Below are 56,378 nucleotides of genomic sequence, written 5' to 3' on the forward strand. Positions count from 1 at the left end.
GCCTGCGGCGCATCGCCCCCCGAGGCCGGCGGCTGCGGCGCGCGCGGCGGGCGGCCGGACATGATGTCTTCGATCTGTTCGGCGTCGATGGTTTCCCATTCGAGCAGGGCCTTGGCCATGACGTGCATCTTGTCCTGGTTGGACTCGATCAGGTTGCGCGCCACGCGGTACTGCTCGTCGATGATGCTGCGGATCTCGGAATCGACCTTTTGCATGGTGGCCTCGGACACGTGCGTGGTCTTGGTCACGCTGCGACCCAGGAAGACCTCGCCCTCGTTTTCGGCATATACCACGGGGCCCAGGGAATCGGTCATGCCGTAGCGCGTGACGATGTCGCGGGCGATGGCGGTGGCGCGCTCGAAGTCGTTGGAGGCGCCCGTCGTCATCTGGCCCATGAAGACTTCTTCGGCGATACGGCCGCCGAACAGCACCGCGATGGTATTCAGCAGACGTTCCTTGTCCATGCTGTAGCGATCACCCTCGGGCAACTGCATCGTCACCCCCAGCGCGCGGCCGCGCGGGATGATGGTGACCTTGTGTACCGGATCGGTCTTGGGCAGCAAGCGCGCCACCAGGGCGTGGCCGGACTCATGATAGGCCGTGTTGCGGCGTTCTTCTTCGGGCATGATCATGGAGCGGCGTTCCGCGCCCATGATGATCTTGTCCTTGGCCTTTTCCAGGTCGGACATGTCCACCGTACGGCCGTTGCGGCGCGCGGCGAACAGCGCGGCCTCGTTGATCAGATTGGCCAGGTCGGCGCCGGAAAAGCCCGGCGTGCCGCGCGCCAGCACACTGGCGTCGACGTTCTGGGCGATGGGCACCTTGCGCATGTGGACTTTCAGGATCTGCTCGCGGCCGCGGATGTCAGGCAGCGACACGACCACCTGGCGGTCGAAGCGGCCCGGGCGCAGCAGCGCCGGGTCCAGCACGTCGGGCCGGTTGGTGGCGGCGATCACCAGCACGCCCTGGCCGGTCTCGAAACCGTCCATTTCGACCAGCAACTGGTTCAGGGTCTGTTCGCGTTCGTCGTTGCCCCCGCCCAGGCCGGCGCCGCGCTGGCGGCCCACGGCGTCGATTTCATCGATGAAGATGATGCAGGGGGACTGTTTTTTGGCGTTCTCGAACATGTCGCGCACACGGGCTGCGCCCACGCCGACGAACATTTCGACGAAATCCGAACCGGAAATGCTGAAGAACGGAACCTTGGCTTCGCCGGCGATGGCCTTGGCCAGCAGCGTTTTACCCGTACCCGGAGAGCCGACCATCAGCACGCCGCGCGGGATGCGGCCGCCCAAGCGCTGGAATTTGGTGGGGTCACGCAGGAAATCGACCAATTCCTGGACGTCTTCCTTGGCCTCGTCGCAACCGGCGACGTCTGCGAACGTGATGTTGTTGGTATTTTCATCCATCATGCGCGCACGCGACTTGCCGAAGCTGAACGCCCCGCCCTTGCCGCCGCCCTGCATCTGGCGCATGAAGAAAATCCACACCCCGATCAGCAGCAGCATCGGGAACCAGGAAATGAACAGGCTGGCCAGGAAAGAAGGCTCTTCGCGGGCCTTGCCGGAAACCTGGACACCGTTCTTGACCAGTTCGGGCACCATCCACAGGTCGCCGGGCGAGGTCAGGCTGTAGGAACGACCGGATTCCGGGGACACGTAGATCGTGTCGCCCTGAATGTCGACCTTGTTGATTCGGCCGGCACGCGCGTCGTTCATGAATTGCGTGTAACTGACCGCATCCCCGCTCGTAGCCGTGTGTCCGTCGAACTGCTTGAACACCGTGAAGAGCACGAGCGCGATCACCAGCCAGACCGCAACCTTGGAAAACGAGTTGTTCAAAGCCAACCTCCTGGGTATATACCGCTGCCCGCCCGTCGCCCGCGCGCCGCATCCGGCGACGCGCAATTACAACAAGCTGACAGATACGTCAATGCTTCATTCTACCTGAATCCGCTAGGCGGACGCAGCGTCCACGTCATCGGCCAGCGCCCGTCCCGGAGCAGGGCTTTTCAACACGCGGCCAACCAGGAAGGTCTCGGAGGACTCGTCCCGGGACGCCTTGGGCTTGCGCTCGACCACCCGGACGAAATGCTGCTTGAACATCTGCACGATCTGCGAAAACCCGCTGCCGTGGAAGGCCTTGACTACCAAGGCGCCCTCCGGCTTCAGGTGACTGCAGGCGAATTCCAGCGCCAATTCGCAGACGTGGGCAATGCGGGCGGAATCCGCCGAGGCCACACCTGACAGATTGGGGGCCATGTCGGAAATTACAAGATCCACCGCCTGCCCGCCCAGACGTTCGTGCAATTGCGCCAGGATGGCGTCCTCTCGGAAGTCGCCCTGGATGAATTCCACCCCGGCGATGGGTTCCATGGGCAGCAGGTCCAGCGCCAGCACACGGCCGTCGATCTCGCCGCCCGCCGCCAGCAGGCGTTCGCGCACGATCTGCGACCAACTGCCGGGCGTCGAGCCCAGGTCCACGACCACGTCGCCGCGACGCAGCAGTTTTTCCGTATCCAGAATCTCGGTCAGCTTGAAGGCGGCGCGCGCACGATAACCCTTCTGTTGCGCCATTTTGACGTAAGGGTCGTGAATATGCCGCTGAACCCAGGCTTTAGAGAATTTTTTCTTGGCCATTCTCGTACAATTCCAATATGCCGAAACTCGAACTGACCTCTCAAGAGCGCAGCGCTCTACGCGCCGCTGCTCATCCCCTGCATCCCGTCGTCCTGATCGGCGACCGCGGCCTGACTGCCGCCGTGCTGGAAGAAATCGACCGCACTCTGGCGGCCCATGAACTGATCAAGATCCGTGTCGCCGGCGCCGAGCGCGACGAACGCGACGCGATGCTGGCGGAAATCTGCGAAACGCTGTCCTGCGCCGCAGTGCATCATCTCGGCAAAACGCTGATTATCTATCGGCCCGATCTGCTTGCGCAACAGGCCGCGCAGGCGGCTGAAAACGCCACCCGGGCCGTGCGCCGGAAATCCGAACCCTACGTGCCTAAAAAACAGGCGGCACAACCGCGTGCCGCCCGCCCCGCCCCGCAACGCGCCTCCGGCCCCAGGCAGGACGGATCGGCCGAACGGTCCGCACCGGATGCGGGCCGCAAAACGCGTCCGGCCGACGACCGGAGCACCGCCAAAGGGACGAAACCGGCACGAAGCAACCGTGCCGATGCAGGCCACGGCATCCCGCGTCGCAACAGCGGCGGCGGCAACGGCAGTGCGCTGTCGCTGCGCGCCGGAGCCCGGCGCGGCGGCCGCAGCCGCTAATCCGCCACGTGGCATCCAGCCGGCACACGCGCCGTAAAACCGACTCGTGGCGATCCGGCTGAATGCAAGTCCGTTACTCGTAGCTGACGGAACAGACTTCGTATTCGCGCACACCGGCCGGCGCACGCACTTCGACCACGTCGCCTTCGCTGCGGCCGATCAGGGCGCGCGCCACGGGGCTGGACACCGAGATCATGTTGGCGCGGATGTCGGCTTCCAGATCACCGACGATCTGATAGGTCAGGCGTTCGCCCGATTCCAGGTCCTCGATCTCGACGATCGCGCCGAACACGGCCTGACCGGCCACGTCCAGGTCCGCCGGATTGATGATCTGGGCGTTGGACAGCGTGCCTTCCAGTTCCTGGATGCGGCCCTCGATGAAGCCCTGGCGCTCGCGCGCAGCATCGTATTCGGCGTTTTCGGACAAATCACCCTGGGCCCGCGCCTCGGCGATGGCGTTAATGACTTCGGGGCGCTCGACCGTCTTCAGACGGTGCAATTCAGCCTGTAAGCGCTCTGCCCCGCGAGCTGTCAAAGGGATCGCAGACATAGTTCCTGACTCTAAAAGTAAAAGACGCCCCATGCGCGGGGCGCCCGACAACGAAAGAAAGAGGGGCGAAATGTGGTGGTTCCGGCCCGCTGAGGGCTGCCTGGCCATGCGCGCCCATGTGGGGGCTGATGAGGGACCGACGTAGCATGGCGCCACCGACATCCCGACCAGGTGGCCTGCCGGCTCGCCCGTGAAAAACCCCGGCCGAAACCGGGGTGCTTGAGGATATTGTGGGCAATCCGGAGGGAAAAAGCAAGCCCCGGTGCCTCGATGCAGAGTCAAGGTAAAATCGCCGTTTCTCTCTTGCTCGCAACCGGCGTGGCTCAGGCGCCGTCTCAAAGCCGGACCACTATACAATCCAAGCCTGAACATTCAATATACACACAGCCCGCCGGGGCTTCTTTCCCGGCCGCCGGAGCGGAAATGCGAGACGACACGAACAGCCCCATGCCGCATCCCCCCCGTTCGGCACGCGCCTGGCCCATCCGTCATATCATCGCCGGTATCACGGTCATCGCCATGACGCTCGTGGCCGTTGTGCTGATCTCGCTGAGCTGGTTCGGATCCAAGCGGGCCTTTCTCGACATGGCGCAGGTGATCGCGCTCAATGCCAGCCAACTGACCGCCGAGCGGTCCCGCCGGATGATTGCGCCGGGCGAAGCCATGCTGAACGTCCTCGCCTCCAATCCTTTCATCCGCAAGGTGCGGGAAAACGAGGAATGGATGCTGCGCACCACGCTGGCGCCTACGCTGGCGGCCAACCCGTTGATATCCAGCCTCTACGTGGGCTACCGGAACGGAGACTTTCTCTCACTGCGGCCTCTGCAGGACGAGAAAACCCGGCACTATTTCCAGGCGCCGCCCCGCGCCGATTACCTCATCAACATGCTCACGCGCCTCGAAGACGGCTCCACGCGCAATCACCTGTTTTTCTACGATGCACAGCATGAACTGCTGACGCAAAGAGACCAGTCCGAGAACGCATTCGATCCACGCACACGTCCCTGGTATACCCAGTCGATGACAAACGACGAAATCGTGACCTCGGGGCCCTACGCTTTCTTTACGAACCACCAGGCCGGGATCACCTTGTCCCGGTCAGCCCGCTCGGGACAAGCGGTCGTGGGCGTGGACATCACCCTGACGGATCTGGGCAAAGGCCTTGCCAGCCTGCGCATGACGCCCAGCGCCGAATTGGCCTTGGCGACTCCGGACGGCACCATCATCGCCTACAGCGGCGCGACGCCGCCAGCGTCGATCCAGCCCGATGGACAGCCCAGGCTGTCGTCACTGGATGACCTGGGCGCGGCAGCGTTGTCCCGCCTGTGGAAAACGGCCCCGTCCTCGACCGACTCCGTCCTCCTGTATGAAGAGGACGGTCGGGAATGGCTGGGAGCCGCATTTCCGTTCGACGGCATCCAGGGGCTTGATCTGCAACTGCTGGTCACTGCGCCCGCAGATGAACTACTCGGCGATCTGGCACGCAATCGGATGCACATGGTCCTCATATCGTCCGTTCTGATCCTGCTTCTTCTGCCGCTTGGATGGAGCACCGGAAGCTCCGTGGGCCACGCGCTGGAACGCCTGACGGACCGTGCGCGAAGAATGTCATTGTTCGACTTCAGCCGACCCGGATCCGGGTCGACGCGCCTGCGCGAGGTCGGCGAACTCAACCAGGTCATGAACCATGTCGGCGGCACGGTCCAGGCCTTCCTGGAAATCAGCCAGACGCTGGGCTCCGAACCGCGCATTGAAGCCATGCTTGCCCAAGTGCTGGAAAAGCTCGTCAAGGCCACACGCTGCCTGGACGGCGCCGTCTACCTGTCGGAGGACGGGCGGGAATCCCTGCTGCTGGCCGCTACGTTCAACGTCGGGAAAGAAGCACCAGAATGCGGCGCTTGGCCGGAACACTGGCCACCGCCGGATGTGGACATGAACGATGACGGTCCACATGAGCGGATCACGTTCGAATTACGCAGCCGCCGGGGCCACCTGGAAGGACTGCTCGTGCTGACCCATGCGCGGGATCCGGACCACACCTCGCCCGAGTTCCTGTCGTTTACGAACCAGTTGACCGGCATGCTGGCCATGTCCATCGAGGCGCGCCAGTTCATGCAGGCCCAGAAGGAGCTGCTGGACGCGATCATTCGCGTCCTGGCCGACGCCATCGATGCCAAGAGCCCCTACACCGGCGGCCATTGCGAACGCGTCCCCCAACTGGCCATCATGCTGGCCGATCAGATCGCGGCGGAAACCAGCGGGCCGTACGCCGACTTCACTCTGAACGAAGATGAGCGCTACGAATTCCGTCTCGCCGCCTGGCTGCACGATTGCGGCAAGGTCACCAGCCCCGAGCACATCATCGACAAGGCCACCAAGCTGGAGGTCATCCACAACCGGATCCATGAAATCCGCATGCGTTTCGAAGTCCTGTGGCGCGATGCCGAGATCAACCGCCTGCAGGCCAGGCTCGCGGGCGAGGATGAGGATCGCGCCGCCGCCACCCTGAATGCGCGGCACGCGCAATTGCAGGACGACTTCCGGTTCGTCGCCCAATGCAACATCGGCGGAGAATTCCTCTCCGACGAGGCGATCGCGCGCCTGCACCAGATCGCGGAAACGACCTGGATGCGCCATTTTGACGACAGCATCGGCCTGTCTTCGGCCGAGCTCGCCAAACTGGCGATCAGCCGCCCGCACCCGCCCGAGCTGCCCGCCGCCGAATCGTTACTGGCCGACAAACCCGAGCACATCGTGCCGTGGGATGAAGCGCGCAAGCCCGCAGTGGAGCGCGATGACCCGCGCAACACGCTGGGGTTCGACATGAAACTGCCGGCATGCCGGCAAAATGCGGGGGAATTGCACAATCTGACCATCCGCCGCGGCACGCTGACGGAAGAGGACCGCTTTGCGATCAACGATCACATGGTCCAAACCCTGACCATGCTGACCCAACTGCCCTGGCCACGCCACCTGGAACGGGTGCCCGACATCGCGGCCAACCACCACGAAAGAATGGACGGCGCCGGCTATCCGCGCCGTATTCCCGGAGAAAAGCTGCAGCTCACCGAACGCATCATGGCCCTGGTCGACGTCTTCGAGGCGCTGACAGCCGCCGACCGCCCCTACAAGCCATCCAAGACCCTGTCCGAGTCCCTGCGCATCATGGCGTTCATGTGCAGGGATGGGCATCTCGACCCCCAACTGTACTTGTACTTCCTGCGCAGCCCCGTCTGGCTGGCCTACGCACGCGACTTCATGAAGACAGCGCAGATCGACGCCGTGGATGCCGAAGCACTGGCGCGCATTGCCGAGGGCAAATGAAAACGGCCCGGAGGGCCGCGTCCTGCGCGGCGCCCTCCGGGCCGTGGACGATCAAACGCCTCAGGCGTAGGTCTTGAAGGTGTTCGTCCCGGGCTTGAGCAAATCCAGGAACGCATCGGTCGGGCTGGTGTCGCTGCGCGCGGCCAGGATGGCGTCGACGTCCACCTTGCCGGGCTCCTGCGCCTTGTAGGCGCTGACCATCGCATCCGTGATGTCTTCCGGGTACAGCGTCGACACCTCCTTGATCGCATTCCAGACGTCGAGCTTGTCGCCAAAGCCATTGTTCTTCAGGCCCAGGTCGCCGCCGCCGGTCTTGAAGGCCGAATAGGCGATCTCCTCGGGATTCTTGGTCTTGCTCAGGCCCTCGTAGGATGCGTTGCTGCTGCTGTACATCACCATGTTGCGCAGCCAGATCGCTGCGCGCCCCAGGTACGAAGTCTGCTCCTGGTGTTCTTCCTTGATCTTGCTGCGCACCTCGTAGGCCTCGCGCGCCAGAGCCTCTCCGAAACACTGTTCCTGATCATGGAATTCCTGGAATTTCGTCTTGAACTCCTGGTAGGCTTCGCTGATTTTCACGTTGTAGCTTTCCCGGACTTCCTGATCGCCGCGCGGCTGCTTGGCGCCTTCGGCCACAGGCGCGTTCTTGGACCCCTGGGCGGACTCCTGGGCGCCCCAGGAAAGATAGGAACTCACGGTACTGATGGCACTCATCTCTGATTTCTCTCAAATTTAGTTCGGGCCCGGGCCGAAGGATTTCCGGCCTTGCTCAAAGGCCCCTGCACTCTTAAGTAACCATTGAAAACAAGGAGTTCCACGCTTCAAGCATAAATCCGGATCGTTTCCCAGACCCGCCCCTGGCCGGGCGGGCAAGGAAGGTCACGCCAGCCGCTGGCGGCGCCCACGCAACAACGCGTGCAGAAGGATGGCGCCGAAAGTCGCGGTACCGATGCCGTCGAGCTTGAAGCTGCCGAAGTCGATGGAAAAATTGCCCGCGCCCAGGATCAACGTGACGGCGGCGACAATCAGATTGCGGTTGTCGCTGAAATCGACTTGATTGACCACCCAGATACGAGCGCCTGCAATGGTGATCAGGCCAAACACCACCACTGACATGCCGCCCAGGACAGGCCCGGGAATGGCCTGGATGACCGCGCCGAATTTAGGCGAGAAACCCAGCACCAGGGCGACCAGAGCCGCCACCACGAACACCAGCGTGGAATAGATTTTCGTCGCGGTCATCACACCGATGTTTTCCGCGTAGGTCGTGACTCCCGTGCCGCCCACGGCGCCGGATATCATCGTCGCCACGCCGTCGCCCATGAAGGCACGGCCCAGATAGCGGTCCAGGTTCTGGCCCGTCATGGCGCTGACCGCCTTGATATGGCCCAGGTTCTCGGCCACCAGAATGACGGCCACCGGCGCAATCACGCTGATGGCGTGGGCTTCGAATACAGGCGCCGTCAGCGTGGGGAGCCCCAACCAGGGCGCGGCGGCAATGGCGGCGAAATCGATCGCCTTGCCCAACCCCAAGCCGTTGGCCAGGATCACGTAGAGCACACAGGCGGCCAGCAGACCCACCAGGATCAGCAGGCGCTGCACCAGGCCGCGTGTGTACACGGCCACGCCGCCGACGCACAGGACCGTCATGAGCGCCATGGAGGACTCGAACAGCGAGCCGCCCATCGCACCCTTGGCCGCGATCGGCGCCAAATTCAGACCGATCACGGCCACGACGGCGCCGGTGACCACGGGCGGCATCCAACGGTCGATCCAGTCGGCTCCGCCCTCCTGGCGGGCATTGAGCAGCATGGTCAACAGACCGATTCCGGTATAGATCAGACCGCAGACGACGATGGCGCCCAGCGCCACACCCATGTTCAGATTCGGCCCGCTGCCCGAATAGCCGCTGACGGCGATCACGCCGCCGATGAAGGCAAAACTGGAACCCAGGTAGCTGGGCACCCGGCCGCCGACGAACAGAAAGAAGATCAGCGTGCCCACCCCCGACATCAGGATGGCCATATTGGGGTCGAAGCCCATGATGAGCGGCGCCAGGATGGTGGAGCCGAACATGGCCACCACGTGCTGCGCGCCCATGGCCACCGTCTGGGGCCAGGCCATAGTCTCGTCGGGCTGGACCACGGCGCCGTCGGCGGTGCCGGACACGCGGCGCCACTGCGGAAAGTAGGAAGTCGTCATAAGGGGATTACGGCCGGAGGGGCCGTCCGGAAGAGGTGAGTGGATGGAGAAGTCCGCCGCAAGTGTACGGCGGCCCCTCGCGCGGCTGCAAGGCCGGCACCCCCATCAAAGAGAAGGGGGGTGCGGCAGCCGCCCCCCCTTTCCGGCGCTGCCGTTCAGACCCGCTGGCTGACGACCCGCAACTGGTCGTCGTTCTGCAGCAGTTGATAGCTGTCGTTATCCCGCTGAAGCAGCACCTGCTCCTTGGCCAGGCGGCTCAGAAGCTGTTCGCGCCGTTCCTGCAGGCTCTCCAGTGGCCAGCGGCCGTAGTCTTCCCCGGGAACGCCCAGCAGTTCGTTCGAACCCTTGTAGCGCCGCATCAAACTCTCGTCGTCCAGGCTATCCACCGTCGCCGACTGCGAGCCGGATCGGTATGCATCGCGGTAGGCGGTATCCATCAGCGCCAACTGCTTGCTCATGGAATGCTCGGGCATATCGGACACGGAAGATACCAGTTCGTCCCTGTCGAGGTGCTCAAAGCGCAGCTTCAGAACATCCCTGCCCTCGTCCACACCGATCTCGAACACGACGCGATTGGCGCCGCCGGGCAACTGGCCCGAAGAATCGTTGATCCACATCCGGCCGGCATGCTCGGTCGCCTCGCGCCACTGGGATCCCGCGCCGACCGGACTCATGAACAAAGGAGTCATGGCTTGCGGCGCCCCCACCAGGAACTGATAGAGGCGTCGATCCGGATCGTGCAGCACCAGGCTGCCGGAATCGTCCACCTTGACGCCGAGCGTATTTTCCTTGCCTACATCCCGTGCCAGCACGTCGAGGTAGTGGCACATCGCCCGCACGGTCGGCTGACCGCTGTTGACGACGAATCGGTTGCCGCCCTTATCGGGGACGATCAGCGTGCCGAAGGAGCCCCCGGAGCCATCCCGCACATGGCGCACGACATTCTCGCCCAGGCACAGCACTGGCCGCATCGAATCACCCTTGTGTGCGATCTGCCGAACCCGCTGTGACACCTCCTTCGGCTCGGTAGGCCGTTCCTGCGGAAGCTCCAGCATGCGCAGGGCTGCCTTTTGCACCAGATCTCTACTCATGATGCTGTCCTGGGACTGCTGCTGCAGCAACTGCAGTCCCTTCGCGTACGTGCTTTCATACGCGCGGTTTTCATCACGATCCATCTTCTGGATCATGCTCAGACCCGTCAGGCCCAAGGCATCGCCCAGGAACCGGCCCGCACGCGACAGTCCCTCTACGACCGGCGCAAAAAAGGAAGAAAACGCCTGCTTGACACGCGCAATGCCGGACAAGGTCTCGCTGCGCGTCACCCCATCCCCGACGACTGCGGGCAGGCGCGGCTGGTTTTCCACTGATTCGACTGAGCCCGACTCCTTGCGCCCCACGAGCCGCCGATCCACGACTTCCAGTTCGAGTTCGAGCCGTTCAATCGTTTCCAGGCGGCCTTGGGACATCATCCCCAGCTTTTCGGACAATTCCTGCCGGTGCTGCTCCTTCAAGATCAGTTCCTGAGCCGTACCGAGCAACTGATTGATTTCCGCCAGACTTTTCTCGATCATATTGACCGTCGTCCGATCCGTCACGTTGCCAGGCAAATCCCGCAATGCGCTGAGCGCCACATAAGATCCGCCCAGGATCGACACCAGACTTCCCGAGATGCCGCCACCGGTCAGCGAGGACACGGTGGAGCCTCCGTATGCGATACCCGCCCCCGCCGCGCACCAGCCCAGCGTCTTGACTGCCTCGCTAAAGGACGCCTTCGTCGTTTCGCCCCAGCGCCAAGCATGATCCTGGAACCCCAGAGAGGACACATCCGGCTTGATCTTGGACGGATCCGGATTCTGGTCCATGATGCTCTTGCCCGTGACCTTCTGGACCTGCTCGTCGAGTTTCTGCAAGCATTTCGCCGTATCGATCTGCAGCTTCTCGATCTGACTGATGTTCTTTTCGCTCACGCTGCGGGTGTCCTGCGGCACTGACTCGGGCGTGGAACTGCCGCCCCTCAGCCAGTTCCACGCGGAATAGGCGACACCCAGGGTTTTCTGCATGAACCCCTGATTCATCGGCGCGATCTGCTCCTTGGGCGCATGTTCTTCGACCTGGTCGGGCTCTTTCTTCCCGACACGGAACCCCTCGTGCAGCAAGGCATGGTCCTTGTCCATCCGCAGGTTGTCCTGCCTGGAAATGGGAGCCGGCTCCAGGAATACAGGATCCTCCTCGGTCCCGTCCAGCACGTCGTACCAGACGTCTCCGTTCTCATCCATTTCGCCGATATCGATATACCGCGGCTTCTCCGACGAGGGTTCGATCTCGTCCTCCTCGATCACCGGATTCTCGTCGACGACATCGATCTCGTCCTCGCCGACAACCGACTCTTCGTCGTCATACAGGCCGGGATTCATCTGCTTCGCGAACTCGTTGGCGGCGCCGAGCAGGTTCGTGCCCACGCTCCACAGCGTGGCGAAGACCCCCCTGGATTCCTGCCCGCCGTTGAGCACCTCCTGGCGGACGGTGCCGTCCGAGACCTCGATATCGTGTCCTTCCATTTCACCGCGCCCCGACTGGATCCCCGTCTGTTGCGACAGGCCCTTGTCGTGAACCAGCGGTTCGCCGTGCTGCACGCGTCCCTGCACGTGCCCGACGCCATTCTGCACACCACCCATGGCAATCTCCCTCAAGCTTTCACTCAGGCCGCCAGGGGCGGCAGCATGGCGGGCACCCGGCCCTGGACGATCTCGCGCCAGACCTGGGCGGTTTCGGAGAACGCCTCCAGCAGGCCGGACAGCGTCTGGGCCGAGCATAAAGCGAGGGGAATCCTGCCGCACAGCAAGGCTTCGCCGGAAGATTCATGCAAACCAATCGTGTTGCCCCCCGTGCCGCTCCACAAAGCATTGGCCTGCAGCATGAGGCGGTAGACCGCCTCGAGGCCCGCAGCGGCCGTCGGCTGTCCCAGGCGAGCGAAGAACACCACTTCTCCGGCATCTCCGCCTTCGTTCATCAAACCGATGGTCACATCGCCCACCACGACTTCCTCAGTCGACAGCAGTGCCTCGGCCGGGGTCAGGCCCACGAATTGCGCGTAGCGCTCCAGCAGTTCGGTGTAGTTCGACATGTAGTTCTCCAATTCAATTCATTCAGTGAGGTGAAAAGACGCCGGTGCTAGGCTTGCAGGTTCAGTTGCCGCCGCCAGGCCAGCGCGAGGCCTGCAAGATGGCGCATCGTCCTGGCCAGCGCCTGCGCCCCGGCCCCGGCGCCGAGCCGTTGGGCCAGCACCACCTTTCCCGTGTTTTGTTGCATGCCGAAAGTCGCGCCTTCAGTGCCCAAACCGAACGCATTGGCGCGAAGCAATTCTCGACGCACGTGGCTGGCACCGTCTTCCGGCACCGTCCCGACCGGGCAGAACACCTGGATCACGGGCTCAGCCTCCGTCTCTGATTCCAGGGCCAGACCGACCGGCACGCCGTCGATCGTCAATTCGCCCGAGCGCAGCAATGCCGCTGCGTCCACGCCGACATGCACAGCCAGATCCTTCACGGCGTTTTCGTAGATTTCCTTTTCCAAAGACATCTTCATGACTTCCTGTTCAGTTAAGGACGGGCACGGCGCCGTCGACCCGTTGGTCCAGCCAGATGCGCCAACGACGCGCGTCCTCGACCAGAGCGCGCAGGGTGTTCTCAAGCACTTGTGGCGACACCTCATCCGTTCGCAAGGACCTGCTGAGCACGATCGCATCGTCATCGCCATACAGGCCCAGCGTATTACCCCGGGTTCCCGCCCAGAGATTGTTGGCCTGCATGAGCAAACGGTGGACCTCCTCCGCCTGTGCGGCCGGAGCCGGGCCGACATCGACACACGCCATGATCCAGTCTTCGCCCTCGGCCGTCCGCAATCGGGTCAGCCCGGTCGCACAACCCGCGACGATGAATTCCCGCAACCCGGGCCCTGCGGCGGTGTCGAGCGCCAGGAAGCGCTCCAGTTCATCCGCCAGGTGTTCGTTCCGATCCATCATTTCTCCGCTCCTATGGGGCAGCTCTCGTCAGGCCACACCGACCTGCTGTTCTTTGAGTAACAGCAACACGCGGCGAGTTCCGCTCCCAAGGCTCCATGGCCGTTTCCAGCGCGCCGGTCCGAACGCTTCGTGACGCTGGTCAGCGGCCTGGACGGCGACGACGAAGCGCTGCCGATCCGCACCCTGGCCCGCGTGCCGGGAGCCACGGTCAAGGCCGAGGTCAACAGCCCGCCGCCGCGCCCTCTGAGCACTACACCACTGAACTGTGCCGCTGAATGCAGGTATCCAGCACGTCGCCCCCGGGACGGCTCCACCAGTCCTCGGAAAAGATCTCGACTTCGCACAGGCCGGCATAGCCGGCCGCTTCCATTTCGCGGCGAATGGTCTTCAACTCTACGACCCCATCGCCCATCATGCCGCGATCGTTCAGCAGATCGCGCGTCGGCGCCAGCCAGTCGCACACATGATAGGCCAGCAGGCGATCCGCGCCCGCCCGGTGGATCTGCTGATGCAGCTTCGGGTCCCACCAGACGTGATAGACGTCCACGGCCACACCCAGCATGCCGGTACGCCCCGGGTCCAGTTCATCGCACAGATCCAGGGCCTGCTCGATCGTATTGATGCAGGCGCGCTCGGCGGCCTGCATGGGGTGCAGCGGCTCGATCGCCAGCGGCATCCCCACCGTGCGCGCATACTCCAGTGTGGCCGCGATGCCGTCGCGCACCTCGTTGCGCGCCCGCGCGATGTCGGTATAGGCCGGCGCCCCCTGCAGGGCACCCGGCAAAGACCCCACCACCAGGACCAGGCAAGGCGCATCCAGCGTCCTGGCTTCGTCCACGGCGCGGCGGTTGTCTTCCAGCGCCGCCGCCAGACCCGCGGCGTCGGCCGCAGGGAAAAACCCGCCCCGGCAATAGCCCGACAGGCCGATACCGGTGTCCCGCAACTGTCGGGCGATGACATCCAGCCCCACCGCCGCCACCTGATCGCGCCAGGGTGCGATCGCCCGAATGCCGCGCCGGGCGCATTCGTCGATGATCGTGTCCAGCCGCCACTGCTTGCGCACCGTGGCGGTGTTCAGGGACAAGAGTTCATGGTCCTTGGACAGGTCCCGCATGCCGCGCTCCTCAGGATTGATGAATGCCGTGCACCGCCAGCCACTGGCCCATGCGTGCGACGGCCAGATCCGGTTGTTCGAGCACGCCGGCCTGATCGGCCAGACGGAACAGTTCAGCCATGTGCTGCACGGAACGCGTGCTCTGCTGCCCGCCCACCATCGAGAAATGGCTCTGATGGCCATTGAGCCAGGCCATGAAGACCACCCCCGTCTTGTAGAACCGGGTCGGTGCCGCGAAAATATGGCGCGACAGCGGCACGGTCGGCGCGAGAATTTGATGGAAACGCGCGGTGTCGCCCTGACCCAGGGCAGCCAGTGCGGCGCTGGCGGCAGGCGCAATGGCATCGAAAATGCCCAGCAGCGCGTCGCTCTGACCATGCGTGGGCAACTCGCCCACACCGTCGCCTGCGATCAGTTCGGCATAGTTGAAATCGTCACCGGTGTACATGCGCACACCCGCCGGCAGGCGACGGCGCATCTCGATCTCGCGGTCCTTGTCCAGCAGGGAAATCTTGATGCCGTCCACCTTGTCGGCATGGGCGGCAATGACCTCCAGGGCGGTATCCATGGCGCGCGAGATGTCCTCGGTGCCCCAATAGCCGCGCAGTTGCGGGTCGAACATATCGCCCAGCCAGTGCAGGATCACCGGTTCGCGCACCTGTTCCAGGATGCGGCCGTAGACCCGGGCGTAATCGTCCGGACCGCGCGCCACGCGCACCAGAGCGCGGCTGGCCATCATGATCAGCGTGCCGCCCAGGGCCTCGATGGCCCCGACCTGTTCCTCGTAGGCAGCGATCACGTCGTCCACCGTGCGCGCCGCTTCCGGCGCGAGGTGATCCGTCCCGCAGCCCGAGGCCACCCGGGCACCCGGCACGTCGCGCGCCGCATCCAGCGAACGCCGGATCAGTTCGAGCGAGGTCGCCCAATCCAGCCCCATGCCGCGCTGCGCCGTGTCCATGGCCTCGGCCACGCCCAGGCCCAGGGACCACAGGTGACGGCGATAGCCGATCGTGGCATCCCAGTCGATGGCGGACTCGACCCAGGGGTCCACGACGGCCAGCGGATCGGCCACCACGTGGGCCGCCGAATAGGCGATACGATTGAACACCGCTCCGCCGGCTGGCCGGGGCACGGGCACGCCACGCAGGGCGTAGGATTCGAGCCCACCGGCTTGTGTGGGCAACAGAATACGGCCGCTCATCGAAATCTCCTCAGTTCTTCGGGAACAGCGCCGGCACGTCGACCCAGCGGCGCTCTTGCCAGCTTTGCAGCGCGGTCTCGACCAGTTGCACGCCCTTGGCGCCCTCTTCCAGGGTCCAGCGGAAGGGCTCGTCGGCGGCGACGTGGCGGATGAAGTGTTCCCACTGGATCTTGAAACCGTTGTCGTAGGTCTCGGTATCGGGCACCGTCTGCCACTGCTCCATGAAGGGCATCTTCTGCTTTTCGTCCGGATTCCAGACCGGACGCGGCGTGCCGACGCGCGGCTGGACCACGCATTCGGTCAGGCCGGCCACGGCCGACCCGTGCGTACCGTCCACGTGGAAGGTCACCAGATCGTCGCGGCGCACGCGCGTGGTCCACGAGCTGTTGACCTGCGCGATGACCGGCTCGCCGTTGTGCCCCTTCAGTTCAAAAGTGGCGTAGGCGGCGTCGTCGGCGGTGGCTTCGTAGGTTTTGCCCTGCTCGTCCAGGCGCTCGGGGATGTGCGTGGCGCCCAGGCAGGACACGGACTGGACCTCGCCGAACAGATTGTCCAGCACGTAACGCCAGTGGCAGACCATGTCGAGGATCATGCCGCCGCCGTCTTCCTTGCGATAGTTCCAGGACGGACGCTGGATGGGCTGCAGATCGCCTTCGAACACCCAGTAGCCGAACTCGATGCGCACCGAGAGCATGCGGCCGAAAAAGCCCGAACGGCGCAGCATGTCCAGCTTGCGCAGGCCCGGCAGGAACAGCTTGTCCTGCACCACGCCGTGCTTGATCCCGGCGTCCTTCGCCAGACGGCAGACCCGCAGGGCCTCGTCCAGGCCGGTGGCAATGGGCTTTTCGCAGTAGATGTGCTTGCCGGCGGCGATCGCGCGCGCCAGCAGGTCCGGACGCATCTGCGTGGTGCCGGCGTCGAAGAACACGGTGTCCTCCGGGTTGGCGAGGGCGGCGTCCAGATCGTCGGTGCAGCGCTCGATCCCGTGCGCCTGGGCCAGGGCCTTGATCTTGTCCAGATTGCGGCCCACCAGGATCGGATCGGGCATCACCCGGTCACCGTTGGCCAGGGCGACCCCGCCCTGGCGACGGATCGCCACGATGGAGCGGATCAGGTGCTGGTTCATGCCCATGCGTCCCGTGACGCCGTGCATGATGATTCCAAGACGTTGCGTGCTCATGGAAAAGTCCTCTCGTTCAATTTCGTTCAATAAACGGAACGCATCGCGTCCCAGGAAACGTGACCGTCGGCCACACCGGTCGCAAAACCGGTGCAGTCGAGGCCGCTCAGATCGATCCAACCGGCGTCAATGCGGAGCCGGACGGCGCCGTCGGAATGTTCGTAAAGCGTCGGGAAACCTTGCAGGAACCCCTGTTGTTCGGCCTGCGGCGCGGCGGCCAGGCCGTTGACGTAGTGATGTCCGTTGCGTTCCACGTGGGTCAGGCCCAGCCAGCCGGCCAGGGCCAGATCCTGCTGGACGCCCAGGCCCGCCTGCATCGTGAGATCCTCGCCCGACAGGAAATAGGTCCGCCCGGTCTCGCGCGACCAGGCTGCGCAACGCGCGGCGTTGAGCACGGATTTGTAGAAGCCCTTGCAGCTCTTGCTGGACACGCCGGTGTAGCCCACCGCCCGCGCGCGGGGGAAGGCGTCGAGCGTGGCGTCCGATTCATCCACCAGCAGCGGCACGCGCGGGCTGAGCGCCGAGACATCCGCTTCCAGCGCCTGCGTGCGCGCCAGCGGCTGCTCGATGAACGCCAGACGGTCCACCAGCGGCGCCAGCGCGGGTTCCCGCTCCAGGCGATCCAGGAATTCCGCCAGATGCGCCGCGTCGCGGTACTGCTCATTGCCGTCGAACGTCACCAGATCCATGACGTCCTGGATCACCGGGACGATCTCGGCCAGGCGGCTCACGTCGCCCGCCGCATCGCCCCCGAGCTTGATCTTGAAGTGACGATGGCCGTAACGGGCCACGGCCTGCGCCAGGCTGACGGGCAGGCCGTCATCCGGCGAACCGGGCCGGGGCTCGGCCAGCGCATCGGCCAGGCCGACCGTATGCCGCGCCGCAATCCGGTGGCCGGCCAGGGACATGGGATGCGCAGCCAGGAAGGCATCCAGATCGAAATCCAGCAGGTCGTCGGCCAGGCCGGTACCTGCCAGGCGCATGCCTGCGACGTTCGTCGACAAGGCTGGGGCAAATCCCATCTCCAGGATACGGCAGACGGCGTCGAACACGGCCCGGTCCACCAGGGCGGGACCGTAGGACGCCACCAGGGGCGGCAGGCCGCGCTGCGCCGCCGCTTCATGGATGGCCCTGTAGTGACGGGCAGAATGCCCCCAGGCGGTGCCGGGCCCGGCATCCGAGCCATAGGCTTCGCGGGTCAGGGTCAGGGCCTCGCGCAATTGTGCGAAGTTCTGTTCCTGCGTCAGTTCGGGGCGCTTGTCGAACCATTTGGGGATCATCATCTCGGCCGCGCAGCCCGTCGCCGTCCGGCCGTCTTCCAGGCGGATGCGCGTGCGGACGTAGGCCTGGGGACAGGCGTTCACGGTGGCGCTGCCGAACCTGAAGGGCAGCCGCAGGGTGACATCGCGCTCGGCAAAGCGGATGTCCTCGATCACAAAACGAATGGCGTGCATGTCTCGCGTCCTCGCCCTCGGGCGGGATTAGTGTGAACAGGCCCTCGTGCAAACAGACCTTAGTGGTCCAGGATGCCTTCGGAAAAGAAGTGCGCACGAATCTGCTTGGCGTACTTTGCGAACTCGGGCGAGCCCATGACGTCCAGCGAACGCATGCGCGGCAGATCGATGTCGTAGACCGCCGCGATGGAGCCGGGCCGCTCGCTCATGACGAGGACCCGGTCCGACAGAAAGATCGCCTCGGGAATGCTGTGCGTGATCAGCAGGACCGTCTTGCGGGACTCGGCCCAGATCCGCTGCAGTTCGAGGTTCATCTTTTCGCGCGTCATGGCATCGAGCGCCCCGAAAGGCTCGTCCATCAGCAACAGCGCCGGATCGTGCAGCAGCGCCCGGCAGATCGAGGCGCGCTGCTGCATGCCCCCCGAAAGCTGCCAGGGGTACTTGCCCTCGAAACCGGACAGGCCGGCCATTTCCATGAGTTGAAGTGCGCGTTCGCGTGCCGGCCCCATCGGCATGCGGCGCATTTCGGCCTGCAGCAGAATGTTGTCCAGCACGCTGCGCCAAGCCAGCAGAACAGCACTCTGGAAGACGATGCCCACGTCCTTGCGCGGCCCCGAAATGGGTTGCCCCGACAGCATCAGCCGCCCCTCGGTGAGGGGCAGCAGGCCGGCGACCATCTTCAGCAAGGTGCTCTTGCCGCAGCCCGAAGGCCCGACGACGGATACGAACTCGCCCTTGCGGATGCTGAAGTCCAGCGGTTTCAGGGACTCGACGGCGCCGTCCCGGGTCTGGTAGACCTTGGTGACGCCAGCGGCTTCGATGAGGATGTCGTCAGACATGGGCGCTTCCAGTACGGCTTCAGTTCTTGGGGAGATAGTCCAGGGTCACGTAGTCGGCAGGTTTGCCGCGCTGCGCCGGCTCCACCCCGCCGAACTCGACCAGCAGGTCCAGCGACTTGTCCACGTTGTCCATGGCGACGCGAAACGGCGGCTGGCCTTTGGTTTCCGGGGTGTGGTAGAGCTCGATGCTGCGCTTCAGACCGACCAGCAGGGTATCGGACACGCCGGCCTTGGGCTTGGCTTCCAGCATGGCGTCCACGGCGGCCTGCGGATCTTTTTCCGCCGCCTCGACGGCGCGTGTGGAAGCGCGCATGAAGCGACGCGTCAGATCGCCATGCTCAGCCAGCCAGTCCTTGTTGACGATGATGCCCGAGCTGATCTGGTTGACGCCGGAATCGGCGAAACGGATCGGATGCACCGGCTTGCCGGTGGCGTCCTGCAGTTTGATGGCCTGGTCCATGACGTAGCCCAGCAGCATGTCGGCGCGACCCGTCATGACCGCATTGAGCTTGGTCTGGGCGTCGCCCGAGACGATCTTGATCTGTGCGGGATCGATCTTGTTGGCCTTGAGGAAGATCGGCCACATCTGCGACATCGAATCGCCCGGCGTGACTGCGACCGTCTTGCCGACGATGTCCTGCGGAGTCTTGATGCCTTTCTCTTCGAAGCCCATGACGGACATCGGGCTGACCTGGAACAGGACGCCGGTCGAGATCAGCGGCGCACCCTTGGCGGCCGCCTTGATCATGGTGGTGACGTCGATGTAGCCGAAGTTCACGGACTTGGCGGCGACCGCCTGCGCGGTCACGGCCGAGCCCCGGCCTTCCTGGATGTCCAGGTTGATGCCTTCTTCGGCGTAGTAACCCAGCTTCTTGCCCAGGAAGAACGGTGCGTGCTCGCTGTACAGATACCAGTTCAGCATCAGCGTCACGTCATCCTTGGGCTTGTCCTGCGCCTGGGCGGGCGTGGCGCCCAGCATCGTGGCGGCCAGCGCCAGGCCGACCCCGGCTTTGAGCAAATCGCGGCGTATCATGCATGTCTCCTTCGGGCACTGACGGCCCTTGTTGTGCAATGAAATCAGGCCCCTAGCGCTGTGAAGCGTGCCAGGGAATCATCATGCGCTCGATCAGATCGACGACCGCGAACAGCAGCACGCCGATGATCGAAAGCAATACCAGCCCCGCGAACATCAAGGGCAGATCGAAATTGCCGTTGGCGACCTGCAGGACATAACCGATGCCCGAATTCGAACCGACGAACTCGCCCACCACCGCGCCGACGACGGCCAGCGTGACCGAGACTTTCAGGCCGCTGAACATGGCGGGCAGGGCCGCCGGCAGGCTGATCTTGAAAAAGGTCTGCAGACGGCTCGCCCCCATGGAGCGCGCCAGGTCGAGCATGTCGGACTCGACCGACTTGAAGCCCATGACGGTGGACACCACGATGGGGAAGAAACCCAGCAGAAAGGCCGTGATGATCTTGGGCAGGATGCCGAAGCCGAACCACACGACGAACAGCGGCGCAATCGCCACCTTGGGCACACTTTGCGAGAACACCAGCAAGGGGTAGACGTAGGATTCCACGAGACGGGAATAGGCGATCACCATGGCGATAGGCACGCCAACCACGATGGACAGCAGAAAGCCCCAGATGGTCGCCTCGGTCGTGAACCAGCTTTCTGTCAGCAGCATGGGCCACTGCTCGACGAGTTGAACCAGGACCTTGCCGGGCGGCGGGATGAGATACGCGGGGATGCTGAAGACCCGGATGGTCAGATCCCAAAGTACCAGCAGGAACAGCACCAGCAGGAGCGGCCGCAGGGCCGGGGACAACAACAGCTTGCGCAACATTCAGGTCTCCTGCAATGCCGCACGCCGGAATTCCGGTGCGCCGCACCTGTCGTTTTTCTCAATTCACTGATTGGTGAATTATGGGTGCGGCCTGATTCAAGTGTCAATGATGACACCCGCTAGGGATATCCCTAGGAGGTTCTCAGGAGGTTCTTACGGCACGCCTGGACGCAGGCTGGCCGCCGTCCGGCGGCTCGCTGATCGCGTAACCGACGACCAGGTCCGTCATGTGCGACAGGCGTTCATCGAGGGCCTCGGTCGCGCGCAGATCACGCCCGAAGATCACCGACAGGGTGTCGTTGTTGGCCAAGTAGAAAAAACCGAGGGAGGCGATGGAAATGTAAAGCTGGACGGGGTCGATCCCCGCGCGGAACAGGCCGTCCGCCCGCCCGCGTTCGAGCAGCCCGTCGAGCAGTCGGACCAGCGGAGAATGCATTTCGCGGATCTTGCCCGACTGCTTCAGATGGCTGGCGCGCGAGAGGTTCTCGCTGGCCAGCAGGGACAAAAACTCCGGGTGCGCCAGAAAGTAATGCCAGGTGAAAGTGACGAGTGTGCGCAGGGCCTCGATGGGCTCAAGCGCATCCAGATGCAGCCCCTGCTCGGCCTGGCGGATGTCCGCATAAGCGTTTTCAAGGACGGACAGGAACAGATCGTCCTTGTTGCCGAAATAGTAGTAGATCAGGCGCTTGTTCACGCCGGCGCGTTCCGCGATGCGATCCACGCGTCCGCCGGCAAAGCCGTGTTCGCTGAATTCGTCGCGAGCGGCTTTCAGGATCGCCGCCTGTGAGCGATCCGTGTCGCGCGAAACGGGCGCCGACCGGGAGTTCGGTTTCTGTGCCATGACCGGATTTTACGGATGTTCGCCCATTCTGGGTTTGCGCTTGCGCCGTGCTGCCACCGCATCGTACAGCGCATCGGGCACGAGGCGCAGCAAGCGCGCCACCCAGGCCATGGGCCAGGGAATGACACGGTAGGACACGCCGGCGTCGATGGCCCGCACGGCCTGCTCGGCAAAACGATCGACAGGCATCAGAAAGGGCATGCGATAGGGATTGCGTGCCGTCATGGGCGTGGCGATGAACCCCGGCGCCACCGTCACGACGCGCACGCCGCTGCCGTGCAGTTCGACCCGCAGGCTTTCGCAATACGCGCGCACGGCTGCTTTCGAGGCGCTGTAGGCGCCTGCACCCGGCAGGCCGCGCACCCCCGCCACGCTGCCGATGCCCACCAGCGTGCCCCGCCCTCGCGCGCGCATCGGCGCGACGAAGGGCTCGAAGGTCGTCACCATGGACAGGACGTTGGTGTCGAAAATGGCCTGGAAAACCGTGTGATCCTCGGGCGCGTCGGTCAGGGTGCCGGCGCTGATGCCGGCGCTGGCGATGACCAGGTCGACCGGGCCGCTGTCCAGGAAATCCCGCGCCGCCACATGCAGGGCCACGCGATCGCGCACGTCCAGCGCGTAGATCCGATGTCCCTGCCCAGGCAGGCTGCGGCACAGGCCTTGCAAAGCATCCAGGCGGCGGCCGACCAGGCCCAGTTCACAGCCCCGCGCCGCATACCGGCGCGCCAGGGCGGCGCCGATGCCGCTGCTGGCGCCCGTGATGAAGACGCGGCGCCCGGGCAAGGAGCAAGAGGCCGCGTCCGGTTCGAGAAATGCCGTCTTACTGGACCGTGTCATTGTCCCGGCTGACCAGGTGCTGGGCTCCGACAATGTCGATCACGGCGCGCGGGGTGCCATCCACGATCCGCAGATCCAGCCGCATTTCCTGCGATTTGTAGAAGGGATGGTCGCCCTCCGCGAGGATGATATCCAGCTTGCCCTGGCGCTGATCCAGGTCATTCCGGTCATCGGACTCGCTCATGTCGATATCCTTGATGCAAATGGCCTGGACACGCAACTCCCCCTCTTCCATCCGCACGTCGTAGCGTACGCTTTGCCCACCCGGCACCATGGCGATGGACGCTTGAAGGAAGTTTCCTTGCACCGACTGATTGCATACTTCCATGACCGCCTCGCGCTGACTGGCGGTCACCCCGAGCGCTCCGAGCGCCTCATCGAAATGCCTCATTCTTTCATCGGGCGTGCCCTCGGGCAGCGAGATCCCCGACACGGAGTAGCTGGCACGGCAGATGTCCGCCTTGACCTGATCCCGCGCAGAGCCAACCCCATTGTGACCCCAGTAATCGCTGCGGTTCAGTTCGCGCTCCAGCCTCTCGCGGTTCACCGGCAGTTTCTGGAAGCTCAGGGAAAAGCTCGGGCACTGCTCCTCGGACAAGTCCAGGGTGTAGCGCACGCCCTCTTCGTTCTCCTCAATCTGGAAACGGCTCTGATAGTTGGCGCCGGCCATCTCTTTCAAGGCATGGAAGCTCTCGATCTTCTGGTCATGGGGCGTCGCCTCGGAGTAGAGGTCGTACAGGCATTTCTTGGCTTCCGTCCGGTTCGTACTGCAAAACCAGTCTGCGACCTTGTCCCAGGTGCGGGAAAAGACACTGCCGATGCTGTCTCGACTCGTGGCCTGCCGGATGCTCTGCACATCCTGGGTCCCCAAGGAAACCGGGCCGAAACGCCCTGCGGAAATATCGATGGTCATTGAGTTCTCCTCGCCATGCTCGTTCATCCAGACCGTGAGGGACTACGCCCGCCCACGGCATCTTCCTGTAAGTGACCGGCACGCGCCTGAGGTTCCACCTGGACGCAAATCAGAAGCCGAAGCGCTGATCAGGCCTGCAGCGGGGGATGGAAATGCTCCAGATAGGCCTCAACGACGCCAGGCAGCACCTTGCCCGCCGTATAGCTGGCCACGGTCTCGCAGGCCAGGCCGGCGGCCGTCGAGAGCGGTTTCGGAAGGGTGGCGGCCGCGATGTCGCACGGCGTCTTGGCCAATTCCTGGCCCACCCAACCGCTGCCGATCTCTTTGAGCACCGTCTGCAACCCTTCGGGCTGTTCTTCTGCCGCCTCGTCCGCGCCTTCCGCCACAGCCAGATCCTGACCGCGTTGGCTGATGCTGACCAACACCCCGCCAAGAGAACGGGCAATGACCGGCTGCGCCAGATCGCCCGCCACATGGCCTACCACGGCAAGACCACCGCACACTGCACTTTTCATCGGCGTCTGCCCAGGCAGCATGCGATTGCAAGCCGTCAGCGCGACTGTCTGGAAAACATCACCCAAATCCATAAAACCTACCCAAATGATTGAAAAATGCCATCAATAGCTCGGCAGCGGGCCTTGATCTCTCGGCGCCGCAACGGCACGGTGCAACCTGAGCGCTCCGCGCGACAGAATGGTCTGACGAAGGGGGCGCGCAATCTCCCGCCGGAGACTGCGCGCCAGGCCGCTCAGGCCGCGTGCATGGCCTGCAGCGAGTAGACCTTCAGTCCGCCGCCATGACGCAGGTACTGCAGGCCCTCGACGGCGGCGCGCGCGCCCGCGATGGTGGTGAAGAAGGTCACGCGGTTGGCCAGCGACTGCGTGCGGATGGCGCGCGAGTCGGCGATGGCGTTGCGGCGTTCCTCGACCGTGTTGATGACCATGGCGATTTCGCCGTTCTTGATCATGTCGACGATGTTGGGACGGCCTTCGGTGACCTTGTTCACGACCTGGACCGCCAGACCGGCGGCCTCGATCACGGCCGCCGTGCCGCGCGTGGCAACCAACTGGAAGCCCAGCGCGGCCAGGCCACGAGCGACTTCAACGGCGCGCGACTTGTCCTGGTCGCGCACGCTGATGAACACGCGGCCGGACTCCGGCAGCCAGGCGCCGGCGGCGATCTGGGACTTGACGAAGGCTTCGCCAAAAGAATCGCCCACGCCCATGACTTCGCCCGTGGACTTCATTTCCGGTCCCAGGATGGTGTCCACGCCGGGGAACTTGACGAAGGGGAACACGGCTTCCTTGACGCAATAGCGCGCCGGCGCCGGGATCGAGGACACCCCCTGGGCGGCCAGGGTGCGGCCAGCCATGATGCGCGCGGCGATCTTGGCCAGTTGGCGGCCGGTGGCCTTGGAGACGTAGGGCACGGTACGCGAGGCGCGCGGATTGACTTCCAGCACGTAGACGTCGCCGTCCTGAATGGCGAACTGCACGTTCATCAGGCCCTTGACGTTCAGGGCGCGGGCCATCAGGGCCGTCTGGCGCTCGATCTCGGCCACGATCTCGGGCGACAGCGAGTACGGCGGCAGGCTGCAGGCGGAATCGCCCGAGTGCACGCCGGCCTGTTCGATGTGTTCCATCACGCCGCCGATGATGACCTGTTCGCCGTCGGCCAGACAGTCCACGTCGACTTCGGTGGCGTTGTTCAGGAAGTGATCCAGCAGGACCGGAGAATCATTGCTGACCTTGACCGCTTCGCGCATGTAGCGCTCCAGGTCTTGCGGTTCGTGCACGATTTCCATGGCGCGCCCGCCCAGCACGTAGCTGGGGCGCACCACCAGGGGGTAGCCGATCTCGCCGGCCAGGGCCAGGGCCTCGCTTTCGGCACGGGCGGTGCGGTTGGCCGGCTGGCGCAGGCCCAGCTTGGTCAGCAGCTTCTGGAAGCGTTCACGGTCTTCGGCCACGTCGATCGAGTCGGGGCTGGTGCCGATGATGGGCACGCCGTTGGCTTCCAGGGCACGGGCGAGTTTCAGCGGGGTCTGGCCGCCGTACTGGACGATGACGCCGGCCGGGTTTTCCTTGTGGACGATTTCCAGCACGTCTTCGAGCGTCAGCGGTTCGAAGTACAGGCGATCGGAGGTGTCGTAGTCGGTGGACACGGTCTCCGGGTTGCAGTTGACCATGATGGTCTCGAAACCGTCCTCGCGCAGGGCCAGGGCCGCGTGCACGCAGCAGTAGTCGAATTCGATGCCCTGGCCGATGCGATTGGGTCCGCCGCCCAGCACGATGATCTTCTTGCGATCGGTCGGCGCGGCCTCGTCCTCGTCCTCGTAGGTCGAATACAGATAGGCCGTGGTGGTGGCGAATTCGGCTGCGCAGGTATCGACGCGCTTGTAGACCGGGCGCACGTTCATCTGGTGGCGCAGCTTGCGGACTTCGGCCTCGGTGGTATCCAGCAGGAACGCCAGACGGCGGTCCGAAAACCCGCGCCGCTTGAGTTCGCGCATGGTGCCGTCGTCGAGTTCGGACAGGGTGCGCTGTTCCAGCGCCAGTTCGATGTCGACGATTTCCTTGATCTGCGCCAGGAACCAGGGGTCGATCTTGGTCAGGTGGTGGACTTCTTCCAGGGAAAAGCCCTGGGCAAAGGCGTCACCCACGTACCAGATACGTTCCGGGCCGGGTTCGCCCAGTTCGATCTGCAGACGCTCGCGGTCGGTGGTCTTCTGGTTCAGGCCGTCGACGCCGACCTCCAGGCCGCGCAGAGCCTTCTGGAAGGATTCCTGGAAGGTGCGGCCGATGGCCATGACCTCGCCCACGGCCTTCATCTGGGTCGTCAGGCGCGAGTCGGCCTGGGGGAATTTCTCGAAGGCGAAACGCGGCACTTTGGTGACCACGTAGTCGATGGCCGGCTCGAACGAGGCCGGGGTCGCGCCGCCGGTGATCTCGTTGCGCAGTTCGTCCAGCGTGTAGCCCACGGCCAGGCGGGCCGCGACCTTGGCGATGGGGAAACCCGTGGCCTTGGAGGCCAGCGCCGAGGAACGCGACACGCGCGGATTCATTTCGATCACGATCATGCGGCCGTTGGCCGGATTGACCGCGAACTGGACGTTGGAGCCGCCCGTATCCACGCCGATCTCGCGCAACACCGCGATCGACGCGTTGCGCATGATCTGGTATTCCTTGTCGGTCAGCGTCTGCGCGGGCGCGACGGTGATCGAGTCGCCGGTGTGCACGCCCATGGGGTCCAGGTTTTCGATGGCGCACACGATGATGCAGTTGTCGGCGCTGTCGCGCACGACTTCCATCTCGAATTCCTTCCAGCCCAGCAGGGATTCCTCGATCAGGAGCTCATTGGTTGGAGAGGCCTCGAGGCCGCGACGGCAGATGGTCTCGAATTCCTCGGCGTTGTAGGCAATGCCGCCGCCCGTGCCGCCCAGCGTGAAGCTGGGACGGATCACGGAGGGGAAACCGGACGTGCCCAGTTCGGCCGCGATGCGCTTTTGCACGGCCCAGGCTTCGTCCATGCTGTGGGCGACACCGGACTTGGCCGATTCCAGACCGATGGAGGTCATCGCGTCCTTGAACTTCTGGCGGTCCTCGGCCTTTTCGATGGCGTGGGCATTGGCACCGATCAGTTCCACCCCATGCTTGGCCAGCACGCCGTGACGGTCCAGGTCCAGCGCGCAGTTCAGCGCCGTCTGCCCCCCCATGGTGGGCAGGACGGCATCAGGCTTTTCGATCTCGATGATCTTTTCCAGGGCCTGCCAGGTGATCGGTTCGATGTAGGTGACGTCGGCCGTTTCCGGGTCCGTCATGATGGTCGCCGGATTGCTGTTGACCAGGATGGTGCGGAACCCGTCGGCCTTCAGGGCCTTGCAGGCCTGGGCGCCGGAATAGTCGAATTCGCAGGCCTGACCGATGATGATCGGACCGGCCCCGATGATGAGAATGCTTTTGATGTCTGAACGCTTGGGCATGGGAGGCGGGCTCTTTTTATTTGGACGACTGGGCTTTGTGCTGCGCCATCAGGTCGATGAACTTGTCGAACAGCACCTGGATGTCGTGCGGGCCAGGGCTGGCTTCAGGGTGGCCCTGGAAGCAGAAGGCCGGACGGTCGGTCAGCTCGAAGCCCTGCAGGGTGCCGTCGAACAAGGACACGTGCGTGACACGGGCGTTGGCCGGCAGGCTGTCGCCGTCCACAGTGAAGCCGTGATTCTGGCTGGTGATGAACACCCGGCCGGTATCCAGATCCTGGACCGGGTGATTGGCGCCGTGGTGGCCGGTTTTCATCTTGATCGTGCGCCCGCCCAACGTCAGGCCCAGAACCTGCTGGCCCAGGCAGATGCCGAACAGGGGGATGCCGCGATCCAGCACGGCACGGCAGGTTTCGGCGGCATAATCGCAGGCCGCCGGGTCGCCGGGGCCGTTGGACAGGAACACGCCGTCGGGTGCCTGAGCCAGAATGTCGGCCACAGGCGTGAGGGCCGGCACCAGGGTGATGCGGCAGCCGCGATCGGCCAGCAGACGCAGGATGTTGGACTTGATGCCGTAGTCATAGGCGATGACGTGGTATTGCCCCTGGTCCTGATGGGTATAGCCGCTGTCCAACTGCCAGGTGCCTTGCACCCAGGGGCCCGGCTGCTTGGTGGTGACTTTCAGGGCCAGGTCCTGGCCTTCCATGCCGCCAAAACCGCGCGCCAGTTCGACGGCACGGTCAGCGTCTTCGCCCACCAGGATGCAGGCGCCCTGGGCGCCACGTTCACGCAGGATGCGGGTCAGCTTGCGGGTATCCACGCCCGAGATCGCCACGATGCCCTGGGATTTCAGGTAGTCGGGCAGCGACTGGGTGGCGCGGAAATTGGACATCAGCGCCGGACAGTCGCGCACCACCAGACCGGCGGCGTGCACCTGGCTGGATTCGACATCCTCGAGATTGACGCCGGTATTGCCGATGTGGGGATAGGTCAGGGTGACGATCTGGCCGCTATAGCTGGGATCGGTCAGGATCTCCTGGTAGCCGGTCATGGCCGTGTTAAAGACGATTTCGGCCACGCTGGTCCCGTCGGCGCCGATCGAAACGCCTCTGAATACGGTCCCGTCAGCCAAGGCGAGAATTGCTGGTGCGAGTCCTGCGGACCCCTCGGGAAAGATTGACGGCAGCAAAATGGAACCCCGGTTAGGAAGAATCCCCGTGCAGATTCAGGGGACTCTAAAAGTCGATATTCAAACCTTCCTATTATACAGCGGAGCAAGGGTTACCCCGAATATTTCCTGGGAATCCCGTCGGATGCCCCGGCCGGCGCGGCCTCCGGCACCCTGCCCGTCCCCGCCGGGAAATGGTCTACAGTAGGGGTCTCGCAACCCTGTCTGACTGGATCACCGCCCTCATGAGCACTCAACTGGACGCCCTGCGCACACTGACGACCGTCGTGGCCGACACCGGGGACTTCGAAACCATGCGGGCCTACCGGCCGACGGACGCCACCACCAACCCCTCGCTGATCCTCAAGGCCGTGGGCCAGCCCGCCTACCGTCCCCTGCTGGACCGGGTGCTGCGCGACCACCCCAAGGCCCCGCTGACCGAACAGGTCGACCGCCTGCTGGTGGCCTTTGGCCGCGAAATCCTGTCCATCGTGCCCGGCCGCGTCTCGACCGAAGTCGACGCCCGGCTGTCCTTTGACACCCAGGCCAGCATCGAGCGCGCCCGGCAGATCATCTCTCTGTACGAGGCCGAGGGCATCCCGCGCGAGCGCGTGCTGATCAAGCTGGCTTCGACCTGGGAAGGCATCCAGGCCGCCCGCACGCTGCAGGCTGAAGACATCCGCTGCAACCTGACGCTGCTGTTCTCCCTGACCCAGGCAATCGCCTGCGCCCAGGCCAAGGTGACCCTGATCTCGCCCTTCGTGGGCCGCATCTACGACTGGTACAAAAAGGCTGCTGGCGCCGATTGGGACGAAGCGGCGAACGCCGAATCCAACGATCCCGGCGTGCAGTCCGTGGCGCGCATCTACCGCTACTTCAAGGCCTACGACATCCCCACCCAGGTGATGGGGGCCAGTTTCCGCAACATCGGCCAGATCCGCGCCCTGGCGGGCTGCGACCTGCTGACGATCAGCCCCGCCCTGCTGGGTGAACTGGCCGCCTCGGACGCGCCCCTGGAACCCCGCCTGTCGGCGACCACCGCCAAGGCGGACGCGCCGGAATGGATCGCCAGCAACGAGGTCGCCTTCCGCACGAACCTGAACGAAGATGCCATGGCTACCGAAAAACTGGCCGAGGGCATTCGCATTTTCACCGCCGACGCGATCAAGCTGGACGCGCTGCTGAGCCAGACCGGCGCCTGAGGCGCGGCGACAGCCTCGGACCGAGCCGCCGCGTTCCTCAGGTTTTCCCCGCCTCTCCCGGCCCGGGCTGCCAGACCAGCAGGCGGCGTTCCGCCAGCGACACGATGCCGTCCAGCAGCAGCGCGAACACCGTCAGCACGACGATGCCGGCGAACACGGTGTTGACGTCCAGCGTGCCCTCGGCCTGCAGGATCAGATATCCGACCCCGGCCGCCGAGCCCAGGTATTCGCCCACCACCGCACCCACGAAGGCCAGGCCCACGGACGTGTGCAGGCTGGAGAACACCCAACTGGTGGCCGAGGGGATGTAGACGTGGCGCAGAAGCTGACGGCGGCTGGCGCCCAGCATGCGGGCATTGTCCAGCAGGGTCGGGCTGACCTCGCGCACACCCCGGTAGACGTTGAAAAAGACGATGAAGAACACCAGCGTCACGGCCAGAGCGACCTTGGACCAGATGCCCAGGCCGAACCACATGCCGAAGATCGGCGCCAGGATGACGCGCGGCATGGAGTTGGCCGCCGTGACGTAGGGTTCGAGCAGCGCACTGGCGCCGCGCGACAGGCCCAGCCACAGGCCGAAGCCCAGGCCGCCGATCGTCCCGATGACGAAGGCCAGCACGGTTTCGGACAGGGTGATCCACAGATGGCGGTAGATCCCGGCGTCGGTGACGAACCAGGCCCAGACGACCTGGGCGACTTCCAGGGGTCGGCCAAAGAAGAACGCCACGTTACGGTTCAGCGAAGCCCAATGCCAGACCAGCAAAATGGTGGCCAGCAACGCCAGTTGCAACACGCGCAGCACGGGTTTGGACAGGTTGGATTTCATCGTGGCGGGCGCTCCGGTGGGTGGCTCGGGTCGACAGGGATTCGCGGGCCGGCCATCAGGCGCGCCGTTGCCGTTCGTAGCCCTTCAGGACTTCGTCGCGCAGCACCGCCCAGATGGCCTGGTGCAGTTCGACGAAGCGGGGCTGCATGCGGACTTCGGCCACGTCGCGCGGGCGCGGAATGTCGATGACGAATTCCCCGATCGGGCGGGTCTCGGGGCCGGCCGACAGCACCACCACGCGGTCGCTCATGGCGATGGCCTCGTCCAGGTCGTGGGTGATGAACAGCACGGCCTTGCGCCGGGCCATCCACAGATCCAGGACCTCGTTTTCCATCAGTTGGCGGGTCTGAATGTCCAGCGCCGAGAACGGCTCGTCCATCAGGATGAGGTCGGGATCACGGATCAGCGTCTGGGCCAGCATGACGCGCTTGCGCATGCCGCCCGACATCTGGTGCGGATAGCGGTTCTCGAAACCTCCCAGGCCGACCCGGCGCAGCCATTCGCGGCTGCGTTCGGCGGTTTCGGCGGCGGACACCCCCGCAAACTCCAGACCGGCGGACACGTTGGCCTGGGCGTTGCGCCAGGGCATCAGGGCCTCGCCCTGGAACATGTAGCCCGCCCGCGCATTGACACCATGCAGCGCCTGGCCGAACACCTGGACCGCGCCGGACGTGGGGCGCAGCAAACCGGCCGCCATGTTCAGCAGCGTGGATTTGCCGCAGCCCGTGGGGCCGACGACCGAGACGAATTCACCGGGCGCCACCGTCAGGGTGGCGTCGCGCATGGCCGTGTACGGCGTGCCGTCAGGCGAAGTGAAGGTGCAGGTGACCCGATCCAGCCGCAGGGCGGGCGCATCCACCCCGCCCTCGACCGGGTGCGTGCGCCGATCAGGCATGGGGGTAGGTCTGGTTGGCCTTGGCGGCGAACTGGTTGGTCCAGATGCGGGAAACGTCGATCGCCGTGCGGTCGAAGTTCGGCACGAATTCGGCCAGCGCGTTGAGCGCCGTCTTCGGGCCGTCCTCCGGCACCAGGCCATCGGGCGACAGGCCTTCGCGGTTGCCCTTGAGCGCCAGCTTGTACAAATCCGGGTCGCCCAGCAGATAGGATTCCGGCACCAGTTTGGCGATGTCATCCACGGACGAGGCCTGGATCCACTTGTCGGCCCGCACCATGGCGTTGGCCAACGCCTGCGTGGTATTGGGATTCGCATCGATGAAGGCCTGGGCCGTGTACAGGCAGCCCGACGGCATGTTGCCACCGAATATCTTCTGCGCGTCGTTCAGCGCGCGGGTGTCGGCGATGATGTGGATGGCGTCTTCCTTGACCAGGGTGCTGATCACGGGGTCCAGATTGGCGATGGCGTCGATCTGACCGGAACGCAGGGCCGTGACCGCCCCGGCACCCGCGCCCACACCGATGAAGGACACGTCGGTGGGCTTGAGCCCGTGCTGCGCCAGAAAGAAGCTGACCATCATATTGGTCGAGGACCCCGGCGCCGTGACGCCGACCTTCTTGCCCTTCAGGTCGGCGGGCGACTGATAGCCGGCCATGGTTTTCCTGGACACGCCCAGCACGATCATGGGCGCCCGGCCCTGCAGGACGAAGCAGCGGTAGAACTGGCCCTTGGCCTGCAGATTGATGGTGTGCTCGAAGGCGCCGGAGACCACGTCGGCGCTGCCGCCCACCACGGCCTGCAAGGCCTTTGATCCGCCGGCAAAATCAGCGATGGTGACGTCCAGGCCTTCTGCCTTGAAGTAGCCCTTCAGGTGCGCGACCGACAGCGGCAGGTAGTAGATCAGCGGCTGACCGCCGACGGCGATGGTCAGGGCCTTCTTTTCGAGCGGGGCGGCCAGGTTCTGCGCGAAGGACAGTCCGGGCACCGCGCCCAGCAGTCCTGCAGCACCTGCGGTCTTGAGCAGTTCACGACGTGAAATCGACATGATGGCTTGTCTCCTGGTAGTGATGCGACGTCTCTGCGCTTGAAGATTCGATGATAACGCAGTGAGGCATCCGGACCTGTGCAGACCGTGCGCTGAAGACGGGACAACGAAATCTCTGGATCCCGGTCCGGCGGACGGCCCCATGCCGCTCAGTTGGGCCGGCGTTCCATCAGGGCCCAGGCGATCGTGCCGGCGTCGACGTATTCCAGTTCACTGCCGCTGGGCACGCCGCGTGCCAGCCGGGTGACCTTGACGCCGCACTCGCGCAGCATCTCGGCCAGGTAGTAGGCCGTGGTCTCGCCCTCGGCGGTGAAATTGGTGGCCAGGATGACCTCGCGGACCTGCCCGTCCCGGACCCGGTCGCGCAAAGGGGCGAACCGGACCTGATCCGGCCCGACACCCTCCAACGGCGCCAACCGGCCCATCAGCACGTAGTACAGGCCCTGGTAGCCGTGGCTGGCCTCGATCATGTTCTGGTCGGCCGGCGTCTCGACGACGCACAGCACGGACGGATCGCGATCCGGGTTCTCGCAGGTGGCGCACAGCGGCGTCTGGGAAAAGGAGTTGCAGCGCTCGCAGTGGCACAGCCCGCCGACCGCATCGCGCAGTGCATCGCCCAGGCGCAACGCGCCGTCCGGATCGTGCTGCAGCAAGTGATACGCCATGCGCCGGGCGGTACGCACGCCCACGCCGGGCAGCCCCCGCAACGCATCGATCAGGGCACGCAGCGGTTCCGGTTCGGGCAGGCCGGTGGCCATTTCAGGACAGCCGATTCATGTCGGGCGGATCGGCGACCGTCTCAGAACGGCAGCTTCATGCCCGGCGGCAGGGACAGGCCGGCCGTCACGGCGGACATCTTTTCCTGGGAGGTGGCTTCGGCCTTGCGCTGGGCATCATTGAAAGCCGCCGCGACCAGATCCTCGATCATGTCGCGATCGTCGTCGAACAGCGACGGATCGATGGTCACGCGCTTGACGTCGTACTTGCAGCTCATGGTGACCTTGACCAGGCCGCCGCCCGCAGCACCCTCGACCATCAGGTCGGCCAGAGCGTCCTGGGCCTTCTTCATGTTTTCCTGCATCTGCTGGGCCTGGCGCATCAGCCCGGCGATCTGACCTTTCATCATGGCAGTGTCCTGATTCGGTAGGGATATTCAGTGGATTTTCAAACGTGGGACTATACCGCAGGCGGGCGGACCGAGCCCGGCACCACGCGGGCGGCAAAGCGCTGCGCCAGCGCCAGAACCAGTTCGTCCTGCTCGACCGCCTGCTCGGCGGCCTGCTGGCGCCGGCCGCGTTCGGCCTGATCGACGGCATGGGCGGTATCGTCGCCGGTCGCGCCGTACTCGACATCGAGGCGCAGCACGCGGCCGAAGTATTCGGACAGCACCGTGCGCAACCGGTCATGGCCGCCACCGTCCGCATAGGTGTGGATCGCCACCCGCAGGCGGATTCGATGCTCGTCGCCGGACAGCCATTCGCTGTTCATCGCCAGCGCCCGGGCGGCGCCGCCGACCGGCAGGCCGGCAGCCACCACCGGCCAGTTCTGGGCCGTCATCCGGCCGGGCTCGGGGGTTTCGGGCGCCGGCACGGACGGTCTGGCGGACAGACCGGCGATGGCTCCGGACGCGTCCACATCCATCCCCAGATCGTCCAGGGAGACAGCGGCGTCGAAGGACTCGACCAGGTCATCAGGCAGATCGTCCGGAACGGCGTCGGTCCAGTCGTCCGAGGCGGACGCAGCCTCGTCGGGAGGCACGGGCGGCGCCGGATCAGGGTCCGGGATCGGATCGGGATGCGGTGCCGGGTCCGGTTCGGGCGTGGGGACCGGCGGTCGGGGAGACGCGGCAACCGGCGCAGCGACCGCAGGCACGGGTGCCGCGACGGCCTGGACCGGTTCGGACGCAGCTGGACTTGCAACCGGAGCATCCTCAGGCGCGGATTCCCAGGCAGGCGGTTCGATGGACGGGAGGGCCTCGGCCCGGACCGGGGCCCGAGCGGCAGGTGCAGGCACGGCGGCGGGCGGTTCGACCGGCACGGACGGTCTGGCGGCTTCGGCCACCGGCTGCGCCGCCACCACGGGCAACGCGGCTGCAGTCGCTGCAGTCGAGCGCGGCGCATCCGCCTGGGCGACCGGCGGCGACCCCATCGCCACGGGCGGCACGCGACCTTCCGGCAGCAGGGCCAGCATGCGCAGGCAGGCCATGACGAAGCCCGCCTGTTCGTCGGGCGCCAGGGCCAGTTCATGGCGGCTGTGCACCGCCACGGCGTAGAACAACTGCACGTCGTCCGGCGTCAGAGCACCCGCCAGGGCGGTGATGTCTTCGGCCAGGGGGTCGTCAGCCTGAGCATGGCCCAGGCGCTGGGCGATGGCCACCCGTGACAGCAGCACGGCCAGGTCCCCCAGCGCCGCCTGGAACGACAGGCCGCGCGCAGCCAGATCGTCGGCCACGGCCAGGATGCCGGGCGCGTCGGCGGCCGCCAGGGCCTGCAGCAGATGCAGCAGATGGCTCTGGTCCAGCGTGCCCAGCATTTCGCCTACGGCGGCGGCCGTCAGGTCGCCCGCCGAAAAGGAGATGGCCTGGTCCGTCAGGGACAAGGCATCGCGCATCGAACCGGCTGCCGCCTGGGCGAGCAGGCGCAGCCCCTGAGGGTCCGCCGGCACGGATTCCTGCGCCAGGATGTCCTGCAGGTGATCGACGATGGCGGGCACCGTCATCTGTTTCAGATTGAATTGCAGACAGCGCGACAGCACCGTGACCGGTATTTTTTGCGGGTCGGTGGTCGCGAGGATGAATTTGACGTGCTCGGGCGGTTCTTCGAGCGTCTTCAGCATGGCGTTGAACGCATGCCCGGTCAGCATGTGGACTTCGTCGATCATGTAGACCTTGAAGCGGCCGGACGACGGCGCATAGACCGCCTGTTCCAGCAACTGGGTCATTTCGTCGACGCCCCGGTTCGAGGCGGCGTCGAGCTCGATGTAGTCCACGTAACGGCCCGCATCGATCTCGGTGCAGGCCTGGCAATGGCCGCAAGGCGTGGCGGTGATGCCTTGGGCGCAATTCAGGGATTTGGCCAGGATGCGCGACAAGGTGGTCTTGCCCACGCCGCGCGTGCCGGTGAACAGCCAGGCATGATGCAGGCGGCCGGACGACAGCGCATGGGTCAGGGCCCGCACCACGTGATCCTGTCCAATCAGCGTATCGAAGGAACGGGGGCGCCATTTGCGCGCCAAGACGAGATAGCTCATAGAGGCCGCCCTGGAGGGGGAAAAGGAAAGGCGAGCCTGACTTCGGCACTGGTTCCGCGCGGCTGTGGCTGCTTCGTTCCCGACCTGACCAGGTTCACCGCCGAACCATGCGAAGGGGCCCGCCTCTGGAATTCTAACAGGGTTTCGGCGCCGTCCGTCCGGACCGGACGGAATCAGCCCAGATCGGCCGACAACTGAGCCCAGCGGCTGCGCAGAGGTGCGGGCAGACGGGGACCCAGGCGGTCGAAAAACGCCTGATGCTCGGCCAGTTCGTCGCGCCAGGCCCGGGAATCGACGCGGGTCAGGCGCTCGAAGCGGGCCGGCTCGAAGTCCAGGCCATCCCAGCACAGTTCCTGGAAGCGCGGCGTCCGGCCCAGGGGCGTCTCCTGGCCCGGGACGCGGTCCTCGATCCGATCCAGCATCCACTTCAGCACGCGCATGTTCTCGCCGAAACCCGGCCAGACGAAACGGCCTTCGTCATCGGTCTGGAACCAGTTCACCGCGAAGAAACGGGGCAGGACACCCCCCTGGGCCTGCAACTGTTGCCCCAGTTCCAGCCAATGGGCGAAATAGTCGCCCATGTTATATCCGCAGAAAGGCAGCATGGCGAAAGGATCACGGCGCACCACGCCCTGTGCGCCCATGGCCGCCGCCGTGGTCTGAGAACCCAGCGTGGCGGCCAGATAGACTCCCTCGGTCCAGGTACGCGCCTCGGTCACCAGCGGCACGGTGTCGATGCGGCGCCCTCCTACCAGGAAGGCATCGATCGTCACGCCGTCCGGATGATCCCAGTCCGGATCAATGGCGGGATTCTGCACGGCCGAGACGGTGAAGCGGGCATTGGGATGGGCCGCCTTGCGGCCGCAATCGGGCGTCCAGTCGCGGCCCTGCCAGTCGAGGCAGTGCGCGGGGGCGGGCCCCATGCCTTCCCACCAGACGTCGCCATCGTCGGTCAGGGCAACATTGGTGAAGATCACGCGCTCCCGGAGCGAGGCCATGCAGTTGTAGTTGGTCTTCTCGTTGGTGCCCGGCGCCACACCGAAATATCCGGCTTCCGGGTTGATGGCATGCAGCCGGCCATCGGGACCGGGACGCAGCCAGGCGATGTCGTCGCCAATCGTGGTGATCTTCCAGTCCGACAGCGCAGCCGGCGGGATCATCATGGCGAAGTTCGTCTTGCCGCACGCCGAAGGAAAGGCGGCCGCGATGTGCATCTTGCGGCCCTCGGGCGAAGTGACGCCGAGAATCAGCATGTGCTCGGCCAGCCAGCCCTGGTCGCGGCCCATGTTCGAGGCGATGCGCAGGGCCAGGCATTTCTTGCCCAGCAGGGCGTTGCCGCCATAGCCCGAGCCGTAGGACCAGATCTCCCGCGACTCGGGAAAATGGACGATGTACTTGGTTTCATTGCAGGGCCAGGGGACATCGGCCTCGCCCGGCTGCAAAGGCTTGCCCACGGTATGCATGCAGGGCACGTAGCTGCCCGTCTCGCCCAGCACGTCGTATACCTCGCGGCCCATGCGGGTCATGATGCGCATGCTGACCACGACATAGGGCGAATCGGTCAGCTCGATGCCGATCTGCGCCAGGGGCGAACCCAGCGGACCCATCGAAAACGGCACGACGTACAGAGTCCGTCCCCGCATGCAGCCCTGGAACAGGGTCCGAAGCGTGGCGCGCATCTCGCCGGGCGGAGCCCAATTGTTGGTCGGACCGGCATCCTCCTGGTGCTCGGCGCAGATGAACGTGCGGTCCTCGACCCGCGCCACGTCCCCCGGATCGGACCAGGCCAGATAGGAGTCGGGCCGTTTTTCAGGGTTCAGCCGCCGCAGGGTGCCCGCTTCGACCATGACCTGGCAGAGCCGGTCGTATTCCTGCTGCGACCCATCGCACCAGACGATCCGGTCGGGCCGGGTCAGCGCCGCCATGGCGCCCACCCAGTCTTTCAGCGCAGCATGCCGGACCCAGGCCGGAGCGTGGGCGTCGAGGGGGGCGGACGGATGCGGGGCATTCATGCGTGTCTCCTGATTTAATTAAGATATTAGTGACGGCGAGTATATTTCATCATCGCCCAGGATATCCCACGTTTCATGGAACTGCCGGCGGCTCATCGCGGCAGCATCACCCAGCGCTGGACCGAGGGCCGGTGCCATTGGCGATCGGCATATTCCGCCAGCCGCCGGGGGACGGGATCGCCACACAGTACCAGGCGATTGAGCATGAACGCCAGTTCAAAGTCGGCGATGCTCCAGGCCCCGAACAGGGCATCCGCGCCTTCGGGCAGCAGGCGATCGGCGGCGGCCAGCAGTTTGCCGGTCGCCTGCTGCGCCGCCTCGGACAGGGGCGCGAGCGGCGGCGGGCGGCGGAACAGGTTTTCCGATGAACGTTCCTGACGGATCGGCATCAGGTCGCTGCGCAGCCAGGCCTGGATCTGGCGTGCCCGCGCACGCTGCAGCGCAGTGGACGGATAGAGCGCAGAACCGGGAAAAGTCTCGTCCACGTACTCCGTGATCGCGGAGGATTCGGTCAAGGCGAACGACCCATGCACCAGCATGGGGACCTTGCCCGTCAGGGACAGGGAGACGTAGCCGGCCTCGCGCTGGGCGCCCCGGTCCAGATCGACCGGCGACAACTCGAAGGACACGCCCTTTTCCTCCAGGGCCACGAAGGCCGACATCGCATACGGGCTGATGAAATGTGCGTCGGTGTACAGGGTCAGTGGATTCGACATGCCGGGGCCTCCTTTTGCCGCGAGCCCGGCCCGATGCATCCTCATCGGACCGCTGGACACATCTTAATCCCGCTCCATGTCCCCTGCCGAAATCGCCGCCCTCGAGATCACGAGCCGGACGAGCAACGCGTGCAGGAACTGGCCGGCGCCAGCGCGCAAAAATGGGAATTCACCGATTGAGGGCGCGTTTTTACCCGGCACGCGTCCCGGCGGGAAGCACAGTCCGTACAAACTGCCTGAGCAGTGCCAGCGCCACCGGGGTTTCACACAGGCCGGCCAGAATCGCTTCGGGATCGAGACCCTCGGCGCGCAAGGCGTCCGCGCGTCCGCGCACGATGGAGGCCGAGATGGCCGGTGTGAATTCAGGGTGAAACTGGGTTGAAATGGTGTGCGGCCCGTAGCGCACGATCTGATGAGCGTCATGCGCCGAGCGCGCCAGTACCTGGGCGCCCGGCGGCAGCGCCAGCACGGTCTGCCGATGCGACAAGGGCGCCATGAAGCGGGCAGGCAGCACATCGGCCAGCGGATCGGACGACATGCCGGGCAGACATTCGATTTCCTGACAACCGAGTTCGATGCCGCCGGGGTGATAGCCGACCTGGCCGCCCAGGGCATCTGCCATCAACTGATGGCCGTAGCAGACGCCAAAGAGCGGCATGTCGATGCGCATCGCCTGACGGATCCAGTCGGCCGTGGCTTCGCTCCAGTCCAGCCGGTCCGTGACCATGGCCCAGGACCCCGTGATGATCGCCGCCCGGTGCTCGCCCGGCGCTGGCAGGGGTTCACCCTCGAACACCCGCACCACCTGCAGTGCATCGCCATCGGGGCCGAGCGCCCGGCGAAACCACACGGGCACGTCGCCTTCACGGGCACGGACGTCATCGGGCGGGGAACCGACCTGGATCAGAAGCAAGGGTTGAGCGGTCATGGGAATCGACTGGATCAGTGAATGCCGGACCTCAGCATAGTCCGGCGGATGATGATGATCAAACCGGGCTGTCGATGAGATCGTGCAGTTCGGCCAACTCCTGGATCACTCGGACACGGTGGCCGACAGCCGCCTGCGTCGCTTCGCTGAGCCGGTAGCCGATCACCTCGACGCCGGCGGCCAGACCGGCCTGCACGCCGGCCAGACTGTCTTCGACCAGCATGCACCGGCTCGGGGACAAGCCCATCAGCGAAGCCGCGTGCAGAATCAGGTCCGGGTCCGGCTTCCAGGAACCGACTTCATAGGCGCTGACCACGCGTTCCTCGAAATACGGCAGCAGGCCCGTCGTCCCGAGGCAGGATTCGATCTTTTCCCTGGGACCGTTCGACGCCACGCATTTGTCGATGGTGATGGCCGCCACCACCTCCAACGCCCCGTTCATCGGCTTCAATTCCCGCGCGAAGAGCGCGGTGCTGCGCCGCCGGAATTCGGGGATGAACATGTCGGCATCCATGACCGGGTAGTCACGCAGCAAAGCGTCCGCAAACACGGCGAATTGGCATCCACGAAACCGCTCGAGCGCCTCGTCCGCCGACAGGTCCGCACCCGCGTCCTGCAGGATCTGACTGACGGCCCGCGCCGAAAGGATCTCGCTATCCACCAGCGTGCCGTCACTGTCAAAAATGATGCCGTCGATTCTCATGGGGGTCTGCCTGGCTCCGTAAGGTCACAGGCTGATTGTACCGAGCATGTCCCTGCATGGCCTGCGCGCGGCAATGGGGTAGAGCCTAGTGGTGCCCGAGGCCGGAATCGAACCGGCACGCCTTGCGGCGGGGGATTTTGAGTCCCCTGCGTCTACCAATTTCACCACTCGGGCAGAGTCGGCGCGATAGAGCATCGCGCCGGAAAGAGGATCGTCATTATACGGTGTTTTCGGCCTCTGTTCGCCGCCAGGCGCCGGGGGCCATGCCGTGCGCGGCACGAAAGGCCCGTCCCATGTGGGCGGCGTCGGCGAAGCCGCAGTCCGAGGCAATGGCGGCGATGGTCTTGTCGGTGTGGCGCAGCATCCAGGCTGCCTGACGGACGCGCACGGTGCGGGCGTAGGCTTGCGGCGTGGTGTCCAGGTGCTGGCGGAACAGGCGCTGCAACTGGCGGGGCGACAAGCCCAGGCGATCGGCCAGGTCGGGCAGGCTTGGAATCTGACCCGCATACTGCTCGATCACCAGGGTGGCACGGCGCAGGGCCGACGGGCTGTCGGCCGGGACGCCGGGCGGCGGGGGCTGGATCTGGCCACCCTGCCCTGCGGCCGCGTCGATCTGCAGGCCGCGCAAGGCGCGGCGGACGTCGGCCTCCGGCAGATGACGGCGCAGGATACGCACGGCGACGTCGGTCACGGCGGCCCCGCCGACGCAGGTGATGCGGCGCCGGTCGAACAGCGAAGGGCGGTCGGTGACGATCCGCTCCGGCGCGATGGCGGGAAAGCGATCGGTGAAATCCCGGTACTGGTCGCCGCCGACGCACAGCCGATAGCCGGTCAGCACGCCGGCCCGGGCCAGTGCGTGGACGGCATTGCACAAACCGACCAGATGGCGGCCGCCCCGGGCCGCCTGGCGCAGCCAGGCCGACAACACCGGCCCGGCCTCGGCCATCGGAGCGAACGGGCCACCGACGACGACCACATAGTCGAACCGCAAGGGATCACCCAGCAGATCGGTGGGCACGACCTGGATGCCGCTGGCCGACCGCACGGGAATCAGGGTCTCGGCGACGACCTCCCAGGCACAGGGGCCGGGCGTGCCGGTCTGGGCGTCCAGCAAGCCCAGCAGGTCGGCGAACGCGGCGAAGGCGCCCATGGTGAACTGCGGCAGCAAGACGAACCCGATCCGAACGGATATGTCGTTTTTGTTCATTAAATTAGATTTATCGTCGCTTTTGTTCTATTCAAGCAAAGCATCGCCAAGAAGTGAGCGTTCAAAATACCATGCTGACACCAGAATAGATGATTTAATTCCTGCTTGATGTCGTTTTCGTTCAATCCAGAATCTGCCAAATCACTAGAATCGATAAAAAAGCCCTCGAGCGTCCACGAAACCGTCCCACATGGGGTCAGCCGGACGCCGGGGCGCCACACTTCACAAGGCGCACAGGAGGATCATCATGGCGCTGTCGGTCTTCGACATTTTCAAAATCGGCATCGGGCCTTCCAGTTCGCACACGGTGGGGCCAATGCGCGCTGCACGAAATTTCGCGCGCAATCTGGACGCCCGCGGGTTGCTGTCCCAGGTGGCCGGCCTGAACATCCAGCTCTACGGCTCCCTGGCGGAAACAGGGGCGGGCCACCGCACCGACATGGGCATCATGCTGGGTCTGATGGGCGAAGCCCCGGACACGGTCGATCCCGCCGCAATCAACGGCCTGATCGAAACCGTGACACGCGATCACCGTTTGACGCTGTGGCGCAGCCACACGATCGATTTCGATCCCAAGTTCGCCTTTTCCGGACGGGTCAAGCCGATGCCGGAACACCCCAACGGCATGCGCTTCACCGCTGCGAACGCGACGGGCGAGACGCTGCTGGACGAACGCTATGTGTCGATCGGTGGCGGCTTCATCCGCGCCCTGGACAGCATCGAGACCGACGAGACCGTGCCCGAGCACGCACCGATGCCCTACCCCTTTGCCACCGGAGCCGAGCTGATGGAGGCCTGTCAGCGGCACGGCCTGACGATCGCCCAGTTGATGATGGCGAACGAATCCACGCTGCGGTCGCCCGAAGAGGTCCGCGCCGGCGTGCTGCGCATCGCCCAGGTGATGGACGAGGCCATCGACCGGGGCTGCGGCCTGCAGGGCGCATTCACCGACGAGATCCTGCCCGGCGGTCTGAAGGTCCGCCGCCGTGCCCCGGCGCTGTACACCCAACTGAAAAACAGCCCGAAACGCGAAGACGACGTGATGTTCGCCATGGACTGGGTGAACCTGTACGCCATGGCCGTGAACGAGGAAAACGCCGCCAGCGGCCGGGTGGTGACGGCGCCGACCAATGGCGCCTCGGGCCTGCTGCCCGCCGTGCTGCGCTTCTACCGCGCCTTCATCCCCGACTGGTCGGAAGACGGCGTGGTGGACTTCCTGCTGACGGCGGCGGCGATCGGTTTTCTGTACAAAGAAAATGCCTCGATCTCGGGCGCCGAGGTCGGCTGCCAGGGCGAGGTGGGCGTGGCCTGTTCCATGGCGGCTGCCGGGCTGACAGCCGTCCAGGGCGGCACGGTCGCCCAGGTCGAGAACGCGGCGGAAATCGGCATGGAGCACAATCTGGGCCTGACCTGCGACCCGGTGGGCGGCCTGGTGCAGATCCCCTGCATCGAACGCAACGCGATGGGTGGCAACAAGGCGATCAATGCCTCGCGTCTGGCGCTGCACGGCAACGGCAAGCACCACGTTTCGTTGGACACGGTCATCGAGACCATGCGCCAGACCGGTGCCGACATGCAATCGAAATACAAGGAAACGTCACGCGGCGGTCTGGCCGTGAACGTGGTGGAATGCTGAACAATCAGCCCTGAAAAGGCCCGCACACCGATCCAGGCCGGCGGACGGGCCTGAGACCCGTCACTCCAGGGCGGCGACGGCCTCTGCGCGTGTTGCGCTGACCTTCAGGATGGACAGGAATCCGCTGATCTCGAAGACCTCGCGCACATTGGGCTGGATGTCGCACAGGATCAGCGCGCCGCCCGATTGCTTGAGCTTTTTCGCCAGCAGCAGCACGACCCGCAGGCCGGCGCTGGAAATATAGTCCAGGCGAGCCAGATCGAGTACGATGCGCTGCTCGCCTTTGTCGACCTGCGCCATCAGGTCGGCCTCGAAGGCGGCGGCATTGGCGCTGTTGACCAAGCCTTCGGGTTGGAAAATAAGCGCGGTCCCGGACTTTTCGATGGCAAAGGGCATGGCTGATTGGAAAGGACGAGAAAACCAGTCCTTATCATACGCGAAACAACCGTTCGATGGCGCGCCGCACTGGCCGGGACGGTTTCGCCGGGGCGCAAGTAAAATTTGGAAAGATCAGGGTACAGCACGGGCGGAACCTTTCCGATATCCTGGTTACCAAGTCTGCGGTGCCGGTTTTTGTCTAGCATGTGGTCCGACACCCCGTCCGTCCAACATGTCTTCCTTATGAACATCAACCAATCCACTTCCCCTCCCTCGCTGGGAAGCCCGAGCCTGGAGCACTTCGAAGCCGCAGCACTCGGCTCCGAGGCTGTCTATATTTCCGTCTCGGGGCAATCCATGCAGGTGCTGGGTACCGGCACGACGCCCAGCGGGCGCAGCGTCGCCTGGGTCGCCCCCGATGTCGACACGACCCGCCTGTTCACCGAGGCCCTCGCACACAGCTATGGCATCGGCATCACTCAGGTCGTCGCCCGAGAACTGGGGCTGGAACCCAGCCCGGGCAAGCCTTTGTCTTCGCGCGCGGTGTCACAGGCGCTGGACATGGCGCAGACATCAAGCCAGGCGCTGTCGGGTGTGGACTTCGTGACCCGGCTGGACCATTCCGCCAGCGCCCGGGGCGCCGGCTTCCTGACCGCCTGCCGTGCGCTGGCCATCGACCCTTCCTCCCTGAGCCCGCAACGCCTCCAGGAGATCGACGGGGCCATGCAGCTGCACTTCGATCAGGCGGTCGCCCAAGGTCAAAGCCCGGTTGCTGCCGAGACGGCCCAAGGCTGGATGCGCGACCTGCTGCGGCAAGACTGAAGCGCCGGCAGAGCCTCCAGCGGCTTGCGGTATCAGCATGTTTCAAGAACGCCTGTATCCGGTGTTCTAGGGGTAAATCCAGCGATTACCCCCACTGCGTTCAGTGTTATAAACATGCTTACCTTTGTTGCTAAGCTTCACGACATGCTCCCATCGCTTCAGCAATTGCGTTGGCTGCTGAGTCTCTCTCATGAGCTCCTCTCTCGATCCTGATGACGCCCTGGCGCCATCCGCCTCTCCAACGGCTCCAGTTGATCCTGCTGAAGAAAGACTCTTCCGCGACCTGGTCCAGGAGCATAGCGCCCGCCTGCAGCGCTTCATCATCCGGCATATCGGAAACACCAGCGAAGCCGAAGACCTCGCCCAGCAGGCTTTCACCGAAGCCGCCCGCTCCTACCGGACCTTCCGCGGCGAGTCGCAACTGTCGACCTGGCTGTACGGCATCGCGCTGAACCTGATCCGCAATCATCTGTCCCGGGCGCCGGAACGCCGCTACGACTTTGTCGGAGACGACGGCCTTGCCGACCTGGCCTCCGAATCGGTCACGCCCGAGCAAGCCGCCGAACAATCCCAATCCATGCGCCTGCTGCAGGAATCGCTGGACGAACTCCCCGAAAGCATGCGCAGCATCCTGCTGCTGGTCGGGCTGGACAATCTGTCCTACGAAGAAGCGGCCGCTCTGTTGTCGGTTCCCATCGGCACAGTCCGCAGCCGCTTGTCGCGGGCACGCACCGCGCTGCGCGACAGGCTCCAGAAAAAGGGCTTGCCGCTGAACTTCTAGCAGCCCGCCGCACGGCATCCGGTAGGCGGGCCGCCGGACGCCTGTCCACGGCCCCGCCGCTTTATCGAACCGGCTGCAACTCCACATGCACGGCCGTGCCGGCCACGGCGGCGGCGCCCCCGCGCGGCATGTCGGCATCCCCTAACACTTTGGATTCGACATACGCGGATCCGGCCCGCACGGGCCCGGACACCGCCGCCTCGCGCACGGCTTCGAAGCGCACGCGCGTCTGCTGCCCCTGAATCAGGTCGAGATACTCGCCTGCGCTCATGGGTTTGCCATTATCGGGCCAGGTAGCGCTCAGGGCGGGGCCGGTGTCGCCGGACTGCAGGCGTGGCGGAACCACGGGATGGCCCTCGATCGACACCACGCGCGGCCGCAGCAGGAACAAGCGTTCGCGGCGCTGCATGGTCTTGCTCTTGCTGGAGAACAGCGCGCCCAGCAAGGGAATATCGCCCAGGCCTGGCACCTTGTCGACCTGCTGGCTGTCCTGGCTGCTGTTATAGCCGCCGACCAGCAGGGTCTGGCCATCGTTCACGATGGCCAGCGTGCTGATGCTGCTTTTGCGCACTGTCGGCAGCGAGCCGATCCTGCGCTCATCCTGGATGCGGCCGTCCTCGATGTCCACCGTGAGCTCGACCCGGCGCCGGTCGCTGCTGCCTTCGATGTAGCGCGGCGTCACGCGCAGCGACGTGCCCACCGTGATGGGCGTGACCGTGGCCACGCGCTCGCCCGTGGTCTGGATATAGAACGTATCCGACAGGTCGATGAGAGCACCCATGTTGTCGGCCGTCAGGATGGACGGCTGCGACAGGATATTGGCCGCTCCCTTGGTTTCCAGCGCATGCAGGCGCGCCGCCAACACGTTGGTGATGGACAGCCCCAGGGTGCCCGGCGACAGCGAGGCGCCGCTATCCAGCGGCAGCCCGTTGCTGGGACTGAGGCCGAAATCGCTGTAGCCGAAAGTCGCATTCCCGGCCTTGGCCCCCCAGGTGACGCCCAGTTCGCTGACATTGTCGGAGTTCACGTCGACGATCATCGCCTCGATCTCGATCAGAGTGCTGGGCACGTCGAGCTGCTCGATGAGCTGCCGGTAGATAGGGATGCGATCAGGAATGTCTTGCACGATGATGGCATTCAGGCGGGGGTCCGCCTGCACCGTCGGCTCACGGAACCGCAATCCCGAAGCGCGACGCCGGGATTCCGACGCCGTCGAGCCGCTTCCGGCAGGCGCGGGCGGGGCGCCATCCGCCCCCCCGTCCGGCCCGGCGAACACCGGCGGATTCTCGCGCAGCGGCGCGGCCACTGCGGTCAGGGTTTCATTGTTGGCGCCGGAGCCCGAGCCCAGGATCAGATTGCGCAGGACTGTCGCCAAGCCCGGCGTCACAACGCTTTCCGAGCGGTAGCTGACGGTGCGGTCATTGACCGAAGCGTGTTTCAGACGGAACACCGCCACCTGCTGCCCGCCTGCCCCCAGCGGCAACGCCGCCACCATTTTCTGCACCAGTTTGACATAGGCGGGCGGACCGGAGACCAGAGCGATCCCCTGATCGGCCAGTTCCCCCCAGCCGAAGCGGGGATCGAGCACGCCCAGTTCCATCAAGGCATCACGCAGCGCCGTGATCGAACTGCCCATGGCGCTGATGGAGCGCGTCACCATGGCGCTGGAGGGGCTGACGAACAAAGTGCCCGAATAGACGAACCAGTTGAAACCGTACACACCGCCCAGCCGGTCCATGAACTCGGTCGGCGTCGCTGCATTGAACCGGCCGTTGACCGTACCCGCGACTCCGGGGGCCAGTTCCAGAGCCAGACTGAAGCCGCCGGCGAACTGCCGCAGCACGCTCTGCAGGCTTTCATTCTCGGCGTAATAGCTGTAAGCGGCCAGCGGCCAGTTCGGCGCTGCCCGTGCGGTCGTGCCCACCAGACACAAGGCCAGCGCGCAGGCCGGCATCCAACGTTTCAACAAAGCAACTCCTGTATATCGTGTGATCATCATGCCGCTCGCCGCACCGCACTCGTCCAGAACGCCAAGGCATTGGCGAAATCACCCACGGCCTCATCCATTCCGACGGCATCCATATCGGGACGCACCATCTGCTGCAGCCACACGGCGTCTTCGTCCGGATCGACCACGCAGGCCGAAGGATGATTGCTCAGCATGCCGGCGGCCTGCCGGCCGATTTCGGCAAAGAGTCGTTCGCGCTCCAGGCTGCCTGGCGGCAAGGCGCACAACCGCGCGCTGATCGCCAGCCAGCCGTTGCGCGCCCCCAGCAGGTGCACACGATACTTGTCGTCGATCCGGATCGTGAGGCGGCCATCGGCGCGCACGCCGTCTGCAATACCATGGCGGGCGGCGTAGTCCGCGATCAGGGGGTGGGATGGGACGGTCATCGTTCTACTCCGGTGATTCCGCCGCCAGCTTGCGCACCAGGCGCAGCACTTCAGCGACGGGTTCGATGAGTTCGCTCGGGATGTATTGATCCAGTTGGGCATCGGCCATCAGGGCCCGCGCCAGGGGAATGTTCTGCATGACAGGCACGCCGGCCTCGCGCGCGGCGCGCATCATTTCCATCGCAAGCGCGCCCTCGCCCTTGGCCAGCACCACGGGCAACGGCGTTTCGTCCTCGTCGTAGTAAAGGGCGATCGCCAGGTGCGTCGGGTTGGTTACCACCACCGTGGCCTTGCGCGTGCTCTGGACGGCGCCCTGCATGACCATTTCCTGGTGCAGGTGCTTGCGCTTGCCCTTGATGTGGGGATCGCCTTCCATTTCCTTGTATTCTTGCTTGATCTCTTCCTTGCTCATCATCAGTTGCTTGCGGTGCTGCATGCGCTGCCAGACGAAATCAGCCAGGGAAATGATGACGTAGGCGACCGCCACATTGACGATCAGCGTGCGCAGCATGCCGCCCACCCCGGTCTGCAGACCGGCCAAACCGCTGTGCGGCACCGACATCAGTTGCGGCAACGCATCGCGCACCACCAGCGTGACCAGGATCGAGAGAAAGGCGATCTTGAACGCCGACTTGAGGAACTCGACCAGGTTCTTCTTGGAAAAAATGTTCTTGAGATTAGACGCGGGATTCAGCTTCTGGCCTGAGGGAATCAGTTTCTTGAAGGCCAGCACGATGCCGACCTGCAGGAATTCGCTGAACATGCCGATACCCAGCACAATCAGGAAGAAAGGCAGCAGCAACAGCAAAGCTTCGCGCAAGGTGGCATCCAGCGCAGTCTTGAGGGCGATGTCGAAGGGCATGCCCGTCAGACCCGCCGGCACCAGCAGGATCCGGCCCAACGATTCGATCAGGCCCGTGGCGTTGCCCAGCATATAACCGAAGAGGGCCAGGATCAGCAAGGTCTGCGTGAAGTCCTTGCTATGCGCGACGTCGCCCTTTTCGCGGGATTCCCGCAGCCGCTTGGCGCTTGGCTGTTCAGTCTTTTCTCCGCTCATGGAAGCCTCCATTGTTCGTCGAGGAAAGGCAGGATACCCGGAATGCCGCGCACCGTATCGCCGGCATACTCGAACAGCGGGCTCATGTACAGCACCAGCACCAGCAATGCCAGGGCGCTCTTGATGGGCATGGCCAGGAAGAACACCTGCAACTGCGGCGCGAAACGGCTGACCAGGGCCAGGCCCAGTTCAGCCAGGAACATCGCCACGATGGCCGGCGCGGCAAACAGCAGCACCATGCGCATGAAACGGCTGAGTTGATCCAGCATCAGCGGGATGCTGCTGGCGCGCAGCGTCGGCGACCAGGAATACAGGTCCCAGAGCCGGAAACTGTCGTAGAGCAGCGACAGCATCAGCGTGAAGCCGCCGCCCACCAGGAAAAACACCAGGAACGCCTGATTGAACAGAATGCCCAGGGGCGAAGAATCGTTGCCCGTGGCGGGGTTGATGACGGCACCCAGGCTGGCGCCGCGCTGGTTGTCGACGACGAAGCCCACCGCCTCAAAGATCCAGAAGGGAATCGCCACCATGAAGCCCATTACCAGGCCGATGAAGACTTCCTTGGCGATCAGCAGCAGCAGGCCCACCGTGCCCAGGTCCACTTCCGCATAGCGCGGCATTACCATGGGAACCAGCACCAGCCCCAAGCCGGCGCAGATGCCGTAACGCAGCAGCCCCGGCAACAACTGCCGGTTGAACAGGGGCAACATGCTGCACATGGCCAGGAGCCGGGGCTGCGTCAGCGCCCAGGATCCCAGGAATACATTGAGTTCAGCATAGGCCGCGCCGGTGAGCATCTCTCGTCCGTCCTCAGCGTATCTTGTGGAACAGGTCAAACACGGCCACAGCGTAGTTGTAAAGCTCGCCGCTGACCCAGCGCGCCGTGAGCAGCAGGGTGATGAACACGGCGATCAGCTTGATCGCGAAGGACAGCGTCTGCTCCTGGATCTGCGTCAGCGCCTGGAACAGCGAGAACAGCGTCCCCACGATGGCTGCCACGGCGATCGGCGGCAGCGACAGCCACAGGGTCAGGTACAGCGCCTGGGTCATGTAGGAGACGATATCGACGGTTCCCATGCGCGCCTCAGGAGTAGGACAGGACCAGGCCCTGGATCAGCCGCGTCCAGCCATCGATCATGACGAACAGGAAAAGCTTGAGCGGCATGGAGATCGTCACCGGGGACACCATCATCATGCCCATCGCCAACAGAATGTTGGACACGATCAGATCGATGATGACGAAGGGCAGGTAGAGCAGGAAACCGATCTGGAACGCGGCCGTGAGCTCGGAGACCAGGAATGCCGGGATCAGCACGATCATGTCGTCCTGGCGCAGTTCACGCGCCTGGGCCTCGCCCCACAGATGGCGAGCGGTGCGCACGAAGAAATCCCGCTGCTCGGGCCGGCTGTTCTTCAGCATGAAGCCGCGCAGCGGCTCGATGCCGCGCGACACGGCATCGAGCATGGCGCCCACAGGATCGTTGCGGGATTCGGCGGCGGCGGACTGGCTGGTCGGCGCACTCACCGCGCGCAGTTCCTGCCCGACCTGCATCACCACCGGCCCCATGACGTAGACCGACAGGATCACAGCCAGGCCGTAGAGCGCCATATTGGGCGGCACCTGCTGCACGCCCAAGGCATTGCGCACCAACGCGAACACCACGGCCAGTTTCAGGAAAGACGTGGTCATCACGGCAGCCAGCGGCAGCAGCGCCAGCAGCGCCAGCGCAATGGCCAGACTGACGGGATCGAAATTACCGCTCATGGGATTTCTGGCCCAATGTGCCGACCCGCACGCCGATTTTGCCGTCCACATCGACCAGATCACCGGTGCCGATCAGCGCGCCGTTGGCGCGGATCATGACCGGACCATCGGCGAGCGGCCGCTGCAGATTGAATAGGGCGCCCGGCTGCAACTGGCGTAATTCGGCCAGCGACAGGACCCGATCACCGAGGTCGAAGGTCAGCCTCACCGGCACGGCGTCGATATCCAGCGGTTCGGCGGGCGGAGTGTCTTCGGCGGATGGAACAGTCTGAGTCATGAGGGAGGTCCAGCCTTGGGTCACGAGATAAGAAGAATGTTCGGCGCGCACGCGCACGCCCTGGCCTTGCGGAATGCCCAGCCACAGCTCGCCTTCGGGGCCGACCAGATACTGATCCAGCAGGACGACGTCGCCCGCGCCCAGGGCGCGCAGGTCGGAGGTCGGCAGATCGGCACACCCGATCTCGGCGCGCAGGCGCACCGGCAGAGTTGATTCGTCGCATGCGTCCGATCCACCCGGAGGCACCCGGCTGAGCAGGCCGGCCAGCAGCATCAGGCCCAGGTCGTCGGCCTCCAGCACCGCCAGCCCTGTTTCGCCGCGCGCCTCGGCACGGGCTGCCAGGGTCCAGGCATGAGGCGGCACCCCTTCGCGAGGCTCGGCCAGCACGCGTACCGGACCGCCCGGCGAAGCCGGCGACAGCGCCGCTGCGGCCTCGGCCAGGAGGGTCTCCAGGGCAGCGGCCCGCAGCACCTCGGGCAGTTCTCCGGCCCCCAGGTCCGGCAGCCGGGCATCAACCCAGGCCGAAAGCGTGGCCGGCGGCAGGCTCAGGCGCAGGGCGGCGCCCGCCCATTCCAGGTCAGCCCGATAAGAAGCCGCCTGGCGCAAGGCGTCCGGCGCGCCCGGTGCCAGGCTCAGGCGCCAGGCGCCGGGCACTGCATCGACGCCATCGGGCGCCGGCAGTTCGACCCGCAGATCCGCCCCATGGATCGCTACCATGGTCAGCGCCTGGGCCTGGTTGGCCGTCAAGCGCGGCAGGTCAACGTTCCGGTGTGGCAAGGCGTTCATCGAATCCATGAAACCATCTTCATCATGTGGCCGCAGCCGCCTCCAACAGGCAAGGGTCTTCGGGGTCGTCGGTACTGACCCGCACCAGCACGGAGCGAGTGAGCGATTGGGCAAGTTCTTCGGCCAGCGCCTGCGCGCAGCGGTTCAGGGTTTCGCGCGAAGGCTCACTGGCGCAAACGAACGCGGCCACCAGCCTGCCCTCTTCCTCGTAAACGGACAGGGTCACGCCCGGCAGCACCTCGGCCTTCAGGTCCAGACGCACCTCGCGCCGGCCGCTGCTGCCATCGCCCACCAGCATGCGGTCGGCCGCCTCCCCCAGCGCCTGCGCCAGGCCGTCAGGGGCGGCGGCCGGCTCCGGTTGGCCTGGGGGCGTCAGGGCGCCGGGAAACAAGGAGAACGGCTTGGGGGTCCCAGCCCGCGAGTCGGCGGTTTCCGCCGCGGGCATGCAGGTTTCGCCCTCTTGCGTCAGGGCCTGCTCGAAGGCGCGCCGATCCGCATCGGACGCCTCGCGGCGCGATGCGCCGGCGCCCTGCTGCCCCAGGTCCGGCATGCTCGAGTCCAGGCCGATGTTCAGATCGATGCGGCGTTCAGTTATGTTCATGCGGGCTCATAGTCATCATGCTGCAGCCAGTCTTCGTGGTCGCGCGTCACGGATGCCGCCTCTTCCATTTCCAGGTCTTCCTTGCGCTCCAGCTCGCGCAACTCCTCAGCCGCGTGCAGGCTGGCCAACTGGACGAATTTCTCGACCATGCGCGAGGCCTCGCGATGCACCTCGCGATACTGGGCCAACTGCTCCGCCTCGCGGCGCGCCTGATCCCCGGCCTCTTCGAGGCGGGTTTCGTGATCGTGCTCGCCTTCGCGCAGGCCAGCGACGTCTTCCAGGACGTCCTCGATTTCACTTGCACGCACTAAGCGGCTGCACAGGTCCCGGTACATGTCCAGTTCCCTTTGCAACGACCACCGCCGGTATTCCTCAAGCTGCTCCAGCGCCTGACCCTTCAGCCTTTCGGCTTCGGCCAGCGTCTGGCGCTGCCGCATCACGGCCAACTCCGCCTGACCCTCGCGAAAGCGCTTGATGGCCATCAATTCGCGGAATACGTTCATGTGACAGGCCCTTCGATGATCGCCTTCATGGCTTCGATCGCGTCATGCAAGGTTGAATGCTCGTCGGTCTTCTGCCGCAAAAAACGGTTGATGGCGTCGATCTTGTCGATGGCCTCGTCCGTTACGGCATCCCCGCCGCGCTTGTACTCGCCGATCTTGACCAGCAGTTCGACCTCCTGGTACTTGGCCATCAGCTCGCGCACGCGCCCGGCGAACCGCTTGTGCTCGTCCGTCACCACGGCGTTCATGACCCGGCTGGCCGAAGACAGCACATCAATGGCGGGATAATGGTTGGAGGCACCCAGCTTGCGCGACAGCACAATATGCCCGTCCAGGATGGAACGCGTCTCGTCGGCAATGGGCTCGGTCATGTCGTCGCCCTCGACCAGCACAGTATAGAGGGCTGTGATGGAGCCGTGCTCGTTCATGCCGACCCGCTCCATGAGCTTGGGCAGGGTCGCGAATACGGACGGCGGGTAGCCCCGGCGCGTCGGCGGCTCGCCCGCCGCCAGGCCGATCTCGCGCTGCGCACGCGCGAAACGGGTGACCGAATCCATCAGGAACAACACCCGTTTGCCCTGATCGCGGAAATACTCGGCGATGGCCGTGGCGACGTAGGATGCTTTGGCACGCTCCATCGAGGACTTGTCGCTGGTGGCGCACACGATGACACTCTTGCGCCGCCCCTCAGGGCCCAACTCATGCTCCAGAAACTCGCGCACTTCGCGGCCCCGCTCGCCGATCAATGCCACCACGGTCACATCCACGTCGGCGCCCTTGACCAGCATGCCCATCAGCGTGGATTTACCGCCGCCGGCCGCCGCGAAAATCCCCATGCGCTGGCCTTCGCCACAGGTCAGCATGCCGTCCAACGCCCGCACGCCGAGCTCCAACGGCCTGTCGATGATGCGACGCTTGAGTGGATCGGGCGCTTCGGCGAAGACCGGGTAGAACTTGCTGGCCTCCAGCGGGCCGCGCTCGGCCACGTCGAGGGGCCGGCCCAACCCGTCGAGCACCCGGCCCAGCAGCCCTGCTCCCACGGGCACCATGTGCGCCCGCCCAGTGGGAATGACCTCGGTCGCGGAAGAAATGCCGTACATGTCTCCCAGCGGGGTCAGCAAAGCGGCGTCCCGGGCGAAGCCCACGACTTCGCCCTTCATCTCGAAATCTTCGCCCGGATTGCGCAGGATGCAGACTTCGCCGATTTTCACCATCGGGACGACGGCCTTGATGATGGTGCCGATGACCTGAGTCACCCGCCCCTTGATCCGCAAGGTCGGCGTGTCGTGCAGCGCCATTTCCATCATTTCGGTGATGTAGTCGAACTGACGCATGGCCTGGCCCGCCCTAAACCCGGCTGCCCAGCGTGCGCTGGAACGCACCCTGCAAGGCTGCGATCTGACCCTCCAGGCTGGCCTCGACCATGCCGATCTCGCTTTCTAGAATGCAGGCGCCCGGCGTCAGCCGCGCATCGGCCAGCAAATCCAGGTAACCGACTCCGGGGTAGGCGGCCAGGATGTCGTTGATACGCGCCCGCACGATTTCGACTTCGTCCGGATGCAGCCGCAGAGTCATGTGTTTCTGGTTGCGCACCACGGCCAGCACATTGCGCACCACGATCATGATTTTTTCGCGATCGTCGAATCCATCGATGACCTTGCGTACAGCCGACATGACCAGATCGACCATTTCGTTTTCCACGCCGGCGAAGTAATCGACCGTGCGGCCGACAGTCTCGATCATCTTCTCGGCCTGGTCGAGCAGGGCCTCCTGCTTGCCGTCCTCGTAGCCGCGGCGGCGTTCGGCCTCGAAGGCTTCCTGGGCCCCCGCCAGGATGGCGTCGGCCTGCGCACGCGCCTCGTCGATGAGCGCCTGGGCCTGGATCAGCGCAGCATAATCGGCCGCGCGCAGCACCCGGGCCGCCGGATCCGGGACTGCCGCCAGGGGGCGCGGGTTCAGCGCATTGCGAGAAATGAGGAATGCCATGTCGGTTCGATGGTTTCGAGAACAGCCAAAGTCAGGTCCGGAGGCACCCGGACGTCTTCCGGCTCACCGGTTTCGGGATCATCTTCCAGCTTGAGGTCGGCGCGCAAGCCGAGTTCCGGCCCCGCCGCCTGGAAAACGGCGCGCAGAGCCGTGCGGCCGATCCGGTCCACCCGTGCCGCCAGCGTGGCCACCGGCCCGAGGTCTTGATCCGCTGGCAGAGACCACGGGCCGGTCTCGGCGCGACGGGCGAAATCCAGCGCGTCGACGCCCAGCGCCGCCGCCAGTTCGCGCACCTCGTCGCCGGCGATGGTCCGGCGCAGGCAAGGCGCACAGCACACGGCGCCCAGATGGCGGGCGAGCCGGGCCAGCCGGTCCGGCGGCAGCAGGGCCAGTGCCAGCTCGGGGCGCGCGGCATCGATCACGGGACGATCCCGCAAACTCAGCCGGCGCAGGATGGCCGCTGACCAGTGCCGATGCCAGGCGGGTGAGCATACCGCCGGCACGGGCCGGGATGGTGCGCCAAAAGCCTCGTGCCGGCTGGGGTGAAGCGTGAGGCTGGGCAACAGATTGAACTCCAGCAGCCGCGCGCTGAACAAGACGGCGTTCATTCGGCACCTTCGTGCGCCGACGGACGGACTGACGGTTCGGCCCGCTCACGAAGCGCACTGCCCGGGAGCGTCCAGCCCCCGCGCCACAGCAGGTAGCTCAGGCCGCCCGCCAGGCTCAGAACCAACAGGATCAGCACACCCAGCATCAGCCCCAGGCCGCCGGCGGAACTCTGAGCGACCTGGAGTCCCAGCACCGAGACCTGGACGGGCATTTCATACGCCGCCCCTGCGTCAGGCTGGGCGGATACCAGGGTAATGGAGACCCGGTCTTCCGTCAGGCCTGGAATGGCGTGCGTGACCAACTGGCGAATCTGCGGCCGGAGCGCATCGAAGGAGTAGCCCACCTGGTGCTTGATGAAGACGGCCGCCGTCGAAGGCGTGGCGGACTCGCCGATCTCGCCGCGTTCGGGCAGCACCACATGCACGCGCGCGGCAAGCACGCCGTCCATTTGCGACAGTGTATTGGTCAATTCCTGAGACAGCGCATAAATGTACCGGACGCGCTCCTCGAGCGGCGAGGACACCAGGCCCTCTTTGCGGAAGATCTGGCCCATACCGTCGAAGCGCTCGCGCGGCAGGCCCTGCTTGCGCAGGATATCGAGGGCGCGGGCCACCTGGGTGCCATCCACCGAAATGGCCGCGCCTTCCTTGCCGATGGTTTTCTCGGCCCGGATGCCGGCATCGAGCAGAACCGACAGCAACTCGTTGGCCTCACCCTCGCTGGCGGCGGAATACAGTGTGACGTTGGAGCCGCAAGCCGCCAGGGCTGCCAGGACCAGAGCAGCAAGCACCAGCCGCAACGAGCGGATGAAAGCAGGTGCCGGAAACAGCATCGAAAGAGGAAAAACCATCAAGACATCCTGACAAGCGTATCGATATTCTGCGTGGAGCGCGACACTGCCTTGCCCACCAGTTCGTACTGCACCGAAACCTGCATCAGCTCGGTCTGCAGGCGCAACATGTCGCTGATCGCCGGCTGCGCGCCCATGCCGTCCAGGCTGTGTGCGACGCCTCTCCACTTATCCGAAAATTCGGTCGCCACGCCCCTCAGGCCCGAAAGGATCTGGCCGCCCAACGTGGGCGCAGCATCCGGCGGCGTGGCGGCGAAGGCCGATTGCAGCGCCGCCGACACGCCGTTCAGCGAGGGCTCCTGGGGCGCATTCATCAGGGCGTTGAAACGCTCAGTCGCCAGGCCGGTCGGCTCGGCGCGAGCCACAGTGCCGGCTGTGGGCAGTGCCTGGGCACCCAGCGCAGCGG

54 protein-coding genes, 1 tRNA gene and 1 other RNA gene (1 of these 56 running past the window's edge) are annotated in these 56,378 nt (G+C 65.0%); 6 read left to right on the forward strand and 50 right to left on the reverse strand.

The features are described 5' to 3' along the window. Positions 1–1,841 (reverse strand): ATP-dependent zinc metalloprotease FtsH (gene ftsH / locus WA983_RS10270; RefSeq protein ID WP_424312000.1); only part of this gene is annotated, 1,841 nt, incomplete at its 3' end. A gap of 114 nt (positions 1,842–1,955) precedes the next feature. Then, positions 1,956–2,639, reverse strand: a complete 684-nt coding sequence (locus WA983_RS10275; protein WP_424250356.1) for an RlmE family RNA methyltransferase — start codon at positions 2,637–2,639, stop codon at positions 1,956–1,958. 17 nt (positions 2,640–2,656) lie between these two features. Between WA983_RS10275 and WA983_RS10280 the strand changes: the two genes are divergently transcribed. Continuing rightward, complete coding sequence (locus WA983_RS10280) at positions 2,657–3,277, forward strand: YhbY family RNA-binding protein (RefSeq protein WP_424312001.1); 621 nt, start codon at positions 2,657–2,659, stop codon at positions 3,275–3,277. 73 nt (positions 3,278–3,350) lie between these two features. Here the strand turns inward: WA983_RS10280 and greA are convergent, their stop codons facing one another. Beyond that, positions 3,351–3,827, reverse strand: coding sequence for a transcription elongation factor GreA (greA, locus tag WA983_RS10285; protein WP_424249404.1), 477 nt, complete (start codon positions 3,825–3,827; stop codon positions 3,351–3,353). A gap of 447 nt (positions 3,828–4,274) precedes the next feature. Between greA and WA983_RS10290 the strand changes: the two genes are divergently transcribed. After that, positions 4,275–7,151, forward strand: coding sequence for an HD domain-containing phosphohydrolase (locus tag WA983_RS10290; RefSeq protein WP_424249406.1), 2,877 nt, complete (start codon positions 4,275–4,277; stop codon positions 7,149–7,151). 60 nt (positions 7,152–7,211) lie between these two features. Here the strand turns inward: WA983_RS10290 and WA983_RS10295 are convergent, their stop codons facing one another. The 19 genes from WA983_RS10295 to carA form a co-directional block, all read right to left on the reverse strand. Further along, positions 7,212–7,862 (reverse strand): hypothetical protein, encoded by a 651-nt coding sequence (locus tag WA983_RS10295; RefSeq protein ID WP_424249408.1) that lies wholly within the window; start codon positions 7,860–7,862, stop codon positions 7,212–7,214. Between the two features lie 165 nt (positions 7,863–8,027). Beyond that, a complete protein-coding gene (locus WA983_RS10300) occupies positions 8,028–9,350 on the reverse strand; it encodes a solute carrier family 23 protein (RefSeq protein WP_424249410.1) in 1,323 nt (440 codons plus the stop codon). Positions 9,351–9,505: 155 nt separating this feature from the next. Next, complete coding sequence (locus WA983_RS10305; protein ID WP_424249412.1) at positions 9,506–12,025, reverse strand: hypothetical protein; 2,520 nt, start codon at positions 12,023–12,025, stop codon at positions 9,506–9,508. A 23-nt stretch (positions 12,026–12,048) separates the two neighbouring features. Continuing rightward, positions 12,049–12,474 (reverse strand): CesT family type III secretion system chaperone, encoded by a 426-nt coding sequence (locus tag WA983_RS10310; protein WP_424249414.1) that lies wholly within the window; start codon positions 12,472–12,474, stop codon positions 12,049–12,051. A gap of 47 nt (positions 12,475–12,521) precedes the next feature. Beyond that, positions 12,522–12,929 (reverse strand): CesT family type III secretion system chaperone, encoded by a 408-nt coding sequence (locus WA983_RS10315; protein WP_424312002.1) that lies wholly within the window; start codon positions 12,927–12,929, stop codon positions 12,522–12,524. 16 nt (positions 12,930–12,945) lie between these two features. After that, positions 12,946–13,371 (reverse strand): type III secretion system chaperone, encoded by a 426-nt coding sequence (locus WA983_RS10320; protein WP_424249417.1) that lies wholly within the window; start codon positions 13,369–13,371, stop codon positions 12,946–12,948. A 250-nt stretch (positions 13,372–13,621) separates the two neighbouring features. Beyond that, positions 13,622–14,485, reverse strand: a complete 864-nt coding sequence (locus WA983_RS10325) for a sugar phosphate isomerase/epimerase family protein (protein WP_424249418.1) — start codon at positions 14,483–14,485, stop codon at positions 13,622–13,624. 10 nt (positions 14,486–14,495) lie between these two features. Next, positions 14,496–15,686: a dihydrodipicolinate synthase family protein gene (locus WA983_RS10330; RefSeq protein ID WP_424249419.1), complete on the reverse strand. Its 1,191-nt coding sequence runs from the start codon at positions 15,684–15,686 to the stop codon at positions 14,496–14,498. Positions 15,687–15,696: 10 nt separating this feature from the next. Continuing rightward, a complete protein-coding gene (locus WA983_RS10335; RefSeq protein ID WP_424249421.1) occupies positions 15,697–16,866 on the reverse strand; it encodes a Gfo/Idh/MocA family protein in 1,170 nt (389 codons plus the stop codon). A gap of 26 nt (positions 16,867–16,892) precedes the next feature. Beyond that, a complete protein-coding gene (locus WA983_RS10340; RefSeq protein ID WP_424312003.1) occupies positions 16,893–18,320 on the reverse strand; it encodes an enolase C-terminal domain-like protein in 1,428 nt (475 codons plus the stop codon). Between the two features lie 59 nt (positions 18,321–18,379). Beyond that, a complete protein-coding gene (locus tag WA983_RS10345) occupies positions 18,380–19,159 on the reverse strand; it encodes an ABC transporter ATP-binding protein (RefSeq protein ID WP_424249424.1) in 780 nt (259 codons plus the stop codon). Positions 19,160–19,178: 19 nt separating this feature from the next. Continuing rightward, positions 19,179–20,192, reverse strand: coding sequence for an ABC transporter substrate-binding protein (locus tag WA983_RS10350; protein WP_424249426.1), 1,014 nt, complete (start codon positions 20,190–20,192; stop codon positions 19,179–19,181). 52 nt (positions 20,193–20,244) lie between these two features. After that, on the reverse strand, positions 20,245–21,009 hold the full coding sequence (locus WA983_RS10355) for an ABC transporter permease (RefSeq protein WP_424249428.1): 765 nt from the start codon (positions 21,007–21,009) through the stop codon (positions 20,245–20,247). A 142-nt stretch (positions 21,010–21,151) separates the two neighbouring features. Beyond that, complete coding sequence (locus WA983_RS10360) at positions 21,152–21,850, reverse strand: TetR/AcrR family transcriptional regulator (RefSeq protein ID WP_424249430.1); 699 nt, start codon at positions 21,848–21,850, stop codon at positions 21,152–21,154. A gap of 9 nt (positions 21,851–21,859) precedes the next feature. Further along, positions 21,860–22,687: an SDR family oxidoreductase gene (locus WA983_RS10365; RefSeq protein ID WP_424249432.1), complete on the reverse strand. Its 828-nt coding sequence runs from the start codon at positions 22,685–22,687 to the stop codon at positions 21,860–21,862. Beyond that, positions 22,671–23,600, reverse strand: a complete 930-nt coding sequence (locus WA983_RS10370) for a hypothetical protein (protein ID WP_424249434.1) — start codon at positions 23,598–23,600, stop codon at positions 22,671–22,673. Before WA983_RS10370 ends, WA983_RS10365 begins: the two co-directional genes overlap by 17 nt. Positions 23,601–23,728: 128 nt before the next feature. Beyond that, on the reverse strand, positions 23,729–24,187 hold the full coding sequence (locus tag WA983_RS10375; RefSeq protein ID WP_424249435.1) for a hypothetical protein: 459 nt from the start codon (positions 24,185–24,187) through the stop codon (positions 23,729–23,731). A gap of 161 nt (positions 24,188–24,348) precedes the next feature. Further along, entirely contained in the window at positions 24,349–27,579 is a 3,231-nt protein-coding gene (gene carB / locus WA983_RS10380) for a carbamoyl-phosphate synthase large subunit (protein WP_424249437.1), read from the reverse strand. A gap of 16 nt (positions 27,580–27,595) precedes the next feature. Further along, the gene (carA, locus tag WA983_RS10385) at positions 27,596–28,765 is read right to left on the reverse strand and encodes a glutamine-hydrolyzing carbamoyl-phosphate synthase small subunit (RefSeq protein ID WP_424249438.1); all 1,170 of its coding nucleotides are present in this window, start codon (positions 28,763–28,765) and stop codon (positions 27,596–27,598) included. Positions 28,766–28,989: 224 nt separating this feature from the next. Here carA and tal point away from each other — a divergent pair, with 224 nt between their 5' ends. Next, a complete protein-coding gene (gene tal / locus WA983_RS10390; protein ID WP_424249440.1) occupies positions 28,990–29,946 on the forward strand; it encodes a transaldolase in 957 nt (318 codons plus the stop codon). Between the two features lie 37 nt (positions 29,947–29,983). Here tal and WA983_RS10395 read toward each other — a convergent pair whose 3' ends face one another. The 13 genes from WA983_RS10395 to WA983_RS10455 all read right to left on the reverse strand — a co-directional run bounded on the left by WA983_RS10395 (position 29,984) and on the right by WA983_RS10455 (position 41,488). Then, the gene (locus WA983_RS10395) at positions 29,984–30,772 is read right to left on the reverse strand and encodes an ABC transporter permease (RefSeq protein WP_424249442.1); all 789 of its coding nucleotides are present in this window, start codon (positions 30,770–30,772) and stop codon (positions 29,984–29,986) included. Positions 30,773–30,827: 55 nt separating this feature from the next. Further along, the gene (locus WA983_RS10400; protein ID WP_424249444.1) at positions 30,828–31,667 is read right to left on the reverse strand and encodes an ABC transporter ATP-binding protein; all 840 of its coding nucleotides are present in this window, start codon (positions 31,665–31,667) and stop codon (positions 30,828–30,830) included. Beyond that, positions 31,660–32,712, reverse strand: coding sequence for an ABC transporter substrate-binding protein (locus WA983_RS10405; protein WP_424249446.1), 1,053 nt, complete (start codon positions 32,710–32,712; stop codon positions 31,660–31,662). Before WA983_RS10405 ends, WA983_RS10400 begins: the two co-directional genes overlap by 8 nt. Before the next feature lie 149 nt (positions 32,713–32,861). Beyond that, positions 32,862–33,470, reverse strand: coding sequence for a recombination mediator RecR (gene recR / locus WA983_RS10410; RefSeq protein ID WP_424249448.1), 609 nt, complete (start codon positions 33,468–33,470; stop codon positions 32,862–32,864). 41 nt (positions 33,471–33,511) lie between these two features. Continuing rightward, entirely contained in the window at positions 33,512–33,838 is a 327-nt protein-coding gene (locus WA983_RS10415; protein WP_424249450.1) for a YbaB/EbfC family nucleoid-associated protein, read from the reverse strand. Positions 33,839–33,888: 50 nt separating this feature from the next. Then, positions 33,889–35,961, reverse strand: coding sequence for a DNA polymerase III subunit gamma/tau (gene dnaX / locus WA983_RS10420; protein ID WP_424249451.1), 2,073 nt, complete (start codon positions 35,959–35,961; stop codon positions 33,889–33,891). A gap of 26 nt (positions 35,962–35,987) precedes the next feature. Further along, an RNA gene (gene ffs / locus WA983_RS10425) (signal recognition particle sRNA small type) lies at positions 35,988–36,085 on the reverse strand. Between the two features lie 49 nt (positions 36,086–36,134). After that, a complete protein-coding gene (locus WA983_RS10430; RefSeq protein ID WP_424249453.1) occupies positions 36,135–37,973 on the reverse strand; it encodes a phosphoenolpyruvate carboxykinase (GTP) in 1,839 nt (612 codons plus the stop codon). Positions 37,974–38,065: 92 nt separating this feature from the next. After that, on the reverse strand, positions 38,066–38,689 hold the full coding sequence (yfcF, locus tag WA983_RS10435) for a glutathione transferase (protein WP_424312004.1): 624 nt from the start codon (positions 38,687–38,689) through the stop codon (positions 38,066–38,068). 190 nt (positions 38,690–38,879) lie between these two features. Continuing rightward, positions 38,880–39,617, reverse strand: a complete 738-nt coding sequence (locus WA983_RS10440; RefSeq protein ID WP_424249358.1) for a glutamine amidotransferase — start codon at positions 39,615–39,617, stop codon at positions 38,880–38,882. Between the two features lie 58 nt (positions 39,618–39,675). Continuing rightward, positions 39,676–40,320, reverse strand: a complete 645-nt coding sequence (locus tag WA983_RS10445) for an HAD-IA family hydrolase (RefSeq protein WP_424249359.1) — start codon at positions 40,318–40,320, stop codon at positions 39,676–39,678. Positions 40,321–40,409: 89 nt separating this feature from the next. Then, positions 40,410–40,494 (reverse strand) — tRNA-Leu (locus tag WA983_RS10450). 43 nt (positions 40,495–40,537) lie between these two features. Then, positions 40,538–41,488, reverse strand: coding sequence for a GlxA family transcriptional regulator (locus WA983_RS10455; protein WP_424249361.1), 951 nt, complete (start codon positions 41,486–41,488; stop codon positions 40,538–40,540). A 286-nt stretch (positions 41,489–41,774) separates the two neighbouring features. Between WA983_RS10455 and WA983_RS10460 the strand changes: the two genes are divergently transcribed. Next, positions 41,775–43,163 (forward strand): L-serine ammonia-lyase, encoded by a 1,389-nt coding sequence (locus WA983_RS10460; RefSeq protein WP_424249363.1) that lies wholly within the window; start codon positions 41,775–41,777, stop codon positions 43,161–43,163. A gap of 60 nt (positions 43,164–43,223) precedes the next feature. Here the strand turns inward: WA983_RS10460 and WA983_RS10465 are convergent, their stop codons facing one another. Further along, positions 43,224–43,559: an STAS domain-containing protein gene (locus tag WA983_RS10465; RefSeq protein ID WP_424249365.1), complete on the reverse strand. Its 336-nt coding sequence runs from the start codon at positions 43,557–43,559 to the stop codon at positions 43,224–43,226. A 225-nt stretch (positions 43,560–43,784) separates the two neighbouring features. Here WA983_RS10465 and WA983_RS10470 point away from each other — a divergent pair, with 225 nt between their 5' ends. Both WA983_RS10470 and WA983_RS10475 read left to right on the forward strand, forming a co-directional pair. After that, on the forward strand, positions 43,785–44,363 hold the full coding sequence (locus WA983_RS10470; protein WP_424249367.1) for a hypothetical protein: 579 nt from the start codon (positions 43,785–43,787) through the stop codon (positions 44,361–44,363). 190 nt (positions 44,364–44,553) lie between these two features. After that, entirely contained in the window at positions 44,554–45,144 is a 591-nt protein-coding gene (locus tag WA983_RS10475; protein ID WP_424249369.1) for an RNA polymerase sigma factor, read from the forward strand. 61 nt (positions 45,145–45,205) lie between these two features. On the opposite strand, the gene sctC is transcribed toward WA983_RS10475, so the two are convergent. The 14 genes in view from sctC to sctI are tightly spaced (at most 41 nt apart) and all read right to left on the reverse strand, a layout consistent with a single transcriptional unit that may run on beyond the window. Next, positions 45,206–47,098 (reverse strand): type III secretion system outer membrane ring subunit SctC, encoded by a 1,893-nt coding sequence (sctC, locus tag WA983_RS10480; RefSeq protein ID WP_424249388.1) that lies wholly within the window; start codon positions 47,096–47,098, stop codon positions 45,206–45,208. Positions 47,099–47,139: 41 nt separating this feature from the next. Further along, positions 47,140–47,538: a CesT family type III secretion system chaperone gene (locus WA983_RS10485; RefSeq protein WP_424249371.1), complete on the reverse strand. Its 399-nt coding sequence runs from the start codon at positions 47,536–47,538 to the stop codon at positions 47,140–47,142. 4 nt (positions 47,539–47,542) lie between these two features. Continuing rightward, positions 47,543–48,595, reverse strand: coding sequence for a type III secretion system export apparatus subunit SctU (gene sctU, locus WA983_RS10490; protein ID WP_424249373.1), 1,053 nt, complete (start codon positions 48,593–48,595; stop codon positions 47,543–47,545). Next, positions 48,592–49,392, reverse strand: a complete 801-nt coding sequence (sctT, locus tag WA983_RS10495) for a type III secretion system export apparatus subunit SctT (protein ID WP_424249375.1) — start codon at positions 49,390–49,392, stop codon at positions 48,592–48,594. Before sctT ends, sctU begins: the two co-directional genes overlap by 4 nt. A 13-nt stretch (positions 49,393–49,405) precedes the next feature. Then, positions 49,406–49,672 carry a type III secretion system export apparatus subunit SctS gene (gene sctS / locus WA983_RS10500; protein ID WP_424249376.1) on the reverse strand — a complete coding sequence of 89 codons (267 nt, stop codon included), beginning with the start codon at positions 49,670–49,672 and terminating at the stop codon, positions 49,406–49,408. Between the two features lie 7 nt (positions 49,673–49,679). Then, on the reverse strand, positions 49,680–50,360 hold the full coding sequence (sctR, locus tag WA983_RS10505) for a type III secretion system export apparatus subunit SctR (RefSeq protein ID WP_424249378.1): 681 nt from the start codon (positions 50,358–50,360) through the stop codon (positions 49,680–49,682). Beyond that, positions 50,350–51,432: a type III secretion system cytoplasmic ring protein SctQ gene (gene sctQ / locus WA983_RS10510; RefSeq protein WP_424312005.1), complete on the reverse strand. Its 1,083-nt coding sequence runs from the start codon at positions 51,430–51,432 to the stop codon at positions 50,350–50,352. Before sctQ ends, sctR begins: the two co-directional genes overlap by 11 nt. Before the next feature lie 13 nt (positions 51,433–51,445). Continuing rightward, a complete protein-coding gene (locus WA983_RS10515) occupies positions 51,446–52,024 on the reverse strand; it encodes a type III secretion HpaP family protein (RefSeq protein ID WP_424249381.1) in 579 nt (192 codons plus the stop codon). Then, positions 52,021–52,527 (reverse strand): type III secretion protein, encoded by a 507-nt coding sequence (locus tag WA983_RS10520; protein WP_424249382.1) that lies wholly within the window; start codon positions 52,525–52,527, stop codon positions 52,021–52,023. The genes WA983_RS10515 and WA983_RS10520 overlap by 4 nt, the downstream gene beginning before the upstream one ends. Beyond that, positions 52,524–53,861: a type III secretion system ATPase SctN gene (sctN, locus tag WA983_RS10525; protein WP_424249384.1), complete on the reverse strand. Its 1,338-nt coding sequence runs from the start codon at positions 53,859–53,861 to the stop codon at positions 52,524–52,526. The genes WA983_RS10520 and sctN overlap by 4 nt, the downstream gene beginning before the upstream one ends. A 13-nt stretch (positions 53,862–53,874) precedes the next feature. Continuing rightward, the gene (locus WA983_RS10530) at positions 53,875–54,513 is read right to left on the reverse strand and encodes an HrpE/YscL family type III secretion apparatus protein (protein ID WP_424249386.1); all 639 of its coding nucleotides are present in this window, start codon (positions 54,511–54,513) and stop codon (positions 53,875–53,877) included. Further along, positions 54,483–55,121 carry a SctK family type III secretion system sorting platform protein gene (locus WA983_RS10535; RefSeq protein WP_424312006.1) on the reverse strand — a complete coding sequence of 213 codons (639 nt, stop codon included), beginning with the start codon at positions 55,119–55,121 and terminating at the stop codon, positions 54,483–54,485. Before WA983_RS10535 ends, WA983_RS10530 begins: the two co-directional genes overlap by 31 nt. Next, positions 55,118–55,954 (reverse strand): type III secretion system inner membrane ring lipoprotein SctJ, encoded by an 837-nt coding sequence (gene sctJ, locus WA983_RS10540; RefSeq protein ID WP_424251855.1) that lies wholly within the window; start codon positions 55,952–55,954, stop codon positions 55,118–55,120. The genes WA983_RS10535 and sctJ overlap by 4 nt, the downstream gene beginning before the upstream one ends. 17 nt (positions 55,955–55,971) lie before the next feature. Further along, positions 55,972–56,378, reverse strand: partial view of a type III secretion system inner rod subunit SctI gene (sctI, locus tag WA983_RS10545; RefSeq protein ID WP_424251799.1) — the 3' portion only. It continues 19 nt past the right edge of the window; only the last 407 of its 426 coding nucleotides appear in the window; the start codon falls outside the window, past its right edge; it ends in the stop codon at positions 55,972–55,974.

It is taken from the genome of Castellaniella sp. (assembly GCF_049650445.1).
Lineage (GTDB): Bacteria > Pseudomonadota > Gammaproteobacteria > Burkholderiales > Burkholderiaceae_B > Castellaniella.

Coding starts and splice junctions, on each gene's coding strand:
- carB (WP_424249437.1), bottom strand. CDS start 27,579: ATGCCCAAGCGTTCAGACATCAAAAGCATTCTCATCATCGGGGCCGGT.
- WA983_RS10470 (WP_424249367.1), top strand. CDS start 43,785: ATGAACATCAACCAATCCACTTCCCCTCCCTCGCTGGGAAGCCCGAGC.
- WA983_RS10430 (WP_424249453.1), bottom strand. CDS start 37,973: ATGAATGCCCCGCATCCGTCCGCCCCCCTCGACGCCCACGCTCCGGCC.
- WA983_RS10315 (WP_424312002.1), bottom strand. CDS start 12,929: ATGTCTTTGGAAAAGGAAATCTACGAAAACGCCGTGAAGGATCTGGCT.
- WA983_RS10305 (WP_424249412.1), bottom strand. CDS start 12,025: ATGGGTGGTGTGCAGAATGGCGTCGGGCACGTGCAGGGACGCGTGCAG.
- WA983_RS10310 (WP_424249414.1), bottom strand. CDS start 12,474: ATGTCGAACTACACCGAACTGCTGGAGCGCTACGCGCAATTCGTGGGC.
- WA983_RS10280 (WP_424312001.1), top strand. CDS start 2,657: ATGCCGAAACTCGAACTGACCTCTCAAGAGCGCAGCGCTCTACGCGCC.
- WA983_RS10530 (WP_424249386.1), bottom strand. CDS start 54,513: ATGGCATTCCTCATTTCTCGCAATGCGCTGAACCCGCGCCCCCTGGCG.
- WA983_RS10295 (WP_424249408.1), bottom strand. CDS start 7,862: ATGAGTGCCATCAGTACCGTGAGTTCCTATCTTTCCTGGGGCGCCCAG.
- tal (WP_424249440.1), top strand. CDS start 28,990: ATGAGCACTCAACTGGACGCCCTGCGCACACTGACGACCGTCGTGGCC.
- WA983_RS10275 (WP_424250356.1), bottom strand. CDS start 2,639: ATGGCCAAGAAAAAATTCTCTAAAGCCTGGGTTCAGCGGCATATTCAC.
- WA983_RS10360 (WP_424249430.1), bottom strand. CDS start 21,850: ATGGCACAGAAACCGAACTCCCGGTCGGCGCCCGTTTCGCGCGACACG.
- sctS (WP_424249376.1), bottom strand. CDS start 49,672: ATGGGAACCGTCGATATCGTCTCCTACATGACCCAGGCGCTGTACCTG.
- WA983_RS10300 (WP_424249410.1), bottom strand. CDS start 9,350: ATGACGACTTCCTACTTTCCGCAGTGGCGCCGCGTGTCCGGCACCGCC.
- WA983_RS10370 (WP_424249434.1), bottom strand. CDS start 23,600: ATGACCATCGATATTTCCGCAGGGCGTTTCGGCCCGGTTTCCTTGGGG.
- WA983_RS10415 (WP_424249450.1), bottom strand. CDS start 33,838: ATGATGAAAGGTCAGATCGCCGGGCTGATGCGCCAGGCCCAGCAGATG.
- sctC (WP_424249388.1), bottom strand. CDS start 47,098: ATGCCGGCCTGCGCGCTGGCCTTGTGTCTGGTGGGCACGACCGCACGG.
- recR (WP_424249448.1), bottom strand. CDS start 33,470: ATGGCCACCGGCCTGCCCGAACCGGAACCGCTGCGTGCCCTGATCGAT.
- greA (WP_424249404.1), bottom strand. CDS start 3,827: ATGTCTGCGATCCCTTTGACAGCTCGCGGGGCAGAGCGCTTACAGGCT.
- WA983_RS10345 (WP_424249424.1), bottom strand. CDS start 19,159: ATGTCTGACGACATCCTCATCGAAGCCGCTGGCGTCACCAAGGTCTAC.
- WA983_RS10465 (WP_424249365.1), bottom strand. CDS start 43,559: ATGCCCTTTGCCATCGAAAAGTCCGGGACCGCGCTTATTTTCCAACCC.
- yfcF (WP_424312004.1), bottom strand. CDS start 38,689: ATGTCGAATCCACTGACCCTGTACACCGACGCACATTTCATCAGCCCG.
- WA983_RS10330 (WP_424249419.1), bottom strand. CDS start 15,686: ATGAGCGGCCGTATTCTGTTGCCCACACAAGCCGGTGGGCTCGAATCC.
- WA983_RS10395 (WP_424249442.1), bottom strand. CDS start 30,772: ATGAAATCCAACCTGTCCAAACCCGTGCTGCGCGTGTTGCAACTGGCG.
- dnaX (WP_424249451.1), bottom strand. CDS start 35,961: ATGAGCTATCTCGTCTTGGCGCGCAAATGGCGCCCCCGTTCCTTCGAT.
- WA983_RS10445 (WP_424249359.1), bottom strand. CDS start 40,320: ATGAGAATCGACGGCATCATTTTTGACAGTGACGGCACGCTGGTGGAT.
- WA983_RS10400 (WP_424249444.1), bottom strand. CDS start 31,667: ATGCCTGATCGGCGCACGCACCCGGTCGAGGGCGGGGTGGATGCGCCC.
- WA983_RS10460 (WP_424249363.1), top strand. CDS start 41,775: ATGGCGCTGTCGGTCTTCGACATTTTCAAAATCGGCATCGGGCCTTCC.
- sctR (WP_424249378.1), bottom strand. CDS start 50,360: ATGAGCGGTAATTTCGATCCCGTCAGTCTGGCCATTGCGCTGGCGCTG.
- sctJ (WP_424251855.1), bottom strand. CDS start 55,954: ATGCTGTTTCCGGCACCTGCTTTCATCCGCTCGTTGCGGCTGGTGCTT.
- WA983_RS10290 (WP_424249406.1), top strand. CDS start 4,275: ATGCCGCATCCCCCCCGTTCGGCACGCGCCTGGCCCATCCGTCATATC.
- WA983_RS10350 (WP_424249426.1), bottom strand. CDS start 20,192: ATGATACGCCGCGATTTGCTCAAAGCCGGGGTCGGCCTGGCGCTGGCC.
- WA983_RS10335 (WP_424249421.1), bottom strand. CDS start 16,866: ATGAGCACGCAACGTCTTGGAATCATCATGCACGGCGTCACGGGACGC.
- WA983_RS10320 (WP_424249417.1), bottom strand. CDS start 13,371: ATGATGGATCGGAACGAACACCTGGCGGATGAACTGGAGCGCTTCCTG.
- WA983_RS10325 (WP_424249418.1), bottom strand. CDS start 14,485: ATGCGGGACCTGTCCAAGGACCATGAACTCTTGTCCCTGAACACCGCC.
- WA983_RS10355 (WP_424249428.1), bottom strand. CDS start 21,009: ATGTTGCGCAAGCTGTTGTTGTCCCCGGCCCTGCGGCCGCTCCTGCTG.
- WA983_RS10365 (WP_424249432.1), bottom strand. CDS start 22,687: ATGACACGGTCCAGTAAGACGGCATTTCTCGAACCGGACGCGGCCTCT.
- WA983_RS10475 (WP_424249369.1), top strand. CDS start 44,554: ATGAGCTCCTCTCTCGATCCTGATGACGCCCTGGCGCCATCCGCCTCT.
- sctN (WP_424249384.1), bottom strand. CDS start 53,861: ATGCGTCAGTTCGACTACATCACCGAAATGATGGAAATGGCGCTGCAC.
- WA983_RS10485 (WP_424249371.1), bottom strand. CDS start 47,538: ATGACCGTCCCATCCCACCCCCTGATCGCGGACTACGCCGCCCGCCAT.
- WA983_RS10340 (WP_424312003.1), bottom strand. CDS start 18,320: ATGCACGCCATTCGTTTTGTGATCGAGGACATCCGCTTTGCCGAGCGC.
- WA983_RS10375 (WP_424249435.1), bottom strand. CDS start 24,187: ATGGATTTGGGTGATGTTTTCCAGACAGTCGCGCTGACGGCTTGCAAT.
- sctQ (WP_424312005.1), bottom strand. CDS start 51,432: ATGGATTCGATGAACGCCTTGCCACACCGGAACGTTGACCTGCCGCGC.
- WA983_RS10535 (WP_424312006.1), bottom strand. CDS start 55,121: ATGAACGCCGTCTTGTTCAGCGCGCGGCTGCTGGAGTTCAATCTGTTG.
- WA983_RS10440 (WP_424249358.1), bottom strand. CDS start 39,617: ATGACCGCTCAACCCTTGCTTCTGATCCAGGTCGGTTCCCCGCCCGAT.
- WA983_RS10405 (WP_424249446.1), bottom strand. CDS start 32,712: ATGTCGATTTCACGTCGTGAACTGCTCAAGACCGCAGGTGCTGCAGGA.
- WA983_RS10515 (WP_424249381.1), bottom strand. CDS start 52,024: ATGAACATAACTGAACGCCGCATCGATCTGAACATCGGCCTGGACTCG.
- sctU (WP_424249373.1), bottom strand. CDS start 48,595: ATGAGCGGAGAAAAGACTGAACAGCCAAGCGCCAAGCGGCTGCGGGAA.
- WA983_RS10520 (WP_424249382.1), bottom strand. CDS start 52,527: ATGAACGTATTCCGCGAATTGATGGCCATCAAGCGCTTTCGCGAGGGT.
- sctT (WP_424249375.1), bottom strand. CDS start 49,392: ATGCTCACCGGCGCGGCCTATGCTGAACTCAATGTATTCCTGGGATCC.